Source organism: Nocardia vermiculata NBRC 100427, assembly GCF_001613265.1.
In the GTDB taxonomy this organism is placed as follows: Bacteria; Actinomycetota; Actinomycetes; order Mycobacteriales; family Mycobacteriaceae; genus Nocardia; species Nocardia vermiculata.
The window spans coordinates 115,343-162,032 of the sequence record NZ_BDCA01000018.1 but is presented as its reverse complement, the minus strand read 5'-3'; the positions used below and the strand labels follow the sequence as shown (position 1 = coordinate 162,032).

Sequence of the window (46,690 nt, the reverse complement as noted above, 5' to 3'; positions counted from 1 at the left end):
ACCCGGCACGGGCGACGGCCACCCTGATCTCCACAACGAGTGCTAGGCCAGATCGACGCAGCGACGGATGAACCACCGGCCAGCGCTGGTGTGGACCTCGTCCCCGAAGCGGCGGGTGAACGTAGGTTCCGCCCGATTCACAACTGGTAGTCGGCTTCAATCACCAGCTGGCCAACCGGAAAATGCTCGTCAGACCCGTTCCCATGTTCATAGTGCCCCGCCGAGGGCACGTATTGGACCAGTGAAGCGGTTGCGGTTCGGTGGCAATTCTGTGTGTACCGGTGCGAGTTCCAACTCGCGTACGAGCCCGATGTACGGGCACTGGATTTCCCAAAGCACCGGAAAGGCCGCCGAGCCACACCGCACCCAAGCGACGCTGTTTTTTCTTCTCGATCAGGTGAAGCGGGCTCGGTCTTCGACCGGGGGCATTCATTGTTGTTCGTTGCCATCGGTCAGTCATCGGTCCGAGAGAGCCGGAGGACTGCATCGTCCAGATCGTCGATTGTGTGGACTCCAGGGGGCAGTTGAGTGTTGTTCCAGCCGGGACCGGCTGCGTAAACCTGCTCGACCAAGTCGGCGAGGTCCAACGCGGCGGAGTCGGCTGTCGATGTCGAGTGGGACCAGATGACCGCCGCGTTGGCCGCGGTGCGCCGCAGTGCGTCTCGCATTGCGCTGATGGGTACGTCCGGTCCGATCATGTGGACTGCGGTGCCTTGCTCGCTCAGTGCCGCGCGCAGCGCCTCGAGCGGTAGCGAATGGGACTCGCCTGGGCAACAGGCGAGCAGCGTGCCTATCCGAGAGCCGGTGTGTTGTTCGCCGACTCGGGCCAGGCTGCTCGACACCGCCCATGACAGTGCGTGTTCGATGTCGATGCAGCCTCCGTCGACATGCTGGCGACTCATCACGTAGTGGAAAGCTGAGCGACACAGCTGGTTCCAGGTGACAGCGACACCGTGGCGCTGCAGACTGCTGGAAATGAGCGCGACGAGGCTCGCCGTGTCGAGGTGTTCAGCGGCATCCACGACCGCGCGCAGGGTATCGGCATCGGGCACGCCGGGGCCGGACCGATCACTCGACCATGCCGACCGCACCGATTTCGCGGCGCTCGCTGGGCTGGCGCCCTGCCGGATCAGCGCAACCATGCTTTCCAGGATCGTGATGTCGGACTCGGTGTAGAGCCGGTGGGCTCCGGGGCGATCAGCGCGTGGGCCGATGCCATAGCGTTGAGTCCAGCTGCGCAACGTCGCGGTCGGCACGCCGAGGCGTCCGGCGACCGCACCGACGGTGTATCCCGGTGCCCGATCGTCGTGGGGTGCGCTGGTCATTTCAATACTCTCATTATTGCTTATATCTGCATCGGCTGTGCATCGCAACAACCCTATCGCTACCCCCGCCGATGGTGCGGTGCCCGTCACACGCTGACCATCACCTCAACGTCGTACGCATTGATAGCGCATCGGTTACTGTGCTCGCGACAGTGAACGACTACGGGAAGGTTGGTGCTTATGACCGTGTCGATGGCGTTGTTCACGCGGGATTTGCGCGTCCATGACAACCCCGCATTAGCGGCGGCCGCACGCACCGACGAGATACTTCCGGTGTTCGTTGTGGACGCGAGTATCTGTTCGAGCAGTTACTCCAGTCCGAACAAGGCCGTCTTCCTCGCTGAAGCCTTGGCGGATCTGGATGAAACCTTACGTTCGCTGGGTGGCCGCCTGCTACTGCGCAGCGGTGACCCGGCCGCCGAAGTATGTCGGCTGGTACAGCAGTTCTCGGTCGACGAGGTTCATATCGCCGAGGATGTCAGCAGCTACAGCCGACGACGGGAGAATCGACTGCGCGAACGGTTGACGCCACTCGGCTGCCGCTTGCTGGTCCACGAGAGCAGCGTCACCGTCTGTGCCCCTGGAAGCCTGACACCTGCGGGTAAGGACCATTTCGCTGTCTTCACTCCGTATCATCGCCGCTGGTCACAGCATCGGCTGCGCAAGCCCCTAGCAGTGCCGAAACACATCCGGCTGCCCCACCGCGCGGACAGTGACCCGCTCCCCGCGCCATCGGACCTCACTGCAGGCAAAGGATCGCCGCATCTGCCGACCGGCGGCGAGTCCGAAGGCCGCGCAGTGGCGCGCACCTGGTTCGCAGAGGGTATCCACGCGTACGCCGACACCCACGACGACCTGGCCGCCGACGCGACCTCACACCTGTCGCCCTACCTGCACTTCGGTTGCGTCTCTGCAGTCGAGCTGCTTCATCACACCGATCAGTCGACGCGCGGTGGGGCCGCGTTCGCCCGGCAGCTGGCGTGGCGTGATTTCCATCATCAGGTGCTGGCAGCACGGCCGGCCAGCGCCCATCGCGACTACCGAACCCACCACGACCACTGGTCCGACGACCACCGGCTGCTGGCAGCGTGGCGCGCCGGGCGCACCGGCTATCCGATTGTGGACGCCGGGATGCGCCAGTTGGCCGCGCAGGGATGGATGCACAACAGGGCACGGCTGATTACCGCCGGTTTCCTCACCAAGACCCTCTACATGGACTGGCGCGCCGGCGCACAGCACTTTCTGGAGTGGCTGGTCGACGGTGATATCGCCAACAACCAATTGAACTGGCAGTGGGTAGCCGGCACCGGAACCGACACTCGACCCAACCGAGTACTCAATCCGCACCGGCAAGCCGAACGCTACGACCCGGACGGTGATTACGTGCGCCGATGGGTACCCGAGCTGGCGCACGTGCAGGGGCGGGCGGTCCATCGACCCTGGACGCTGTCGGCGGTCGCCGCGGCCGGGTATCCGGAGCCGATCGTGGATCACGACCAGGCCGCACGAGCGTTCCGGCGGATCAGGCAGCCCGAACAGACCGACTGACCATGAAGCTCCCGAAATGCATCGATTATGCATCGGATAGCGCGTAACGTAGCGCGCGTAGTCCTTCGTAGCGACCGGTGCCGCGGAGTTGAGACCTACCTCGGCTCATTGTTCGGGATACCCGCGCATATCGGTCCGATGTGAATGAGGAGAAGTCATGTCACACTCTTTGGTCCACCGTGTCTGCTCAGCCCTGACCGTCGGCGCGGGCGTCACCGCTGCGTGGATCGTTGCCGGTCCCGATGCCGCGGCCGCACCAGTAGCCGCATGCCCAGCCCCTGGAGCCACCACAGTCAGCGCCGGCGACGCCACATCTCAGTGTTCCGCGTCCAGTGTGGGCGGTAGCGCCGCCGCGGCCTACGGCATGGATGGCACAGCTTCGGCCGACGCCGGCGCCACCAGCCTTGCCTTGGCCCTCGCCCGGAACGGAGGCACGGCAACCGCGCAATCGAGCTTCTTGTCCGGGCCCGCGGCGATCGCCCTCGGACCGGGTGCCACAGTGAACGCGACCGGAGTGCGACCCGGTCTGGCCATCGGTATCGCGGGGCCCGGAGCAACAGTGACAGTGTCCGGTGTAGACGGCCCCACATGCACAGGAGGCGTGGGCTTCGCAGGTGACTTCCAAACATTGCAGGGCTGCCTGTCGACGCGATGATCAGGCACACCGACGTCCCACGCCCCGGCTTACCCGCGCCGGGCGATGGGACGTCACGGGCTAAGGCATGTCCGTTAAATCTCGGCCCAGGCCAGGACCGCCGCGAGGACCACAGCCGAGTGGTAGACGATCGCATCGATGACGCGGCGGTGATCGGACCACGGCGTCCCCGCTTACCGGCGCTGCTGGGCAACGACGGAGCGATGTGTTCCCACTGGGCATAGGTCAGGGGATGAAGGCGGCCGCTCACGGCAAGGGCTCCCAAAGGCTCGAACAGGTATGGAGAGGATCGGACGCCATGGGGCAGGCAGTCCCGTTTCATTGGACTCCCCGTCCCACAGTGTTTCGTACCGGCTTGGGATGTGACGGCGGTGAGCGCATTCGGTGAGGCACGGTCACCGATCAGTAGCTGTAGGGTCCGAAGCGTCCCCAGGCCACGAACACCGCGGCGGCTAACAATACGAGGTTGACTACGATCGCCGAGTGGTCCTTGCGGCGGGCATGGACGACGATGGCCAGGACCATGATCACAGCCAGGCCGACCGCAGCGATCGGGGTTAGAATCGGTGCGATCCCCGTCCACGGCGGCAGGATCAGACCGACCGCGCCGAGCAGTTCGGCCACACCGATCAGGAGCAGTGTCCCGGTGGGGACGTCGTCGACCCACGGCAGCTTCTCAGCGAGTTCGTCCTTGGTCCGGACGATTTTCACCACACCGGCCATTGCGAACATGGCGGCCAGGACTGCGGCCACGATCCACAAGGCAACGTTCACAGGGCAGCTCCTTCATCCAGTCCGGGACGCGATGAGCCCCGGGTCGCGGCAGGTCAGGGGGTGAAGATCTTCTCGGCCTGGTCGCGCTGGATATGCAGGTCCCAGTACAGCGGGGAGATCTGATCCGCGGAGGCGCTGGGCACCCCCTCGGGGGCGCGGTCGCCGATCCAGGCCCCGATGGCTACATGCGCGGCCTGAATGCCTTCGGGTTCGAGTTCCTTGTGCAGGTTCAGCGTCCATGAGCGCAGCGCCGCACCGGCGGTGTTGATGTCCCCGAGCATCGGAGTGGGATCCACCGACCCGGCCCCGGTGGTGAACAGCAGGGTGCCCGCACCGGCCTGCCGCATCGCGGGTAGCACCACGTCGGTGGCGGCGATCGCGCCGTAGACCAGGTACCGCATCTGCAAGTCCACGTCCTCAGCGGTGACCCGAGTGGGGGTGAGATACTTCGGTTCGGGTCCGCCGGGCGAATACTCGAGCACGTCGATCCCGCCGAAGTGCTCCGCCGCGGCCTCGAGGGCTCCGGTCAGCAAATCGGTGTCCAGGACATCGGCCGCAAAACCCTTGGCGGTGATGCCTTCGGCGGCCAAGGTCGCGGCGTGGGTGTCGAGGTTGTCCTGGCTGCGCGAGAGCAGGGCGACGTCGAAGCCGTGGGAGCCGAAGGTGCGGGCGATGGCCAGGCCCATGCCGGGCCCGGCGCCGACGACAGCGATAGTAGGCATGAAGAGAACTCCTTCAAAGGTGGCCTCTTCCCTGGGGCGGGACGAGAAGCCTATTGATTACCAATAGTTCCTTGGTAACTTTGGATAACCACACTGGTCAAGAAGGCACTTTCGGTTGCCGTGGTTCTCCGGAGGTAACCATGCAGGCAGGCGACGACGTCGATCCGATCTGCGGGCAGGGTGGAGCTCGGGCCCGGGAGGTCTTGGACCTCGTCTCGGATAAGTGGTCGCTCTACGTCGTGGCCGCTCTGGGGCAAGGCCCGCTGCGGTTCAGTCAGGCCCGGCGGGTCGTGGTGGGGATCAGTCAGCGCATGCTCACTGTGACTTTGCGTCGTCTGGTGCGTGACGGCTTGGTCTCGCGCACGGTGGTTCCCACGGTGCCACCGCAGGTCACCTACGCGCTCACCGAGACCGGGCACAGTCTGCGACTGGCCGTCCAACCCCTGATCGAGTGGGCTTTCACCACCGTCGAGGACATCGACGCTGCCCGCGCAACATACGACGCCCAGGCCGACGAGCAGACCTGACCACAAATCTGTGGGTCGTCAGGAACCAGTTGTCCGAAACTAACGGACACGGCCTAGCGGTGGCGGGTGCGCAGTTGATAGCGGCGTTCAGCGTAGGCCATGTCGTCGCGCCAGAGTCGATTCGCCGCGCGGACGATCAGGGGACGCAACACCGGCAAGGCTCGTTGCGTGTGACGGAAACCGGCACGCTCCGATCGGGCGATCACTGCTTCGACGACAGCGGTTCGGGCTCGGCCGTCGGGTCCCGTCCCGATCGGGGTGGCGTGCGTCTCCACTACACTGCCGGCACCTTCACCTGCGGTGATTCGCATAACGACTGTTCGGGGGTCCGGGCACCAGAATTTCGCTTCGACTGGCACACCGAGGCTTCGGGTCACGCGGAAGGTGACCGCGAGTTCGAAATGATCGTTGTCGTCGGCGATTGCGTGCCGCGGTGGGGTTCGGGTGACTTCGAGTTGGGCGAAGGAGTACGGGTGAAACCATGCTCCGTGCCACGGGTCGAGACGGTTGGCAACGATGTCGCGGGGCTCGCAGATGCCGGTCAACCGGGTGACCGCGTGCACGGTGGTGTCGGTGGGGCGGATACCGATGATCGGTGCGTCGGTCGGCACTTCGCCGCCGATCGCGTCCAGACGCACCCACACCAGGACACCGTCGTCGTGGCAGGGAAACGGGCACCAGCGCGGACTCCCCTCGGCGCTTATCCGCAGGCCGTGCCATCGACAAACCAATTCCCTGTCCTCGACACGCGCGATCTCCAACGGGGCACCCAGGTGTGGACATGCTCCAGGGCCGACGCACAGGTCTCCGGCGCCATCGCGCCACGCGACGATTTCCACGCCGTGGACGGTCGTGCCCAAGGGGCGGTCGCTGCGCACGGCGCGGCTGGCGGCGAACGCATACCAGTTTCCGCTCGGCAGTTTCTGGGACCGGTCGAGCGCCGCATCGATCAACTCGGGGTCGGCGCCGGAGTAGGTAGGGCGTTGTCGTGACCACTTTTCCGGCGCGAAGCGCCGCAGCGGGGATCGGTTCACGATGAGCTCCTCTCACGATCCGCTAGGCCGCGCAGCACAGCTGATCGTCCACGGTTGGGCACTGTGTGCAATCGATGCCCGGCACCTCGCCATTGCTGGGCCAGCGCGCCGGCTGCGATCCAGCCTGTCGTGGCTGCGCGCTCCATCAGGGCCACCGGCAAATCGACCCTGATTCCGTCACCGGCGAGCATCAGCCGCGGGTGCGGTGTGCGGACTTCGGGTCGGCGAGCGAAATCGCCCGGCGCGAAGCGCGGGCAGTCCTGACGCCACAACATGCGTTCATCGATGATGTGAGCGCTCGCGGATTCGGGGTAGATCTCGTGCAGTCGGGCAATCAGTTTGCTGCGCAGCGCGTCGCGTTCATGGTTGTCGGGTATCGCGTCGGCTGCCGCATAAGCGTGCAGTTCGACCACGCTGCCACCGTGCCGGGTCGCCCACTCGATTGCGGTGTGCTCGTAGCGGTCGAGAATGCTGATGTTGTCGAGCGGGTCCAGATTTCCGGTCGCGAGAAAGCCGGGGCGGTCGGCGCGCAGCGGTTGGTCGAACCACAGTCGGTGGATGGCGAAGGCGGGCGCAGATCCCAATTCCGATACTCGCGATTGCCATTCGGGCGTGCCCACGTCCGGCGACGCGGCGATGATCTGCCGCAGACCGGCCACATCGACAGCCAAGACGACGGCGTCCGCGCCCCTGATCGTGCCCGAATCGAGATGTAGTCGGAAACCCGCGCCGTCGGGCTCGACTGCGCTGACACCGGTACCTGTGCGCAGGACCGCTCGGCCCGGCCGGGCGGGCGTACCCGGGCGGGTCAGATACTCGGCCAGCGGATTCCACAGGGCGATGTCGAAGTTGTCGCGAGCTACATCGAAGAGCAGTCCTTCGCTGGAGCCGAGAAAATAGATGTGGAACATCGCCGCCAATTCGGCGGCCGACATCTGTTCGGGCGCAACGAAGAAGCTTCGAGAGAACACATCGAAGGCCAAATGTCGCGCGGCGGCAGGGAAATTGATTCGGCGCAAGAAAGTTGCGGCGTCGAGATGATCGAGCTGCCGATAGGTGCCGGGAACCGAGACCGCCGCCAATGGTGCTGCGGCCGTGGCGTTCATTCGGACCAGATCACGCAATCGGAAGGTAGGACTGCGTAGGGCGAACCCGAGCGCGTTCCACGGCGGTGTTCGGGGAAGGTGGCGGAACCCGTCGCGGTGACCGTCGGCGTCGATCAGCGGATAGTCGTCGATTCGCTGCAAGCGTGTCAGTCCCGGATCAGCGCGTGACAACAGTTTCCGCAGGTTGTAGTACTGCGGAAAAAACGCGTGAAACCCGCGGTTCATACCCACCCGCGTGCCGTCGGACAGGATTTCGTCCCAGCCGCCGACCCGGCCACCGAGATAGTGTTCGCGTTCGATGATCTCGACCTGAAAGCCGCGTTCGACCAGTCCGGTAGCCGCTGCCAGGCCGGCGATTCCGGCCCCGACGACCACGGCATACGGTCGTTGTCCGGCGACCCCGACATCGGTTCTTCCCGGCGCCGCCGGAATCACTGTTCGTCGCCGATCGCGTCCGAGTGCGTCGCCGTAGTCCAATAGGGTCATGGCTGCACCCGTGCCCGTCGCTGCCGTGCCCGTTCCCATCCCAGAAGCACGGCCGTGACCAAGGCGAATCCGAACAGGAAGTCCTCGACGGGAATGTCCCAGGGAAATCTCCAGCCGAGAATGTGGTCGGGGTTGTAGCGGACGATCGGCGCCTCGGATCGAGTCAGCATTCCGTCGACCGGAATCTGAAATCCGAGCACGATGACCATCGACACCCAGTAGGTCCGGCGTCGCAGCAGCCCGGTGTGCAACACCGCGCACTCCGCGACGCACACCGCTGCCACGGCCGCCACAGCGGGCACGATGTAGGCGAAGCCACCGACACCCATCACCGTCGCCCCGAGACGGTTGGCTGGCGGCGCGGTTCGTGCTCGAGCAGGCGCTCCACGGCGACGAAGGTCAGCAATCCGCAGATCGGGATCACGAGAAAGAACAACACTTCTTCCACCGGAATCGCGCCCGGCAAAGTCCACCCGATCACATACCGGCTGTCGAAGCTCCACACCCCACCTGCGATCGATAGCAGATCCCAGGCGATGAACACCATCGCCACGGGTACTACCGCCGCGACCAGTAGGCGCGGGCGCCGATAGACACCGGCGCCGACGAACTCCAGTGGAGCGGTCACCGCCGAGCAGGCGAGCAGAACGAACAGATAATGCCACTGTGTCATGCCAACTCCTACCGTGGTGTGCGGACAACGGTGGTGTGAGCGCTTTCGTCCCGGCGCGGCCAGCGGCGACGAGCCCACCGAGCGTGTCCCAGTCCGACGGCGCCGACGTATGTTCTGCGAAATCTGCCGACCCGTGCGCGCCGTCCGAACACCTCGAACCCGTTGTCTTCGATGCGATCCAGAATCTCTGCGTACAGGGTGAGAGCAGTCTTCACGCAGGGGCGCGAGCGCGGCGCCAACAGCGCGATACCGTCACGAGCGTAGTCGTACACCTTCCTCGTGATCGCGTGTTGAGCAGCGAGTGCTTCCCGCACCCGTGGATCGACGCGTTGTTCGCGTCGGCACCACAGCAGCAGATCGCGGTCCACACCGGATGCGGCCAGTTCGTCCGCCGGCAGATAGATCCGACCACGCCCGAGGTCCTCGTCGACGTCACGCAGAAAGTTGGTCAGCTGGAACGCCTTGCCGAGACTCGCCGCGTAGGGCGCAGCGGTTTCCGAAGACGCGATGGTGCCGAGCACCGGGAGCAGTTGGAGCCCGATCACTTCGGCCGAACCGTAGACGTACCGGTCGAGCGCGTGCCGGTTCTCATAATCGGTGACGGTCAGGTCCATCCGCATCGACGTCAAGAACGCCTCGAACAACTCGCCGGAAATCCCGTAGCGGTCGGCGGTGTGCAATACGGCGGCCAGCACGGGGTCGCCGGCACAGTCGCCGGCCCGGAATTGGCGTGCCAGCACGGCCAGGCGAGCCTCGCGATCCGCGCTGGTCACGACAGGATCAAGGTCATCGAGGATGTCGTCGACACGGCGCGCGAACCCGTACAGGGCGTGCACAGCGGGACGCTGATCGGAAGCCAGTAACCGGGTAGCCAGGAAAAAGGTCTTGCCGAAACGCGCATTGAGGTCACGGCAACGCCGATAGGAGTCGCGTAGTTGCGGTTCGGTGAGGTCGGCGAGTTCGGTGCGATTCATTTCGGCTCCGGTCCGGACATGGTTCGAAGCCGTTGATCCGGCTCGGTGTTGCGGCCCGCTCGGACGGTTCCGGTTATCCGGTCGGCCGCGAGGCGTCCCGATATCAGCACCGGCGGGATCCCGACTCCGGGCACTGTGGAACCACCGGCGAGGACGACGTTGTCGATCCCGCGAATCATGTTGGCCGGTCGAAAGGGCCCTGTCTGGGTAAAACTGTGTGCCAGTGCGAATGGCGTGCCGGCGAGCATGTCTCGAGCAGCCCAATCGACCGGCGTGACGACCCGGAGTATCTCCACATCCGACCACGACTGCCCGAGACGACGCTGTGCTGTCTCGACCATTCGCTCGGCGTAGCGAGCGCCGAAATCAGTCCAATCTGTGTGCCCTCGTTCCAGATTCGGCACGGGCGCCAAGAGGTAGAGCAGGTCGCGACCGGTCGGCGCGAGGCTCGGGTCCGCAGCCGTAGGACGAGTCAGCAACAGTGATGGATCCGACATGAGCTCACCTGTCGATGTGATGTCCCGGAACACGCTGTGCCACGCGTCACCGAACAACAGCGTGTGGTGCCCGGCCCGCGGTCCCATCGAACGACACCCGAGGTGTACCACCAACGCCGACGGCGCAGCTCGCACTCTTGCCGGCCGCCGTGAACGATGGCCGAGCAGCTCGTGGGAACGGTGTCGCTCTGCTGTCAAAACAACTGCGTCACAGTCGATGCGATCGTCGCTATCAGTGTGTAATGCCGTGACGCGGCCGTCCGAACGATCGGCGCGGATCACCGTCGTGTCGTATCGAATCCGCACTCCTGCCGCCGTCGCGGCATCAGCCAAAGCACGAGGCACCGAGTACATCCCGCCCTTCGGGAAATACACCCCCGCGATCGTGTCCATATAGGCGATGACCGCATACGCCGCGAGAGCTCGAGATGGCGGGACACCGGCATACAAAGCCTGAAAGGTGAACACACGCCGCAGATCGGGGTCGCGAACGAATTCGGACACCTTACGATCCCAGCGGCGAAATCCTCCCAATCCGATGAGGCGGAACAACTCCGGAGTGAGCATCGACAGTGGCGAGTCGAAGTTGGCACCGATGAAGCGGTCGAACTCGGCACGGTACAAGCGAGTCAACCACGCCCGTAAGCGGCGGTAGCCGGCAACATCGTCGGGGCCGCCGAATTCACCGAGCGACTGGATCATTCGCTGCTCGTCGCTGTGCACGGCGAGGGTACGGCCATCGGCGTAGATCGCACGGTATGCCGGTGTGACCGCACTCAGTTCCAGCCGGTCGGTGCTGCGTTCACCGACGGCGGCGAACACATCGTCGAGAATCTCCGGCATGGTCAAGACGGTGGGCCCGGTGTCTATCCGGTAGCCACCGATATCCAGCCTCCCCATTCTCCCGCCCGGCCCCTGCTCACGTTCGACGACGGTGACCCGGCGGCCACGCCCGGCCAGATGGATGGCTGCCGACAATCCCGCGAGTCCGGCGCCGACGACCACGACGTGGTCGGTCGATCCTGATACTGTGCGCATCGATTCTCTCCCTCGTCATGCCTGTCGCCCGCTACACAGCAGTGCCATTCGATGCAGCGCCGCGGACCGAGTGGGATCGAGCGGCATACCGTCCAGGACCTGGACTGCTGCCTCGATCCTGTCGTTGATCATCAACTCGATGTGCTCTCGGGCGCCCGATTCGGCTATCAGCAACCGGCATCGCGCGATGGCCGCGGTGTCGATCGTCGGACGGTCCAGCAGTGCCAGCAGTTCGCGCTGCGCCGCCGGTGCGGCCCGCTCCAGTGCGACCACCACGACTGTGGTGGCTTTGCGCTGCCCCAGATCGCTGTCCTCGGGTTTACCTGTCGTCGCGGGCGAGCCGAAAACCCCGAGCAAATCATCATGCAGCTGGAACGCCTCACCGATGCGACTTCCGTAGTCGCCCAATGCCCGCAACATCGAATCCGAACAACCCGCCAGCGCTGCGCCGAGTTCCAGCGGACGCCGCACCGTGTAGTTCCCAGACTTGGCACGCGCGATCGCAAGCACCGACTCCTGCGTCGGTGCAGTACGGGCATCGTTGGTCAAATCGGCCAGTTGGCCGACGGCCAGCTCTATGCGCATCGCGTCGTAACGATCCCACGTCCGGGCGAGCGCATCGGCGTGCAGTCCGCTGCGCCGCATCAGCTGCTCGGCCCATACCAGACACATGTCGCTGAGCAGGGTGGCCGCCGACACTCCGAATTGGGACGCCGCTCCGGGCAGCTGACGCTCGCGATATCGGCGGGCCAGCCGGAAATGCGCGGTGGGAGACCCGCGGCGAAGCGCCCCGTCGTCCATCACATCGTCTTGTAACAACGCGAATGCATGCAGCAATTCGAGCGAGGCCGCCGCGCGCAAAGCCGCCGGGTCCGGAGACTCGCCACACAGCCACCCCAGGTACATGAACGTCGACCGCAAACACTTCCCACCCAGCACGTACTGCGCCAACACATCGTCGGCTCCAACCTCTCGCAATGACTCGACGCGATGGTGTTCCAGGAAGATTTCGAGTTCGCGAAGCACCTGGGCGCGGGTGGCACGGCGCCAGCGATCGAATTCTGCAGCATCCGCACTTGTCTTCGGCAATGGATCGACTACCGAGGAGACAGACCCGACAACTGCGGCAACATTCGAAACCGAGCTCATACCTGTTCGCCCTGCCTTCCCGTCGCGAACGATTCGTCATTCCGTACACGGGAACCTTGCTGCGTCATTTCCGCGAGCACCGCGGTCATGGTGTCGATGGGGCTGTATCCCGCCATCTCCTCCCCCAGCCTTTGGGCAGCGGCTCGAAACGCGACATCACCGAATATTCGGTCGACCGCAGCCGATAACGCGGACGGCCGGGGGCTGATGCCACCAAGATCGATACCCGCTCCCGTATACGCCACACGAGCAGCGACCTCTGGTTTGTCGGCGGTACTGCCGGCCACGATGACCGGAACGCCGTGTTCGAGCGCCTGTTGCACACCGCCGTAACCTCCGTTGGTGATCATCAGGTCCGTATGCGGGAGAAGTAGTTCGTAAGGGACGAAATCGCACACGCGAATATGCTCGGGTAGCCGCCTCGGGGACACTTCCGTTCCACCAGTGCTCACCACGACAACCACATCGCTACGGCCGGACAGCGCCGAAACAGCGGGACGAAGTAGTTCGTCCGGGTTCCCGTTGTCCCAGGTTCCTTGGGTGACGTGCACGATTCGACGGCCACTGCGTCTAGCGGACTCCAGCCAGTGTGGCACTTCGGAGGTGGCGGGCGGCGAGGCAGTGACCGGCCCGGCGAAAAGAACCGACGCCGCAAGGTCGCGACGGGGATACTCGAATCCCGGAACACTGAACTGCACCATCCGATCAGCGAGCAATGGCCAATCGAGGAGAAACACCGGCGCAGGACCGACGCCGAGATCGCCCAAAATGCCATTCAATTGTGTCTGAGCCGAACGAAATAGCACCTGCTGCACAAAGCGGTTCATCCTGGTGTAGTCGCGCCCGGGGCGGGGCTGCCAGCCCATACCGAACGGCGGGCAGTCAGCGCTGGACACCGTGAGCGGTCCCACCCCGCAGACCACTACGGGAAGCCTGGGTCGCGCCGATACCAACAGCGGAATCGCGCCGGTGAACATCGAGTCCACCAGTACGGCATCGTAACTGTGCCGAGCCAGTTCGCCGGACAAGGCCGCGTAGTGAGCTGCCAGAGGCGCGAGTAGAAGCGTCCGCAGCTCCGTTCGCCCGGTCCGCCAGCGCCGAACCAGCCCATGTCCGGTACCTATGGCGGCGGGCAGCAGGCGCGCGTCGTTCGGCAGTTCCGAAAGATCCACTCCATGCTCGGCTGCCACGGCGGTGAATGCAGCTCCGGTGAGCAAGCGAACTCGGTGCCCGCGCCGGCTCAGCTGACGCGCGAGAGTGAGCATGGGCAGCACATGCCCCGGTATCGGACTCGCCGCAAGCAGATAATGCCCCATCCAGTACTTCCTCGCTGTTTCGAACCTGGCCGCATCCCTACCTCGACGCGTTCTCCAGCACACACTCCATGCTACCGACAAACGATGCAATATCGATGCAAATCTACCTTAGTCGGAACCCGACGGTGTGCGTGACTCGGCGGTAAGCGCGGTGACGCGCCATCATTCGGCCGAACTCGTGCCGCGGGCCGCCGCACCTGGTGCCGCCGGACCGGACGCGACGCCCACGTGTTCCGCAGTCCCGACGATGTTGCGCACCATCCCGCCGAAGACGATGTCGTGAAATGGCGTGATGGCCTTCCAGTACAGGTGCCCCGCCAGTCCGTGCGGCTGAAAGACGGCGCGCTGGTGGTAGCGAGCTCCACCACCGGGCACGGGCTCGACACCCAGTTCCAACCACGCCGGCCCAGGCAGCCGCATCTCCGCTCGCAACCGCAGCAACACAGGACGATCGATGAACTCGACACGCCACCAGTCCAAGGCTTCTCCGGTATGCAAGCGGTGCGGATTCTTGCGGCCACGACGCAGACCGACGCCGCCGCTGACCCGGTCGATCCAACCGCGCAACGACCATGCCAGCGGGAACGAATACCAGCCGTTCTCGCCACCGATAGATTCGATCACCGCCCAGACAGTGCTGGGATCGGCACGCGTGCGTCGTTCACGAATGTCCTCGTAGAGCGATCCACCGGACCACTCGGGGTCGGTAGGTAGTGGATCCGAGGGGGCATCCGCGGTACTCGCATCCGACCAGCGCGTCGGGACCTGCGCCTTCCGGATTCGCGCCAGCGCGAGTTCGACAGCGTCTTCGTACCGGGTCAGCCCATCCGGTGGGTCACTGATGGAGGCGGCGATATCGTGATCGTGGCAGACCACCTCGTGGATGAGCGATTCGATCAGCGGTACCGCCAGCGCACGTGGGACCGGGGTGACCACGTTCACCCACTGCGCCGACAACCACGGCGTGAGTACCGGAACCGGCATCATGATCCGCCGCGGCAGCCCCGCCACCGCCGCGTACTTGCGCATCATCGTCAAATACGTCAGGACATCGGGACCACCGATATCGAACGCGCGGTTCACCTCGGCCGGCAGCTCCGCGCACCGGACCAGATAGTAGAGGACATCGCGAACCGCGATCGGCTGAATCCGGTTGTGCACCCACCGCGGTGTGACCATCGCAGGCAGGCGTTCGGACAGATAGCGCAGCATTTCGAAACTCGCAGACCCGGAGCCGATGATCACCGCAGCACGCAGTTCCGCCGTGGGAACTCCGCTTTCCCGAAAAATCGCACCTACCTCCGCCCGCGACGCAAGGTGACGTGACAACGGGGTGTGTTCCGGAACGAGACCACCCAAATACACGATGCGCTCCACCGCAGCGTCCCTCGCCGCTGCTGCGACCGTGCGCGCCGCGCGCTGATCGATATCCACGAAGTCATGTCGGGACAGCGAATGCACCAGGTAGTAGACAACCTGTCGACCACTCACCGCGCTGCGCACATCCTCGGCGGCGGTGACATCCCCACGCACCACGTCGACCCGGTCACGCCACCCGACCTCGTCGAGCTTCGTCGGTGTTCGAGCTACCACCGTGACCTGATGGCCCGCATCCAGCAGTTCCGGCACCAATCGCCCACCGATATAACCGGTGGCCCCGAAAACCACGCAACGCATAGTGCAGTCACCGTCCTCCCTGTCCCGCAGTACAGATTCGAAACCGCCGTGGATAGCTGCCGCATCTTGCGGCCCGGATACCCGTCCGGCCTGGTTCGATACCTGCAGCATTCACCATCGAACACCACGATGCATCGTTTTCGCCTCGATTGGCGTATCGTGGGAGTGTCCTCAGGGCACCACCTCAGACGACGACCTCGGAGGCGAAGCCGGATGCGAGCAGACTTCACGAGAACCACGGCCCCGAACCGATTCCGACGACCCCTCCGCGTAGCCGCCGCAATGCTTCTGACGGCCGGGGCGCTGATGTTCACCTCGACGGCAACATTCTCCGCCCCGCCCCCGACGGCTTGGCAGCCACTGGCGCCCGTCGAACACCTCGACATCGAGCGGTACCTCGGGACATGGAGCCAAATCGCGGCCGTCCCGCAACCGTTCAATCTGCAATGTGCACGCGACACCCGAGCGAACTACCAATTGATCGACGCGAGCAATATCCGAGTTGAAAACAGCTGCACCACCTGGTCTGGTTCCGAGAACCGAATTATCGGCAACGCACGCGTCACAGACCCGACCACCCAGGCTCAGTTACATGTCAGCTTCCCTCAGGTTCCGTCCCAGGGCTCTCCCGATGGCCCCACCAACTACATCGTCACCTACATAGCCGACGACTACTCCTGGGCATTGGTCGGTGACCCGCTCCGCCTTTCCGGGTTCGTCCTGTCCCGGTCGCCGGCCGTCAGTCCCGCGCAGTGGCACGAGATTCAGGCTGTTGTAGCGGCCCACGGCTACAACACCTGCACCCTGTTGACCTCGCCGACTCCCGGCGGAGCGGTCGACATTCGCCCGCTCTGCGTCATGTGACCGACTCTTCGACAGCGCGCCAGGTACAGCGCGGCAATCAACGATCGGCATGACAGTCGGACTAACGATGCAATAGTGATGCAACATGCGTCGTCTCGTTCTACATTGGGAGTATGGGAATCGAGTTCTCCAGCGTTGTTGCCCACGAGCTCGACGACGTTTTCACGTGGCACACTCGCCCCGGCGCCCTCACTCGCCTGTCTCCGCCGTGGCAGCCCGTGAGGCCTATCGCCGAGGCCGCATCACTGCGAGACGGATGTGCACAGCTGGCGCTCCCCGGCGGATTGCGATGGGTAGCACAGCACGAAGCACGGGAATACGATCCGCCGCACCGGTTTCTGGATACGCTCATGACAGACTCACTTCGGACGCTGCCCGTCCGGCTGGCGGTCGGACCCTGGCACCATTGTCATGAATTTGCCGCCGAGCCGGGCGGAGGCACCCGAGTGACCGACCGAGTCGACAGCCGAATTCCGGAGTCGCTGCTACTTCCCATCTTCACCTACCGGCACCGCCAACTGGCCGACGACCTGGCCGCACACGCCCGCGCCTCGAACCAAGGCGCCCGGGCGCAAGCTATCGCAATCAGCGGATCCTCCGGCCTGGTCGGATCTGCCTTGTCAGCGTTCTTGACCACCGGCGGCCACCGCGTCATCAAACTGGTGCGCCGCGCCCCCCATGGCCCGAACGAGCGACGGTGGGATCCGCACGCACCCGCCGCAGACTTGTTGGCCGGCGTTGACGCCGTCGTTCACCTGGCCGGCGCGTCGATTCAAGGCCGATTCACTCTCGCGCACCGGCGCGTGATCCGCGACAGCCGGATCGAACCAACCCGACGACTCGCCGAGTTGGCGGCTCGTACCCGTGGCGGGCCACGCACATTCATTTCCGCCTCGGCGATCGGCTACTACGGTCCTGACCGCAACGACACCCTGCTGACCGAAGGCGCCGAGCGCGGCAGCGGATTCTTGGCCGACGTTGTCGCAGACTGGGAAGCCGCAACCGATCCCGCGCGCGAGGCGGGCATGCGGGTAATCCGAGTTCGCACCGGCATCGTGCAGTCGCCTCGTGGCGGAATTCTGCGAATCCTGTACCCGCTCTTCGCAGCCGGGCTCGGCGGACGACTGGGCGATGGGCAGCAATGGATGTCCTGGATCGGAATCGACGATCTCGTCGATATCTACCATCGCGCCCTGACCGACGCCCGGCTATACGGACCGATCAACGCGGTGAGCCCACACCCGGTCCGCAACAACGAATATTCGACGATTCTGGCCGGAGTTCTGCATCGACCCTCCGCCATCCCGGTACCCAACATTGCGCCACGCATTGCGCTGGGCAGGGAAGGCGCCGATGAACTCGCCGCGGCCAGCCAACGTGTCGCTCCTACCACCCTGCTCCGGCTCGAGCATCGATTTCGGCACCCCGACCTCGAAATGACGCTCCGACACAATCTGGGACGTGCCACCGGACGATGATCTTTCCTAGCTTCGACAAGACGCCCACCCCGTTGGAAGAATTATGGCCGATTCTACAGCTGGTAATCGGCTTCAATAACCAAGTGCCCAACAGGAAACCGCAGTTCAGAACCATTTCCATGTTCACAGTGCCCCGCCGAGGGCACAGACCTGTGACGAGTACTGCGCGAGTCGGTGCACGCTTCCGGTGCATCGATCTCCGCAGTGCTGGCTGCGGGAGTTTCGGCGGCCGGCCGGTACGCCGGATACAGCGGAGTCTGAGCAGCCGGTGACACCCGCCGCCGCACACGGACGCCGATCTCGATCGAACCGCCGCGCTGGGACACGTCAGGATCTGTGAGACCCCGGCCGTGTGTGATGGCCAGCGCGGTCGAGGGATTCCGGCAGGTGCGGCGCATCCGCACCTGCCGCCTCGTCCTCCTCGATACCGTGGCGCGGCCAGGGAAGGCACGGGCACGGACTCGGCCGGCGGATTCGTCCTGCCAGGCGTAGATCCACTCACCGGGTGGCGGCACATCAAGTTCGTCAACGTCCCGGCCAAGTCGTACCGCCTCAAAGTGCGCCCCTACGCCCACGTCGCATGCGCACGTGACCACACCCGTGGCGGTTTCGAGCTTCGCAACGTTCAACAGCCACGCCGCCCCGACACAGGGATGCCCGGCAAATGGCATCCGCACCGATGGCGTCCAGGTGTCGATCGAGCGGCGCACCGCATCGTCGGCGAACACAGTCTCGCTCAACCCGAGCCATCACGCGACGGCGAGCCGTTCGGCGTCGAACACAACATCTCTGCCCTTCACGACACCGAGTGCGTTCCCGAAATCGCCTGCTGGTCCGCCGAACACATCGACCAGGTCATAAACGATCACGAGCACAGTCAACCGCATCGGTGAACGGCAGATCCACCTGTCCGTCTCGAACCTCCACCTACGTCGCGACCCGGCGGAACAACATACGCCGCAGCACACCGGATTGTGAGATGCCCACATCGACGCTCAGTTCGGCGAACGGCCCGGACTGTCGCGCGGCCCACGCTCCCGTCCGCAACAGAATCCCAAACGAAATGTCCAAATTTCGGGCCTGCGCAGGAGTCCTGATACATGCCAGATCCAGTCAACACAGCGAATCGGTTCACCGATCGTGTCACACCGATCACACCGTTGACCAGGGAAACGGGAATGTACGAAAAACCTTCTCGCACAAGGTGCTTGACCTAGCGAACGCATGGAGCGTCAATGACCGACCGTATTGCACGATCCGATACCTGCCCTACCAGAACGGAAATGGAAGAAATGATGGAAGCGATAGGACCCGACACCGCGCGCGCCCCATGGGAGACGCTACCGCTGTTGTTATCGATACCGCGGACCGCTGTCCTGCTCGGCATCAGTCGATCAGCGGCCTATCGGCTTGCCGAATCCCATGAGCTACCGGTGAAACGGATGGGCGGTCGCGTCTACGTCGTGACCGCGCGGCTGCGGACACTGCTCGACGATGAATCGTCCGAGCGGGCCGCCGCATGAACAAGGGCCACGTCCGCAAACGCGGCAAGACCTGGTACTACCAGTTCCGGTTGCCGGAGAAGAAGCCCAACGGCAAACCCGACTACGAGACAAAAGGCGGGTTCACCACCGAGAAACAAGCCTGGGCCGCTTGCCGCGACGCCATGAAGGCGGTCGAGCAGAACAAGCGCGTCAAGCGCTCGAAAGTAACCGTCCGCGCCTACCTTGTCGACCAATGGCTCCCCGCGATCAAGATGACCGTCGACGCCACCACCTACGACAACTGGGAAGAACTGATCACCGCCTACGTCGTACCCAGACTCGGCGATAATGATCTGCAGAAACTGACCGCTCCGATGCTGGTGTCGTTCTACGCCGACCTGATGACCAACGGACGCATCAAGCCCGACAACAACATTCGCATGTACGAGTACTGGTCCAAGACAACCCGAAACGGCCAGCGACCGACACCACGCGAGATCACAACCACCTGCGGTGTGACCATCCACGCCGCCCGCGCCGCCGTCCGACGCTACAAATCCGGCCGGGTCCCAACACCGAAACCACCTGGGCTGCAACCCAAAACAGTCCGCAACATCCACATTGCCCTCCATCGCGCACTCGTCGACGCTGTCAACGTCTGGAAATACCGCGTGGACAACCCCACCGATGACGCGAAACCACCCCGCGTGGCCCAGACGCGACGACCGGTATGGACACCAGAACAGGCCGCCCGGTTCATGGACAGCATCCGCTTCGACCGGTTCTACGCGCTGTTCCGCCTCGAACTCACCACCGGCCTGCGTCGCGCGGAAGTATGCGGCATCCGCTGGTCGTCGCTCGATCTCGACGCCGGAGCACTGTCGGTACATCAGGGACGCGTCGTCGTCGCCGGGCACGCACAAGACGCTCAGGTCAAAACCGAGGACTCCGCTCGCTGGATCGCCCTCGACCCCGAAACGATCCGAGCGTTACGGGCCTGGAAAGCGATCCAGGACGCCGAACACGCACTCTACGGAGACGATTACGGCGACACCGCCTTCGTCTTCACCTACGAAGATGGCCGCCCCGCCCACCCCGACTCGGTCCGGGAACGATTCAAGCGCCTGGCCGCCCGCGCCGGACTACCCGAGATCCGCTTCTACGATCTGCGCCACACCTACATCACCGGAGCCCTGATGGCCGGAATCAACCCCAAAGTCGTCAGCCAGCGCGTAGGCCACACCGACGTGGCATTCACCATGAAGACTTACCAACACGTCCTGCCCGGCATGGACGAAGACGCCGCCGCCACAGCGGCCGCGCACCTACTGGGTGGGACGCCACGGACACCACAGCACAGCTGAAACTTAGTTTGGCTAATGATGCCAAACGTGATGCCAAACCCAACGAAAAACGGCCCCGGAACCATGGTTCCGGGGCCGTTTCCCCTAGTAGCGGGGACAGGATTTGAACCTGCGACCTCTGGGTTATGAGCCCAGCGAGCTACCGAGCTGCTCCACCCCGCGTCGGCAGTACCGACCTTACGCATCGGTCGCGGAAAAGCCAAAACGCAGCTCTTGCCGCCGGGAGGCGCGTCCTATCGCCCCATCACGCGGACCCGGCCGCGGGCGTTCCGGGCACGCGACGTTCGCCGTTGTTGCGGTCCTGCCAGAGGCGGTAGACGTCGACGGCGTCGGTGCGGGGTTCGTGGCGCATCGGCAGTCGGCGCTCGTCCCACGGCTTGGCGAACTCGCTGTAGAAGTTCTCCAGTTCGAAGTACTTCCGGTCGTCCACGTAGTGCGGGGAGTAGGCCTCCCGGGTGGTCAGGAAGACCACCTCGGCAGGTGAGCAGTAGTACAGGGCACCCAGGCACATCGGGCACGGCAACGCCAGGATGTAGATGGTGGCGCCGGTGAGGTGCTCGGTGCCGAGCCGGGTGCATGCCGCACGGATGGCGAGAATCTCGGCGTGCGCGGTGGGATCGTTGGTCTGCGCCACCAGATTCGGGCTCTCGGCGAGAATTTCGCCGTCCTCGACGATGACGGTCGCGAAGGGACGGCCGCCCTCGTCGACGTTGCGGCGCGCGAGGTCGATGGTGTGTTGTGCGAAATCCATTGCGCTCCTCGGGATCAGAACGGGACGGTAGGCAGGTACTTGCCGTCGAGGGTGATCACGGCGCGTTCACCGCCGTCGGGATCGGCGACCTTACGCACGTCGAGCTTGAAGTTGATCGCGCTGATGATGCCGTCACCGAACTGCTCGTGAATCAGCGCCTTCAAGGTGGTCCCGTACACCTGCAGCATTTCGTAGAACCGGTAGATGGTCGGATCGGTCGGCACGCCGCCGGGAATGGATCCGCGGGTGGGGATGGTCTGCAGCAGGGCGGCGGCATCGTCGCCGAGGCCGAGCAGATCGGCAACGGCGTGCGCGGACTTCTCCGGCAGCGGATGCTGGCCCAGGATCGCCGCGGTGACGAAAGCTGTGGAGTAGCCTGCAGTTTCGGCGATCTGCTCCCAGGTCAGATCCTTGGCGATCTTGGCCTCGACGGCGGTGACGGTCAGAGCCTGGCGGGCGGCCGGATCGAATTGTGCATGCACCATGGGTGACTCCTCGACTATTCGGATGAGGTGTGGGTCCGCACCCGTCGGTTCGGCAGGCGACGGCCGAGACTCGGCCGACCTCATCGACGGGCAACTGATTCCAGGGTGCACGACCAGTATCTATAGCGTCCAATACTTGAATTGGATCAGGGTTATAGTCCTACTCAATAGTCATGCGCGACGGACTGCAGGACCTCGGCGAACGCCCGCGCCGCCGCCGAGTGGTAGGCACTGTGCCGGCGCAGCAATTCCACGGCCCGCATGGGCAGCGGCGGATCCAACGGCACCGGCCGCACAGCGGGATGGGCACGTGTGATCGCATCCGGCAACACCGTCGCCAGGGTGCCGCGGCCGACGAATTCCAACAGCGCACTGATGGAGTTGGCCTCGATCGCGATTTCCGGGCGCACGCCGGCGTCGTCGAAGTAGCGATCGATGTGCACGCGGGTCGCGAAGTCCGCACTGAGCAGCCCCAGCGGGTGCCCGGTGAGATTGCGCACCGGCAGGGAACCCGTTGCCTCGGCCAGCGCATGACCGGAACCTACGACGAGGGTGAGTTGCTCGGTGAACAGGGCCGTGTGCTCGATACCCGCGGCATGCGGCCCGGCGAATGCGATACCGAGATCGAGCCGGTCGGCGGCCAGGTCCGACTCGATCCGATCCTGGGTGGTCTCCCGGAGTGTGAGGGCGATGCCGGGATGTTCGGACCGGAATCGGTGCACCAGCGGACCGATCAGATAGGCGGTGAAGGTGGGGGTCGTCGCGACCCGCAGATGTCCGCGACTCAGATCCTGCACGTCGTGGACTGCACGCTCGGCGGCATCGAGATCGCGCAGTGCCAGCCGGGCATGCTGCGCGTAGGCGTGCCCGGCATCGGTCAGTCGGACGGTACGGCCGGACCGATCCAGCAGCACCACCCCGAGTACCCGCTCGAGCTGTTTGATCTGCTGAGACAGGGTCGGCTGCGAGATGTGCAGCGATTCGGCCGCACGAGTGAAGTTGCCGTGGTCGGCAACCGCGAGCAGGTATTTGATGTGCCGCAACTCCATGACACAACTATAGGCAACACCAATGACCGCAATGACAGTTGCATCTTGGACGCTATCGAACCTGTTCGGCATCGTGGATATCACCACAGCACGAGGAGGCCGTTACCGATGTCGAACACCCCGCGCCGACGCTCCATGGTCGCCGCCACAGCGCTGGCCGTCCTGGCGCTGGGCGTCGTTGCCTGCCAAACAGATCGCCCCGACGACCGTCGACCGGCGACCGGCACCACCGCTCCGGCCCGCACCGACAACCTCGGTGCGGCGCCCGCACCCACGACCGCGGCGCCCGATCCCACGCTCGACGCCGCTCTGGTCGCGGCCGCGGCCGACAACGACGAACAGCGGGTACGGGAGCTGATCACCCGCGGCGCGAATATCGAGGCACGCGGCGAACAGGACCGCACCCCGCTGGTCGCCGCCACCAAAGCCCGCGCCACCGCCGCCGCGCGCGCCCTGATCGAGGCCGGCGCCGACGTGAACGCCAAGGACGCGCTACAGGATTCGGCTTACCTGTACGCGGGTGCCGAGGGTATCGACGACATTCTCGAGCTGACACTGACGCACGGCGCCGACATCCACAGCGTCAACCGCTACGGCGGGACGGCCCTCATCCCGGCCAGCGAACACGGGCACATCACCACGGTGCGCCGCCTGATCGAGGCCGGCGTCGACGTCGATCACATCAATACGCCCCGCTGGACCGCCCTACACGAAGCCATCGTCTACGGCGACGGGTCACAGCGGTATCAGCAGGTCGTCACCACACTGCTCGATGCCGGCGCGGATCCCGCGATCCGCGACGGCTCCGGGCGCACCGCGCTCGACAATGCCGAACGGCTCGGACAGACCGCTGTCGCCGCCATCCTGCGAGATCGAGCACAGCGATGAGCAGCAACACGTCTCCACCCCGGGCGGTCGTGCTCGTTACGGCAGGTTCAGCGGCGGGGACGCAGGAAATGTGACCGGAAGTTCGGCCAGGGTCCGATGCAGGGCGCCGGGCCGCCAGACCAGGGCGTCGGGCGCGACCGCGAGTTGTAGTTCGGGCAGGGCGTCGAGCAGTTGGTCGACCGCGCTCTGCGCGGTCATATAGGCGAGGGATTTCGCCGGACAGGCGTGCGGGCCCACCCCCCAGGCGAGATGGGCGCGGCTGCCGGCCTGATATCCGCCACCGATCTCGGGATCGTTGTTGCAGGCGACCAGGCTGATCACCACCGGCTGGTGCGCGGGCAGCCAGGTGTCGTCGATGAGGACGGGATGGCGGGGATAGGTGACGCTGGCATTGGGGAGCGGTGGGTCGGTGAACAGGACCTCGTCCAGGGCGTCTCTGGTGGAGTGCACGCCGCCGAGCACGCTGTCACCGAATTTCTCCTCGGTCAGGATCAGCCGCAGCGCATTGATGATCAGGCCTTGCAGCGGGCCCATGCCTACCCCGTAGAGGGCGAGGGCCTGGTGCAGCATCTCGTAGTCGTCGAACCGTGCCGGATCGTGCAGTAGCCGGGTGGTGACGTCGTCACCGGGTTCGGTGTGCTTGAGCCGGACCAATTCGAGCAACGCCTCGTCGAACATGCGGTTCGCCTCTTGGGCATCCACTCCGTCGAAGATGGCCGCGGTGGCAGCGGCCGCCTTCTGGCTGATCTGTGGTGGGCAACCCAGCAATGCGTTGACGACCTCGAAGGCCAGAGGTGCGGCGTAGTCGGCGACCAGATCGGCGGTGCCCGTGCCACAGAACGTATTGATCAGCTGCACCGCGGAGCGCTCCACGATGCCGTTGAGCGCATGCAGGTTCACACCGTCCAACGCCGACACGGTCGCGACGCGGTAACGCTCGTGTTCGGCTCCCGCCGACCGAGGCGGGGCGGGACGCCACTGCAACACCGGCAGCACCGGACTGTCCGCGGGGACGCCCTGCTGCCAGGTACGTGGATCGGCGGGGAAGTGCTCCGGATCGTTGAGAATTCGTAATGCGGTGCGGTAGCCCACGACCAGTGTCGCGGGTACTCCGGGCGCCAACTCGACCGGAACCAAAGATCCGTAGCGACTGCGCATTTCCCGGTAGGCGCGGTCGGGATCGGCGGCAAACTCGTCGGAGTACAAGCTGACGCGCTGGTCGGCGACGGATATGGGCGACGGGGCCCGCAGGGCGGGATCCGAGGGTGTGGACAAGGAATAACTCCCGGAGTAGTCGGCAACCTCGCAGAGCAGACGACCTTCGAGCCCGAAACCCGTCGGCCGATGGTAGCCCGAGCATAGCCGTGTGTTTTCACGATCTCGCACAGCACTCCCCCGGGCGGGAAGCAGTGCCATACAGTCGAAATGACCGGTATGCACGATGGTGCCGGTGAAGTGCAGAGGTTGGAGGGCTCATGGGCAAGTTGGACGGCAAGGTCGCATTCATCACCGGAGCGGGGCGCGGGCAGGGCCGCAGCCACGCACTACGTTTCGCGCGCGAGGGCGCCGATATCATCGCGGTGGACACCACGAGATCGGTGGACAGCGTCCCGTATCCACTGTCGAGCGCCGACGATCTGGCCGAGACGGTACGAGCCGTCGAGGACACCGGCCGGCGAATCATCGCCCGTAACGCCGACGTTCGCGATTACGCAGCACTGGAGGCAGCGGTCGGCGAGGGCGTGAACGCTTTGGGCAGGCTCGACATCGTCGTCGCGAACGCCGGTATTTCCAGCCCCGCCCCCACGCTCGAGATGAGCGAGGACACCTGGCAGGACATGATCGACATCAACCTGACCGGTACTTGGAAATCATTGAAGGCATCGGTGCCGCACATCGTCTCCGGCGAGCGCGGCGGCGCGGTGGTCATCACGAGTTCGCTGGCATCCACGGTCGTGAACGAGAACATGGCCCATTATTCCGCATCCAAGGCCGGGCTGGTCATGCTGATGAAGGTGATGGCGAAAGAGCTCGCACCGCAGAACATCCGAGTGAACTCGGTGCATCCGACGACGGTGGCGACGGAGATGGTGCTCAACGAGGCCACCTATCGCCTGTTCCGGCCCGATCTCGAACACCCGGAGCGCACCGATTTCGAAGAGGCCGCCCGCACCCTGAACCAGCTGCCTGTCGCGGCCCTCGAGCCCGAGGACATCACCGAGACCGTGCTGCACCTGGTCTCGGATGCGGGGCGGTTCATCACCGGGACAACGCAGTTCGTCGATGCCGGTGGTGGGCTCTGAGCGCGAGCGCATCGAAAGAAGAAGTGGCCCCGGAACTTTTGTTCCGGGGCCACTGGTAGTAGCGGGGACAGGATTTGAACCTGCGACCTCTGGGTTATGAGCCCAGCGAGCTACCGAGCTGCTCCACCCCGCGTCGGTAGAGTTAACCTTACGCACCGGGGGCCGAAAAGCCAAAACGCGCCCCCTATCAGCACAAATGGCAGTCCACCGCGGAGCTGAACCGTGCATCGTGAACCACCCGACCGCGGACCCGCACGGAGCACGACCGCCCGATGATCCAGGCTCATGATCGCGTCCGAAGCGGGACCTCCAGGCCGTCACGGCTGCGCACGTTCGCGAAGAACGTGTTCACCGGCGTCGATGTAGGCCGCGAACAGGTCGGTGACATCGCGCAGGCGTTGCGACGCCTGCGCGTTGTCGGTGAGTTCTTCGGCGGCGCGCAAGGTTCGGATGAAGGTCCGGGTCCGCTCGTGGCTGGCAGCCAGGAGTTGTTCGAACCCACCCGCGGCTTCCACCAGCAGCCGGCGACTGCCGGGCTGGGGAATGGTGTGGGCCAGCCCCCAGGAGACCAACTCGCGGATCGCCGTGCTTACCGCGCCGGAGCTGAGCGACAGGCCGGAACGGAGTTCCTCCGAACTGGACGGGGCGCCTCGCAAGAGCAGGTATCCGTACACACGCCCGGTCGCACGTGGGAGATTCCAGGTGGCCAGCGTGTCGCCCATGGCGTTCACGAACTCCTGGCGACTCGGACTCAGCACGGCTCGCTCCGCGGGGAAGAGGATGTTCCATGACCCCACCGATCGAGAATGCGCAACAACACTCGGGACGTGGCCTCCGGCGCATCCCAGGTGAGTAGGTGGCCGGCGTCCGGAACAACGTGCTCGGCAACGCCTTCCGCCTGCGCCCACCGTGGCATCGCGGTGGCGATGTTTCCGGTTCCGTCCTGCGCCCCGCGCATCAAGGCCAGTGGTACCGGGGAACGGTAGCCCGGTTCCGGGGCGACGAACGACACCGTAGCTCGCCACACATCCAGGAACACTCGCTTGGGCATCCGCGCGAAGAGCGCTTCCGCACGCGTTATCGCATCCGGGGACAGCGCCGAGGCCCGAGCCATCCAGCCCGGAAGCATGCCCGCCGGAACCACAGCCATCGCGGGTGCCGCCGAACGAAGCGCGAAACGCTCGAACCGGGACAGCGGACCGGTGTTCCACGTCGAGCCCATCACGATCAGTCCGCGCACGCGCTCGACGTGGGCGCGAGCGAATGCCTGCGCAAGGTTGCCGCCGAGCGAATGCCCCATCAGCACCGCCTCGTCGACCCCGCACTCGTCCAACAGGGCGGCGAGATCGCCGAGTGCGTCCGATGCCGTGAAGTGCACGCCCGCGGCAAGCGTCGACTCTCCGTGACCGCGCATATCCCACGTGATCACGCGGTACCCGTGATCGATCAGCGCACCGATCTGTGCATCGAACATGGTGTGGTCGACGCCCGCACCGTGCGTGAGCACCACGACGGAACCCGCGGCAGCGGTGTCCGCGAACGCGATCTCAGCGCCCGGGCGGACCAGCCGATGGTCTAATTTCACCATTCTCTGAATATAGGAGAGATCCCACGCGCCCGCCAGCCGGAGCCCGGCCCCTGTTTGCCGGTGGAGCGAAAGTGTCTCGACGCAGTACTAGTCGACGACAGAAGCGTGAGCAGCAATGACTCGCCAGCCGTGCGAGTCGCTGCGCACCCAGGTGCGGGTATAGCGCATCCTGGCCGCGAACGGCGACCCGTGAACGCTTCCTTCGACGAGGCCGAGGAACCACGTGACCCCGATTGCTCCTTCCACCAGGACAGTCAGCTCTTCTTCCTCGAGCTTGTTCATGATCTGAGCTCCGGTGCGGTGCACCTCGAGATCATCGGCCTTGGTGGCCGTGTCGGCGCCGAAAGTGAAGATCAACCGATCATCGAGCAACTCGTCCAACGCCTGGACGTCCCCAGCCAGCTGGGCGGCCTGAAGTCGCCGTTCAGCCTCTCGCAAGTCCTTCTCCATCGCACCGACTCTGCCAGCTCGACGCCGGCCGAGCCTCCCGTTCCGCTGACAGCAGACGGGGGTTCACCGATTGCGGACCAGGCCCCGCAGGTCTTCACCCCACCGAGCCCACCCTGCAACACCTCCCAACCCCTTGCGTTAGTCCGACTAACGATCTATATTCGTTTACGTGACTAACGTTAGTCACGTAAACGAATATTGGAGATACTGATGCCCGGCTGCACGTACCTCCTCCCCCTCCTCGCCGTCACCGCCTCCACCGTGGCGCTGACCGCGTGCGGTGGAGCAGAGCCGTCAGTGCAGTACAGCTCACCCGAAGGAGCCTCGCCCGTGTCGACCGAAACCAGCACCACGCCAACTCTCGACCCCCGAATCGTCGGCCAGGCGGAGAACGCGCACCGCGCGGTGCTCAATCGCGAATTGTCCGGTACCGGAGTCGATTACCCACAGTGGGTGACATTGGTACTCACCTGCGCCACCGACGCCCCGATCCAGCGCCGTCAGCTCGTCGAACGGGCGGCCGACAGCTTGAAAAACCAGGGAGCCGCCGACAAGGCGGTGCGCGGCTTGATCGAGTCCGCACTGATCGCACCGGACCACGACAAGCCGGAGTCCGTCGTCCCGACCGAGGCCGGCCGCGCACTGGCCGGACACGTCCGCGCAGCCACGAACGCAGTGATCACCCGCGCTTACGCTTCGGTCTCCAGGCAGGACTTGACCACTGCCGCAACGGTACTCACCACGGTCACCGCGCAGCTGAACCAGGAGCTCGCTGGATCTTGAACCGACCCCACCGCGAAGACAGGCGCAGCCGGAGGTGGTGCAACTCGCCAGAGACAACCAGCAGGACCGGGCTTTCGACCGTTCACGTTTCAGCTGTACCCGGACCAGCCGACGACCACTCCGACAAGCGCACCGAGGCCGGCGCCGGGTGCTCTGACCGATAGTTCCGGGCAGCAGCCTTACGGTATCGAGTACGGTTTGCTCGTGGATACGAGTGTCTATGTGATTGCCGATGTGGCATCCAGTCCGGAGAACGCCGAAAAGCTGGGTGACGTGATGCAGAAGTTCGCACTGGTGTGCCGCACCGAACCCGGTTGTCTCACCTACGACGTCTTTCGTTCCGTCGAGCAGCCGGAGCGGTTCGTCAGCATCGAAACCTACGCCGACGCAGCAGCTTTCACGGCGCACCGGCAGTCGGAACACTTTCGTGAGATCGGCGCGGCCGAACTGCTACCTCTCGTCGCGTCCCGCACGGTGCGGACCTTCACCGGGTCGGAGTCCGTCGCGCCGATATAGCGATTCGGCGGCACACCGGGTGTCGATGCATGCCGATATCTACGAGGACGACCTGCGACATCCCCGGTTCTACTGCGAGGTCGGCGTAGGCGCCCGCTCCGGCAGGTGAACCAATATCAAGCCGACCGCTGCGATCAGGAAATTCTGCAAGGCCGCCGAGGAGGCATTCACCTCCTCGTTCGCCCACATCCGGAACCACTCTCCCCCGATGGTCAGGAAACCGCCGACGAACAGCACGATTACCATCACCCAACCCAGGCTCGACAACCGCGCCGCAACACCCGGACGGTCTCGCGTCCGGCGCGGCCGGCCGCTCAACTCCCTGACCCAGGCAGCAGCACCCACCAACAGCACGATCGCGATCGCGAACTCCCAGAACACAATCAACACGTAGGCGACCAGCGCGACATTCCCACTGGCGACGGCCCGCCAATCGATCCCCGGATTGTGCAGCGTCGCCCGCATCGACAACACCTCCGACACCCCACGCCGGTTGGTATCGGTGTCGGTGCAATTGGTGATCGCGACCAGCAGATAGTAGAGGCCGGTGATCGCGGTCAGCACCGCCACCGCCATCCGGCGACTACCCACCTCCTCGAGCAGACGTTTACTGCCGTTTCGCATGCTGCACACCCATCCGCCTCGACATCGTAGGTCAACCCGATTGTGTCAGAACGCTTTTCACCGTCGGTATTCCCAACCGTGGGGCTTGAACGGGGTGTGTCCAGTGGGGCCACACGACTGTGCTGTCAACGACTCCGCACCTCCGGATGTATGGCCCATCTGGCGAAACTCAGTCGCGGCTCGACCGTTTCGACGTCGGCGACCATCATCACCGCATGGAGAGTGAGAACGTCGACATGCTCGGTCGACGGCAAGAGCAGCGCATCCGCGTTCCACTCGCGAACCTGGTCGGCCAGCGGAATGCGACTGGTCTCCGCCGACCACTGCAACCGGTAGCCGAGTCGCCGCGCCAACCGCCGTAGCTCAGCGGGGACCCGATCTGGCTCATCGCTGCCGAGTACAACCGTGCCTTGATCCTGTTGCATTCCGGTGCTTACTCCGGCGGATCGCGGACGATCGAACGCGCGTATGCCGCAAGCGAGGACATTCCTACCTCCCCTGACCTCTTGGCTGTGCGTGGCGCGCTCCATCTGCGCGGAGCGATTCTGGCCGCCCGCGCTGCCGATGGCGATGCTGCCGAGGCCCATCTCGGCGAAGCACGAGGAATCGCTTCCGCCATCGGCCCTACTCGGTTCCGCCACTACGGCACCGGCTTCCGGCCTTCCAACGTCGACATCCACTCGGTCGCGGTGCCGGTCGAACTCTCCGACGGCACCACCGCCATATCGCGAGCCGCGAAGATCCACCTGCCGGTCTCTGTGGCACCCTCCCGTGCCGGACACCACTTCATCGACCTCTCCCGTGCGTGGCTGTTACACGGCGACAGACAACGCGCCTTGCTCACCCTGCAACAGGCCCGTGTGGTCGCACCGGAACTCACCCGGGGCCACCCACAGGTCCACGAAACCGTCCGAGTATTGGCCCACGCCCGCCGCGGCACCGACGATCTTGCCCGCTTCGCCACTTGGGCGGGCGTCAGAATCTGACATATGAAGCTCGCAGTCGCTCAACTGCGGGAGTGCTCCGCCGCTGACCGGCAAAGGCTCTCCGCCACGACGGGAGGACTCCGCGACATCTTGGTTGATTCGATCCGAGCCACCGCCGACCAACTCGATCTACTACCCCATCGCGCACCGTCGAGCACCGTCGCGGTGGTCCGGCAGCTCGGCAGCACGATCGATACCCTGCTACACGGTGACTCGACCATCGTCGTCGGCGGCCCGGACGGCTCCTACACAGTTTCCACAGACAACCGGTTGGACGGGCTCGACCTGGATGAAACCCGCAGGTACCGAAAGCGTTTGAGCGAAGGTAGCGGCTACGACGAGACCCATCGACACGTCTTGCGATCACTCCAGCACGAACAGCTCCGGTATCGAAACCGCCCGAACGGCTACTGGACCGCTGAGGCGGACCCGATCGCCGCCGAATACGCCATCACGTCGATCCCCTCGGCAGCAGACGTTCCATGGATGGCGCTCGCCACCGATGGAGCGGCCGAACGCATTCCCGCCGTCGGCGCTTCCTGGGATCAGGTCGCAGCCTGCGACAGCGACATGCTGAACCGCCTCCTCGAGCGCTGTCATCATTGGGAAGCAGACACCGACCCGAGCGGCCGCATCGCACCTCGCGCGAAACGCCACGATGACAAGTCTTTGGTTGTGGCGATCCTTTAGAGAGGCGGGCGCGCTTCCCTTCGCTCTCGAGGCTTACATCGGCATGATTGCCGGCATGACCGAACAAATCGCCGTCAGCCCGCCTGGCGAACTGGTCGATTTCGTGAATGCCGAGGTGAAGACGCAGCACCACATCGATCGTGCCGCTGTGTTCGCCGCTGCCCTCGAGCAATTCCGCGACCGTGTCATCGAGGATTCGATCGTTGCCGGGTACGGCGCAGTCCCCGACAGTGAAGACGAGGACCTGGACGAATTCTTGTCCCTCGCGCGCGTATCCACTTGGGGTGAAAGCAAGGACAACCGGACGTGATCGCATCTGCCACCCGCCAGCCGGCCCGAGCAGGATCAGGAGTGGCCGAACCGCCGTACACCGGAGAGGAAAGCGTCCCATTCGTCACCGGTGAAGACGAACGCCCGCCCATTCGGGGCTTTGGAGTCTCGCACCCCGACCTGCCCACCGTCCAGGTGCGCGACCTCCACGCAGTCGTTGCCGCCACCACTGTGACTGGACTTGAACCATGCGGCATCGAATAGATCCACGATCACTACCTGCACTCCCTTGCTACACGCCGTAGCGCTTTGTTTGCTGCCTGCCGGTGACAGCGCTGCCGTTCGCAAGCGCTCGAAGGTGTCGCGGTCCCGCTTGACGATCGCGTTCTCAGCGGCCACACTTTATTGTATGACATCTGTAAGACATCGCGAGCGCGGAAAGGGCGCCGCTCCCGCCAAAGGGGCGACGAAGCGCTCTCGACCAACGGCTGAGCAGGGAACACCCCATCTCGGCCGCAGCCGGCTGGCTCAGGTTCGGTTGCGCGATGACGAGATGCGAGCCCTCGAACAGGTCATGCAGACTCTGGGCCTGGCCTCGACATCCGATGCCCTACGCGAAGGGCTGAAGCTCTTGACGAGGGAGGCAGCGGAGGTGAGCGCGGCCGAAGAGATCCGAGAGTTCTATGGTGACCAGCCCACACCGCTACCAGAGGGAGTCACAGAACCGAGCGATTCCGAGCTTGCAGCTGCGGACGATATGCAGTGGTGAGCGCCGGCACGCCACTGAGAGGCGAGGTATGGGCCTGCGCTTTCCCGCAACCCGTCGGACCACACCCCGCAATCGTACTCACCGTGAACCGAATCGCGGAACCGCTGGCCGCAGTCACGGTCGCGGTAATCACCGGCACATCGGGACCGCCGACCACTCATATTCCGATCGGGCGTGACTCGGGGCTGACGAAATACGACGAGTCATATGTGAACTGCGCGGATCTTCACACTCTGGCCAAGCCGCGATTACGACGGAAGCTAGGACTGCTGGCACCGAGCGAGTTGCGCCGTGTGGAGGACTCGGTGCGCCTGATCCTCGGACTACAACCGTGATTTGCGCTTATCGGATAACCGGATCGTCGCCCGGCAACGGGACCAACCGGTGAGACCCAATTCGGCCGAGGCTACCGGCTTACGTTGACGGGTGGGTCAGCTCAGGCCTCCGGTATGTCCACACCGAACGCCTCGAGGGTGACGTCGGCGGGTTCGGGACCGCCGCGTTGTCCGGTGTCGAGGGCGTCGATGGCGGTCAGCTCGTCATCGGTGAGCGTGAAGTCGAAGACCTGGAAGTTCTCGGCGATGCGTTCCGGTCGGGTGGATTTCGGGATCACCGAACGGCCTTGCTGGAGGCCCCAGCGCAACAGCACTTGCGCCGGGGTTTTCCCGTGGGAATCGGCGATCGCGGTGACGGTGGGATCTTCGAGGGTGCTGGTGTGGCCGCTGTCGCGGTAGAAGGTGATGCCGCCGATCGGCGACCAGGCCTGAGTGAGGATGCCGTGTTCGGCGTCGGCGGCGAGGACGTCGGGCTGGCGGAAGTACGGGTGTACTTCGATCTGGTTCACCGCGGGGACGACCGAGGTCTGCTTCAGCAGGTTGTCGAGGTGGTCGCGCATGAAATTGCTGACCCCGACGGCGCGGACTCGCCCGTCGGCCAGTAGCTGTTCCAAGGCGCGGTAGGCATCGACCGTGAGGTCGAACCGAGAGGGCAGGGCCTGATGCAGGATGAGGAGATCGATGCGGTCGACCCCCAGTTTGCCGGCGCTCTTGTCGAACGCGTGCAATGTCGCGTCGTAGCCGTAATCGCTGATCCAGATCTTCGTCTCGATGAAGATCTCCGAACGCGAGATGCCCGAGCTGCGGATCGCCTCACCTACCTCCCGTTCGTTCCCGTAGGCAGCGGCGGTATCGACATGCCGGTAGCCGGTATCCAGCGCGGCGGCGACGGCAGCGGCCGTCTCGTCGGGTGGGGTCTGGTAGACCCCGAGCCCGATCGCGGGCATCTCGACACCGTTGTTCAGGGTCAGGAGCGGTGTTGTGACCATGTCCTGGTGCTACCCGCCGAGCGCGTACCTAGTCGTCGATCGCGGGAAGGCGGCTGGAGGACAACGGGCGCGGGTGCATTCGGACAAAGAAATGACCCCCGGAACCCATGGTTCCGGGGGTCATTCCCTTTAGTAGCGGGGACAGGATTTGAACCTGCGACCTCTGGGTTATGAGCCCAGCGAGCTACCGAGCTGCTCCACCCCGCGTCGGTGAACACAACATTACACACGAGTTCGCGGAGGTAGCAAATCGTGTGGTCAGAGGGTGATTTCGCCGGTAGCTGCGAGCAACCTTCGAACCAGAGCATGGGCCACGAGGCTGCATCACCCCGCCCGCTTCCCGCCCGACCATCGACGACCACCAATAAAACCAACCGTTATGTTTCCCCCCGGAAGGACTGCACCCACCCGTGGCAACGCGCCTTCACCGCGACCGCCCCGACGCCGCGAACTTCCAACCCTTTTCGGGGGATTCACGCGGAGGTTCGAACCGCCGACCACCCCTGGTTTCAGGTCGGAAACGCGCGCGTTTCCAAAGTTGAGCGCCATAAAACGTGACCTGGCGCACATTTCCCCGGTGATTCACCACACATCACGGCCGAATAACATATATGTAGTTCAATCGCTTATTGCATAGCCAACCTGCATCAACGCTCTATTACCTGTTATTCGCTTCATGCAATTAACGCTGTTATCAAGACGTGATCTACCGAGATCTCTTCGTTATGGTCGACTCCGGCCCTGATCGAACGTGACGGGCCCCGACCCGAACCGCTGCACACCGGCAACCCTGCCCCGCGGTACGGGGATCCCCGACCTCCTGGGGGCAGGGACGCGGCGGAACTATCGCCGACGCCGGCGGGCGCAGGGAGGGACACCATCATGAACCAGAACCGGAAGATCAGCAGTCGCGCCCTCGGCCTCGTGGCCGCCGCCGGCGCCCTTGTTGCCGTCCCGTTCGCAGCGTCGACCACCGCTTCGGCTGCGCCCGCCCACGACTGGGACGGTGTCGCACAGTGCGAGAGCGGCGGCAACTGGGGTATCAACACCGGTAACGGCTACTACGGCGGTCTGCAGTTCACGCAGTCCACCTGGAACGCCAACGGCGGCTCCGGCTCGCCGGCCAATGCCAGCAAGGAAGAGCAGATCCGCGTCGCGGAGAACGTGCTCGACACCCAGGGCCCCGGTGCCTGGCCGGTGTGCGGCCAGTACCTGCGCTACGCGCCGGCCGAGGAGCCCGCTCCGGCTCCCGCGCCGCAGCCCGCCCCCGAGGCCGAGGCCCCCATCCAGCTGCCCGCCGATCTGCCCGTGCAGCTGCCCGCCGAAAGCCAGGACCTGATCAACCAGGCCACCGAGGCCGGTAAGCAGGCTGCCGCGCAGTACGGCGTGAGCGACCAGTTCCAGCAGCTGCTGGAACAGACCAGCGGTCTGGTCGACACGCTGGGGCGCTGACCCCGGCCGCGGTGATCCCGCGGATGTGACTCGAACGAATTCGGCGCTGCCATCATCGGATGGCAGCGCCGAATTGCGTCTGTGCGACCGGTACCGGTGCTCAGAGCGCGTTGCAGCCACCCCAGCCCGGATCGGCCGCCGCTCCCGAACTGCCGTTGTAGATCAGACACATCGGAATGATCAGCAGCATCAGGATCGAGTTGACGATGTTGTCCACAGGCTTCTCCCAGATAGGCCCACATGCGGGCGATGTATGTTCACAGGCCGTGTCGGCCGTGGTGACGACCGCGTTAGCACCTCGTGGTGCCGTCACTTTCCGGGGCGCCGAGGTTCGGGGCAAGCCATGACGAACAACGACGGCGCCCCGGACAAACCGGGGCGCCGTCGCCTCAGCACGGGCGGGACGAACTATCCGCCTGCCTTGTTGTAGCCGTCGATAGCCGTTTGCAGACTCTCGAGTGCCTTACCCAACTGCCCGAGATCGCCGGACTTCTGCGCGTCCTCGACCGACTTCAGGGCGTCGTTGAGCTGCTGCACCGCGGCATCCCTGCCCGCCGAACCGGTGGCCGGGGGTATCGCCGGCGGCGGCGTATTCGGCGTGGACGGTTCCGGTGCGGTGCTGCCCTGCCCCTCGGACGGTGTGGTGGCCGCCTGACCGGGTTGTGCGGCAGTCGCTTCACCGAGGCCCGCCTGCACCTCGTTGAGTGCGTCACCCAGCGTGGATTGGTAGCCGACCTTGTCGTTGTAGGAGGCCAGCACCTTCACCAATTGCGGGAACGACGCGCTGTTGGGTCCGGCGTTGCGTTCCAGATACCAAGGCTCGACATACAGGATTCCGCCCTCGCCGATCGGCAGTGTCAGCAGATTCCCGTATTTGATCTTGTTGGTATTACCACCGGTCAACAGTGTTCGATCGTTGGACACTCGGGCGTCGGTGGTCATCGACGTCTGGACCTGTTGCGGGCCGGGTGTCTGCGAATCGGTGGGGAGTTTTCGCACCGTGAACTTGCCGTAGTTCTCCGGGTCGGACGCGACCTGGATGTAGGCGGCGAGGAACTGCCGCTTGAAGCCGACCATCGCACTGGTCAGATTGAACTGCGGTTTTCCGGTCTTCTCGTCGCCCAGCAACAGATAGTAGGGCGGCTGATGCGCACTGGTCGGAGTGTCCGAGGTCGGATCGTTGGGTACCGACCAGAACGCGTTGTTGGTGAAGAACTCACGCGGATCGTCGACGTGGTAGCGCGCCAGCATCTCGCGCTGCACCTTGAACAGATCCTCCGGATACCGGAAGTGCGCACGCAACTCCGGCGTGATTGCACTCTCGGGTTCCACCGTCCCCGGGAACACCCCACGCCAGGCGTTGAGCACCGGATCGCTGGGATCCACGTCGTACAGCTTGACGGTGCCGTCGTAGGCGTCGACGGTCGCCTTCACCGAGTTGCGGATGTAGCTGACTTCCTTGCGCGGCACCTGACGTCCGGTGCTCTGGTCGACACTGTCCTCGACCACGCCCTCCAGCGAGGTGCGTTGGGCGTAGGGGAAGTTGTCCAGCGTGGTGTAGCCGTCGACCATCCACAGGATCCTGCCGTCCACCACCGCCGGGTAGACATCGCCGTCGGTGGTCAACCACGGCGCCACCTCCCGCACCCGGTCCCGCGGGTCGCGGTTGAACAGGAGCTTGGAGTCCGAGCCGATGGCGCCGGAGAACAGGATGTTGCGTTCGGCGTACTTGGCCGCGAAGGCGAGCCGGTTGAACCAGTTGCCGATCGGCACACCACCCGCACCCGTGTAGGTGTATTGCGCGGTGCCGGTGTCGTACTCACGCGGTGCCTCGCCGTTGCCGCCCACGATCGCGTAGTCGGCATCCGAATCGGAGATCATCTCGCCGTAATAGATCCGCGGCTGATCGACCGGGATCGCCTGCCGGTCCTTGGGCGTGAACAGGTCGCTCACGGTGGACTTGTCGTCGACATTGAATACCGGGTAGCCGTAACCACCACCGGAACTGTTCGATCCCCCGGCCGCGGCCTGCTGGGTCTCCTTCGGCGGAGCCACGTTCACGCGGTTGGCCGGCGACGCGACGAAGCCGTTGCCGTGGGTGTAGACGGTGTGCTGGTTGATCCAGTCGGTCTGGTTACCGGACAGGTTGCCGGGCACCAGTTCCCGGGCCGCGACGATGTAGTCCTGCTTCTCACCGTTGATGGTGTAGCGGTCGATGTCCAGCGGATCGGGGAAGCCGTAGAAGTTCTGCAGCTGCTGGCGCTGGATGAAGGTCTGGGTCAGTAGGTTCGGATCCAGCAGCCGGATGTTGGCGATGGTCTGCTGATCGGCGGTCGACGAACTCGGGTCCTTGGTCTGGGTCCCCTTGTAATCGACATAGGAGACCTTGTCGTCGGTGAGACCGTAGGCCTGTCTGGTGGCGTCGATATTTCGCTCGATATACGCCGATTCCTTGCTCGCCGCGTTCGGGCGGACCTCGAACTGCTCCACGACCAGCGGCCACACCGCGCCGACCAGGATGGACGACAGCAGCATCAGCGCGGCGGCCATGGCCGGGACCCGCAGATCACGCAGCACCACTCCGGCGAAGAACGCGATCGCGCAGATGATGGCGATCGACATCAGGATGAGCTTGGCCGGCAGTACGGCGTTGATGTCGGTGTAGGAGCCGCCGTCGAAGGTCGGCTCCTTGCGGGTGCTCGACAGCAGTGAATAGCGGTCGAACCAGTAGGCGACGGCCTTGAGCAGGACGAAGGTTCCGGCGATCACGGCGAGCTGGATGCGGGCCGGGCGGGTGAGGTTGCCCTCGCGCCCGGCCAGCCGCAGTCCGCCGAAGATGTAGTGCGTGACGAGGTTCGCGAAGAACGCGATCACGACCGCGACGAACAGCCAGTTCAGGATCAGCTTGTAGAACGGCAGATCGAAGGCGTAGAAGCCGACGTCGAGATGGAACTGCGGGTCCTGGATTCCGAACGCGCCGCCGTGCAGGAACAGCTGCACCGTGGCCCAGCTCGACTGCGCCACCAGACCCGACAGCAGACCCACCAGTACCGGGATCCCGATGCCGAACAGCTTCAGCCGGCCCATCACGGTGCTGCGGTACCTGGCGATGGGATCGCTGGGCCCGGAGACCGGAACGAAGACCGGCCGGGTGCGATAGGCGGCCAGCATCGCAGCCCAGACCACCATGCCGACCACGATCCCGACCACCAGGAACAACAGGATGCGGGTGACGAGCACGGTGGTGAACACCCGCCGGAAGCCGACCTCGCCGAACCACAACCAGCTCGTATAGGCGTCGGTCAACCGCGGACCGACCAGCAGTAATGCCGCTATGACGAGCGCGGTGACCAGCAATATCCGGCTGCGTCGAGACAGCGAAGGTAAGCCTGTCGGGGGGCGCATGCCCACGATGCCACTCTCCCAGGTCCGGCGGTGTACCGAAGCGAATGTCGGCCGGCACACCGCAGTCCGATGATGCGTCCGGTCCTTGCGGACCGTCTCTCGCGCCCCACTCTACGTAAAACGGGTCAGGATGGATCGCGATGGTTCCGGTATGCCCCGTCGCGATATCTCGGCTGCCCCGCAGGGGCGGTGCCACCGGACGTACAGTGTCGGCCGTGACCCTGGACAATCCCTCCTCCACCCTGTTCCGCTGCATTCGGGATGTGGCCGAGTACGCCGACACCGAAGGCTGGGATCAGCCGCCGCAATTGTTCGCGCTGGTGCCCACCGCCGACCTGGTCGCGGCCGAGCCGAGCCTCGAGGAGCAGCTGACCGACGGGGCAGCACTGACTCCCATTGCCCAGGAGCCGCTTCCGGACGATCTGCGCAGCGATTCGATGGCGCTCGACGAATTCCTGGCCACCACCAGCTGGCCGGCCGCGGTGCAGGGAGTGGTGCTGGTGCAGCAGATCGTGGTGCTGCCTCCGGCTGCCGAGCAAACCCTCGACGACGCCATCGCGCCGCTGCTGGCCGACCGTGATGCGGCCGACCGCGCGGGACGGGACGCCGCGCAGTCACATCCCGAGCGCCGCGACGCCCGCCTGTACGCCGGGGCGCTGCGCGACGGGGTCACGTTGTGCCTGCTGCAGTTGCGGCCCGACGAGGACGACCCCTTCCCGGAGATGGATCTGCGCACCGCGCCCAACCTGGCCCCGAATCTGGTCGAGGCGCTGCGGCACACGCTCGAGAACGAACCCGATTAACCGCAGCCGGGTGCCGGACGACCGGCATTCACATCGTCCAGGGCGGCCACCGCACCCGCCAGGTTCTCGACCTTGACCAGTTTCAGACCTTCCGGGGTGCGCTGGCGGGCCTCGTTGCAGTTGCCGGCCGGGACCAGGAAGGTCTCGGCACCGGCATCGCGGGCGGCGATCATCTTGTATTGGATGCCACCGATCGGGCCGACCTTGCCCGCCGGATCGATGGTTCCGGTGCCGGCGACGAAGCGGCCGCCGTTCAGTTCACCGGGGCTGAGCTTGTCCACCAGCGCCAGACTGAACATCAGGCCTGCCGAGGGCCCGCCGATATCGGCGAGGTTGAAATCCACCTCCATCGGCCCGACCGCAACCGCCTGCGGAGTGATGCCCAGATATGCCTTGGTCGAATCGTCCGGTCGCGCACCGAGCTTCACCTGCACCGTCTGCTCCCCGCCGTCGCGGCGGATCACCATCGGGATGGTCGTTCCGGGCGCCGCGCCCTGCACCGCGTCGATGACGTCCTGGGAGGTGCCGACGGGTTTGTTGTTGACGCTGACCAGTTGGTCACCCTCGTGCAGCACGGCTTTGGCGGGCGCGTCGTCGGCGACCACCCGCACCTTCACCGCGGTGGGCCGGTCCAGGAAATTCAGTGCGGCCAGTTCCGCGTTGTCCTCGGACTGCTGGAAATCGGCCTGATTGGACTGATCGACCGTGTCGCGCGACACACCGGGCGGGTAGATTTCCGCACGCGGCACCAGACCGTAACGGCCGTCGACCCACAAGCCGAACGCCTCGAAAATATTCAGCCCGTCGCGAACGGACACCGTCGTCATGTTCAGATGCCCGGAGGTCGGATCCACCTCCGCATTGTGGATCGCGACGACCTGCTTACCGTCGACCTCACCGAGGGTATTGAAGGTGGGACCAGGGCCGAGAGCGACGAACGGCACCGTGACCGCACTACCCACCACACCGAGGACGAGCACAGGCACCAGAGCCGCTATCAAGGTGATGATCCGACGATTCACCCGGCCCACAGTAGCGGCTCGCCGATCACCATCCGCGTAGCCTTGGGGGCATGAGCGACGTGCCCTTCGGATTCTCGAACCGCGACGACGATCCCGACCGCGACAAGCGAGACGATCAGTCCGGCTCGGGAGCGAGCAACCCCTTCGGCTTCGGCACGGGGTCCGCGGGCGCGGCCGGATTCGATCCCGCGCAGCTCGGGCAGATGCTGACCTCGCTGGGCCAGATGTTCTCCACTATGGGACAGCCCGGCAGCGAGTCGAGCCCGGTGAACTACGACGTCGCCAAGCGGCTGGCCCGCCAGCAGCTCGGCTCGTCGGTCGCCCCGGTCACCGAGGGCTCCCAGCGCGCGATCAGCGACGCCGCGCACCTGGCCGAGTTGTGGCTGGATGCCGCGACCACGCTGCCCGCGGGGGCGACCCGAACGGTGGCCTGGACCCCGAACGACTGGATCGAGGAGACGCTGCCCACGTGGAAGCGACTCTGCGATCCGGTGGCCGAGCAGGTATCGGGCATGTGGAGTTCGTCCCTCCCGGAGGAGGCCCAGCAGTTCGCCGGGCCGATGCTGGGCATGCTGGGTCAGATGGGCGGGCTGGCCTTCGGCTCGCAGCTGGGCCAGGCACTCGGTCAGCTCGCGCAGGAGGTACTGACCTCCACCGATATCGGGCTGCCACTGGGACCCACCGGAACCTCGGCGCTGATGCCGAGCGCCGTCACCGAATTCAGTAAGGGCCTGGAACGGCCGGAAAGCGAGATCCTGGTCTACCTCGCCGCCCGTGAGGCAGCCCATCAGCGGCTGTTCGCACACGTGCCATGGCTGCGGCACCAGGTGCTGGGTGCGGTGGAGGATTACGCGCGCGGTATCCGGATGGACTTCTCCTCCATCGAGGAGGCCGCGCAGAACATCGACCCGATGTCGCTGACCGATCCGTCCAAACTCGAGGAACTGCTCTCGCAGGGCACCTTCGAACCACAGACCACCCCGGAACAGAAGGCGGCGCTGGAGCGGCTGGAGACGCTGCTCGCGCTGATCGAAGGCTGGGTTCAGATCGTGGTAGCCGAGGCCGTCGGGGATCGGCTACCCGGCGCCGGCGCGCTGGCGGAGACGCTGCGTCGCCGGCGCGCCACCGGCGGTCCGGCCGAGCAGACCTTCGCCACACTCGTCGGCCTGGAGCTGCGTCCACGCAAGCTGCGTGAGGCGGCGACGCTGTGGCAGCGGCTCACCACCGATGCCGGGATGTCGGCACGCGATGCGGTGTGGGCGCACCCGGATCTGCTGCCCAGCTCCGAGGATCTCGACAATCCCAGCGGGTTCATCGACGGTGTGATCGGCGGCGGCGCGAACGTTTTCGACGATCCGCTGGCGCAGCTGGCCGAGACCGAGGCGCGCGAGCGCCGCGAAGGCGGTGCGGCGCAGCAGGAACGGCCGAGCGACGAGGCCGCCCGGCGCGAGGACTCGCAGGGCTCCGCACCGGATTCGGAGAAGCCGGATTCCGGGGAGACCGACTCCGGTGACGAGCAGGGCGGGAAGTAGTCCCCGCCCGCACCCGTCAGCCCAGTCGCGCCTCGGCGCTCACACAGCCGAACAGCTTGCGCCCCTTCGACAGGGCGTCCACGGCGACCGTCACCATGCGCCGGCGTGAGCTGATCCGGCCGACCCTGCCGCCGAACCGGATCGGGGTCGGCATGCCGGGAGTGACGGGCAGGTAGTGCAGCTTGGGCGTGTACTGGACCTGCAGTTTGGTCAGGGCGGTCGGATCACCGAGCCAACGGCCCAGATACTCCGAGAGCAGGCCCAGCGTGAGCATGCCGGGCACCGTGCTCGCCGCACCGGCATCTCGGCGCGCCTGGTCGGCGGCAACGGTCACCGTATCGCCGGGCAGGACGGTACCGACCGACAGTGAGCCCACATCGACCAGTGGACGCGGCTCGCGGGCGCGTACCCGCTGGCGCGGGAGGCGCAGCCGGCGGCGCAGCGGGAGCGGTTCGAGATCGTCGGCCCGGCACTCTGTTTCGTGGTATCCGGAATCCGGTGGGGTGTGCACGAGCAGCGTCGAGGAACCGGTGCTGACAATCCGGTCCTGGTGGTCGTGCAGCACGGTGGTCACCGAGATCACGGCGTAGTCGCGGTAGTGCCGGAAGGATTCGAAGCCGATCTCGCAGCCGATCCGGTCACCGGCCAGCAGCGGCCGCACGATGTCGAGGGTGCGGTCGGCATGCACCACACAACCGCTGTGAAATCCGGGGATCAATGCGTTCAGGGTGCGTGCCTCGGCGCGCATCCACACCGTGGTGGCAAAGCTCGACGGCGCGACCAGGGCGCCGAATCCTCGTGCCGCCGCGGCGTGTTCGTCGTCGTGGATGGCGTCCGCGGCGCCCACCGTCGCCGCGTACGCGCGAATCGTGTCCGCCGCGATCGGACGATCGCTGCGCGAACGAAACCGATGTTCACCGTGCAGGGGTGCCACCGGCGGCACGTCGACGGTTGCACTGACCATGGAAACTCCTTCTCACCAACCGAACCGCCCCGATTGTCGGTCGCCGCCGTCCGGGCGTTAGCAGTTGTCGCACAGGTCTGGAGAATTCACCGCGCGGCACCGGTCGGCATTGTGGACACCGACCGGCGCCGCCGGGCGCGCGGGACCGTGCTGTGGATATGCCCGAATCTGTGGACAACCAGCCGTTTTCCGGCTCGGCGCAGGCGCGACCGGACAATACTGAGCCCATGACACTGTCACACGCACGTGGGCCGATGTTGCATCCGCGGGTGGCCGTGCTGCGCCGCCCTTCGGGCGCGGTGCAGCTGGGGTGGGACCCCGAGCGGGCGGTACTGCTGAGACCGTCGGCCGTGCCCGTGGATACGGTGCTGGCCTTCCTCCGGTTGCTCGACGGTTTACGCAGCCGCCCCGAGATCCTGTGGGAGGCTGCCCAGCTCGGAATCGAGGGGGCCGCGGCATCGGACCTGTTGCACGATATCGACGCGGCGGGCGCGCTGGTGTGGCCGCAGGCGCACCGCACCAGGGTGCGCGATGTCCATGTGCACGGGCGAGGGCCGCTGGCCGATGCGGTGGATGCGGGCATCCGGCGCCTGGGAATCACACCGACGCGCTCGCGTGAGTACCGCAGCGGTGGCACGAATTCCCTGTCGCGGACGGATCTGGTGATCTTGACCGATGCACTGGTTCCGGTTCCCGAACTGGTCAGCATGCTGCTGGTGCGGCGCGTTCCACACCTGCAGGTACGAATCCGCGACGGATACGGTGTGATCGGACCGCTGGTGCTGCCCGGCGGCACGAGCTGTCTGCGCTGCGCCGATCTGACCCGGGCCGAACTCGATGCCGACTGGCCCCACCTGGCAGCACAGTTGCTCGGTCGCAGCGGGTACGCCTCCCCCGCCACCGTCGCCGCCACCGCGGCGCTGACGCTGCGGGAGGTCGAATCGATCATCGAGGGGGCGACCGACAATCCGCCGCAGACCTTGGATGCCACGCTGGAACTGAACCCCGACACCCGCCGGATCGGACGGCGTCGGTGGGAGCCGCACGAAGCCTGCGGATGCCGGTTGATCGCCGATCCGGTGCTCGGCCCTCGGCAGGTGGAAAACACGGGGACACCGAGCCCGGACGGGACGGACACCGCACATTCACCGGGAAACGACCGGTGATCAGCATCAGAGCATCAGTGTGATTCAACACACGCCCGGTCAGGAGGGGAAAGTTCAGCCAATTCACATGGCACACCGCCCACCGAGTCAGCCATGATGGGGATGTGTCTGAGATTGTGCGCCGTAGCTCATCCCGAAACGCCAAGCTGGCGAAGATCCCCTTGGGTATCGCGGGACGAGCGGCTGTGGGCTTCGGCCGCAAAATCACCGGTGGTGATCGGGGCGAAATCAATGCCGAACTGAATCAGAAGGCCGCCGAGCAGATCTTCTCCGTCCTGGGCGAACTCAAGGGCGGCGCGATGAAGTTCGGGCAGGCGCTGTCGGTGATGGAGGCCGCGGTCCCCGAGGAGTTCGGTGAGCACTATCGCGAGGCGCTCACCAAATTGCAGGCCGCAGCACCGCCCCTACCTGCCGCCGCGGTACACCGGGTACTCGACCAGCAACTGGGCACCGCATGGCGCAAACGCTTCCGCTCCTTCGACGACACTCCCACCGCGTCGGCGAGCATCGGTCAGGTCCACAAGGCCGAATGGTCCGACGGGCGCACGGTCGCGGTGAAGGTGCAGTATCCGGGCGCCGACGAGGCCCTGCGCGCCGATCTGAAAACGCTGAACCGGATGGCCGGCATGATCGGCTCGGTGATTCCGGGTGCCGACGTCAAACCCATCCTGGCCGAGATCACCGAACGCACCGAGGAAGAGCTCGACTACCGCACCGAGGCCGCCAACCAGCGTCGGTTCGCCAAGGCCTTCGACGGCCACCCCCGTTTCCTGGTTCCGAAGGTGGTGGCCGGCGCGCCGAAGGTGATCGTCACCGAATGGCTCGACGGCACCGCGGTCTCCGGGATCATCCAGCGCGGCGAACAGGACCCCGAGGGCACTGTCGAGCTGCGTAACCGAGTGGCCACGCTGATGGGGGAATTCCATTTCTCCTCCCCCGCGCTGGCACGCATGCTGCACGCCGACCCGCACCCCGGCAATTTCATGATGCTCGACGACGGACGTTTGGCAGTACTGGATTTCGGCGCCTGCGCGCCGTTGCCGAACGGCTTCCCGCCGATCCTGGGCCAGATGGTCGCACTGGCGGTCGAGGATCGGTTCGACGAGCTGACCGAGCTGATGTACAGCAACGGCTGGGTTATTCCGGGCCGCACCGTCACCCACGCCGAAATCGCCGACTATCTGCGGCCCTTCACCGACCCGATCCGCGAGGACTCGTTCCATTTCACCCGCAGGTGGATGCAGCGGGTCGCGGGCAAGGCCACCGATGTGAGCCGGCCCGAGATCAAAACCGGTATGTCGCTGCAACTTCCGGCCGAGCACATCATGATCTTCCGGGTACTGATGGGTTCGATCGGCATCTGCGCGCAGCTGGACGCCGAGGTGCCGTTCATGAAGCTGATGCACGACTGGGTACCCGGCTACGCCGAATACCGCACTGCCGGCTGAGGATCCACACTCACCGGAACCACCACGACGAATGGGACGAGCCCCGCACCGGTCATCGGTTGCGGGGCTCGTCGGTGTTCGGAGGAATGGTCGAGGCGGATACGCGCTCGGCCGGAACCAGCGCCTGTCACGCCAGTGCGACCTTACGCGGGCGGCCACGCGGCCGCTTGCGGGCGATCACGGCGCCCTGGTCGAATATCTCGCCACCCCAGACTCCCCAGGGCTCACCGCGATCCAAGGCGGCCGCGAGGCAGCCCTGACGGATCGGGCAGGAGGCGCACAGTGTCTTGGCTTCCTCCAGCTGGGTGGGGCTTTCGGCGAACCACAGGTCCGGATCCCCTGCCCGGCAGGGCAGCGGCAGGGCAACACCGCGGGTGCGGGTCGGCCTCGCGGCCTGGGTCGATCGGCATGTCACGCGAGTAGCGGTCGCGGCGGACACGTCTTCTCCTTCAGCTCGTGCGGCGGTCGTTTCGTTGTCTTCGCGAAACCGGTGCCAGGCGGCTGGAGGCCGAAACAAGAATGGCCACGGTTTCGCTTCGGCGATCCGTGGCCAGGAGGCTGGGTAGTGGGTGCTACCTGAGCCGACTTCGGTGTCGGCTACTGATCACGGTCGCTGGGTGTGCATAACGGAGGCGGGCTGCGGGCAGATGTGCCGTCTTACGATCGGCATCTGCTGCGAAGGCATCGAATGCGCCGGTGGAAATACCGACGGGTTCCTGATGCCAGCCCCG

The 46,690-nt window shown here is 65.2% G+C and carries 49 protein-coding genes and 3 tRNA genes; 21 read left to right on the top strand and 31 right to left on the bottom strand.

Translation table 11 applies throughout. From position 1 onward, the window contains the following. Window positions 1-452: 452 nt before the first annotated feature. Window positions 453-1,325: a MerR family transcriptional regulator gene (locus NV2_RS19580; protein ID WP_067876265.1), complete on the bottom strand. Its 873-nt coding sequence runs from the start codon at window positions 1,323-1,325 to the stop codon at window positions 453-455. A 180-nt stretch (window positions 1,326-1,505) separates the two neighbouring features. Between NV2_RS19580 and NV2_RS19575 the strand changes: the two genes are divergently transcribed. Together NV2_RS19575 and NV2_RS30940 are read left to right on the top strand one after the other, a co-directional pair. Then, on the top strand, window positions 1,506-2,873 hold the full coding sequence (locus tag NV2_RS19575) for a cryptochrome/photolyase family protein (protein ID WP_067876261.1): 1,368 nt from the start codon (window positions 1,506-1,508) through the stop codon (window positions 2,871-2,873). Between the two features lie 157 nt (window positions 2,874-3,030). After that, complete coding sequence (locus NV2_RS30940; RefSeq protein ID WP_084475083.1) at window positions 3,031-3,528, top strand: DUF6764 family protein; 498 nt, start codon at window positions 3,031-3,033, stop codon at window positions 3,526-3,528. Between the two features lie 402 nt (window positions 3,529-3,930). Here the strand turns inward: NV2_RS30940 and NV2_RS19570 are convergent, their stop codons facing one another. Then, a complete protein-coding gene (locus NV2_RS19570) occupies window positions 3,931-4,302 on the bottom strand; it encodes a DoxX family protein (protein ID WP_067876257.1) in 372 nt (123 codons plus the stop codon). A gap of 53 nt (window positions 4,303-4,355) precedes the next feature. Further along, window positions 4,356-5,024, bottom strand: a complete 669-nt coding sequence (locus tag NV2_RS19565) for an SDR family NAD(P)-dependent oxidoreductase (RefSeq protein WP_067876254.1) — start codon at window positions 5,022-5,024, stop codon at window positions 4,356-4,358. Window positions 5,025-5,164: 140 nt separating this feature from the next. On the opposite strand from NV2_RS19565, the gene NV2_RS19560 reads away from it, so the two are divergent. Beyond that, window positions 5,165-5,551, top strand: coding sequence for a winged helix-turn-helix transcriptional regulator (locus NV2_RS19560; protein ID WP_067876252.1), 387 nt, complete (start codon window positions 5,165-5,167; stop codon window positions 5,549-5,551). A 53-nt stretch (window positions 5,552-5,604) separates the two neighbouring features. Here NV2_RS19560 and NV2_RS19555 read toward each other — a convergent pair whose 3' ends face one another. The 9 genes from NV2_RS19555 to NV2_RS19515 form a co-directional block, all read right to left on the bottom strand. Continuing rightward, complete coding sequence (locus NV2_RS19555) at window positions 5,605-6,585, bottom strand: DUF5914 domain-containing protein (RefSeq protein ID WP_067876249.1); 981 nt, start codon at window positions 6,583-6,585, stop codon at window positions 5,605-5,607. Continuing rightward, on the bottom strand, window positions 6,582-8,177 hold the full coding sequence (locus tag NV2_RS19550; RefSeq protein WP_067876334.1) for an FAD-dependent oxidoreductase: 1,596 nt from the start codon (window positions 8,175-8,177) through the stop codon (window positions 6,582-6,584). Before NV2_RS19550 ends, NV2_RS19555 begins: the two co-directional genes overlap by 4 nt. Next, a complete protein-coding gene (locus NV2_RS19545) occupies window positions 8,174-8,506 on the bottom strand; it encodes a lycopene cyclase domain-containing protein (protein WP_067876246.1) in 333 nt (110 codons plus the stop codon). The genes NV2_RS19550 and NV2_RS19545 overlap by 4 nt, the downstream gene beginning before the upstream one ends. Further along, window positions 8,506-8,850, bottom strand: a complete 345-nt coding sequence (locus tag NV2_RS19540; protein ID WP_067876243.1) for a lycopene cyclase domain-containing protein — start codon at window positions 8,848-8,850, stop codon at window positions 8,506-8,508. The genes NV2_RS19545 and NV2_RS19540 overlap by 1 nt, the downstream gene beginning before the upstream one ends. Before the next feature lie 8 nt (window positions 8,851-8,858). Then, window positions 8,859-9,824 (bottom strand): phytoene/squalene synthase family protein, encoded by a 966-nt coding sequence (locus tag NV2_RS19535; protein WP_067876240.1) that lies wholly within the window; start codon window positions 9,822-9,824, stop codon window positions 8,859-8,861. Beyond that, a complete protein-coding gene (gene crtI, locus NV2_RS19530; RefSeq protein ID WP_067876238.1) occupies window positions 9,821-11,359 on the bottom strand; it encodes a phytoene desaturase family protein in 1,539 nt (512 codons plus the stop codon). Before crtI ends, NV2_RS19535 begins: the two co-directional genes overlap by 4 nt. Window positions 11,360-11,374: 15 nt before the next feature. Then, window positions 11,375-12,508: a polyprenyl synthetase family protein gene (locus tag NV2_RS19525; RefSeq protein WP_067876235.1), complete on the bottom strand. Its 1,134-nt coding sequence runs from the start codon at window positions 12,506-12,508 to the stop codon at window positions 11,375-11,377. Then, window positions 12,505-13,698 carry a glycosyltransferase gene (locus tag NV2_RS19520; protein WP_218019005.1) on the bottom strand — a complete coding sequence of 398 codons (1,194 nt, stop codon included), beginning with the start codon at window positions 13,696-13,698 and terminating at the stop codon, window positions 12,505-12,507. Before NV2_RS19520 ends, NV2_RS19525 begins: the two co-directional genes overlap by 4 nt. Before the next feature lie 288 nt (window positions 13,699-13,986). Continuing rightward, window positions 13,987-15,501, bottom strand: coding sequence for an SDR family oxidoreductase (locus NV2_RS19515; protein WP_067876331.1), 1,515 nt, complete (start codon window positions 15,499-15,501; stop codon window positions 13,987-13,989). A 306-nt stretch (window positions 15,502-15,807) separates the two neighbouring features. Here NV2_RS19515 and NV2_RS19510 point away from each other — a divergent pair, with 306 nt between their 5' ends. Both NV2_RS19510 and NV2_RS19505 read left to right on the top strand, forming a co-directional pair. Continuing rightward, window positions 15,808-16,365: a lipocalin family protein gene (locus NV2_RS19510; protein WP_245662682.1), complete on the top strand. Its 558-nt coding sequence runs from the start codon at window positions 15,808-15,810 to the stop codon at window positions 16,363-16,365. A 113-nt stretch (window positions 16,366-16,478) separates the two neighbouring features. After that, window positions 16,479-17,843 (top strand): TIGR01777 family oxidoreductase, encoded by a 1,365-nt coding sequence (locus tag NV2_RS19505; protein WP_067876225.1) that lies wholly within the window; start codon window positions 16,479-16,481, stop codon window positions 17,841-17,843. A 53-nt stretch (window positions 17,844-17,896) separates the two neighbouring features. On the opposite strand, the gene NV2_RS30935 is transcribed toward NV2_RS19505, so the two are convergent. Next, window positions 17,897-18,571, bottom strand: a complete 675-nt coding sequence (locus tag NV2_RS30935; RefSeq protein ID WP_210749435.1) for a hypothetical protein — start codon at window positions 18,569-18,571, stop codon at window positions 17,897-17,899. Between the two features lie 507 nt (window positions 18,572-19,078). Here NV2_RS30935 and NV2_RS19500 point away from each other — a divergent pair. Beyond that, window positions 19,079-19,366: a helix-turn-helix domain-containing protein gene (locus tag NV2_RS19500; protein ID WP_245662678.1), complete on the top strand. Its 288-nt coding sequence runs from the start codon at window positions 19,079-19,081 to the stop codon at window positions 19,364-19,366. Beyond that, a complete protein-coding gene (locus tag NV2_RS19495; RefSeq protein WP_067876223.1) occupies window positions 19,363-20,691 on the top strand; it encodes a site-specific integrase in 1,329 nt (442 codons plus the stop codon). Before NV2_RS19500 ends, NV2_RS19495 begins: the two co-directional genes overlap by 4 nt. An 88-nt stretch (window positions 20,692-20,779) precedes the next feature. On the opposite strand, the gene NV2_RS19490 is transcribed toward NV2_RS19495, so the two are convergent. The 4 genes from NV2_RS19490 to cynR all read right to left on the bottom strand — a co-directional run bounded on the left by NV2_RS19490 (window position 20,780) and on the right by cynR (window position 22,976). Next, window positions 20,780-20,853, bottom strand: a tRNA-Met gene (locus NV2_RS19490). Window positions 20,854-20,935: 82 nt separating this feature from the next. Then, window positions 20,936-21,442, bottom strand: coding sequence for a nucleoside deaminase (locus NV2_RS19485; RefSeq protein ID WP_067876220.1), 507 nt, complete (start codon window positions 21,440-21,442; stop codon window positions 20,936-20,938). Window positions 21,443-21,456: 14 nt separating this feature from the next. Continuing rightward, window positions 21,457-21,927, bottom strand: coding sequence for a cyanase (gene cynS / locus NV2_RS19480; RefSeq protein ID WP_067876218.1), 471 nt, complete (start codon window positions 21,925-21,927; stop codon window positions 21,457-21,459). Between the two features lie 164 nt (window positions 21,928-22,091). Beyond that, window positions 22,092-22,976, bottom strand: a complete 885-nt coding sequence (gene cynR, locus NV2_RS19475) for a transcriptional regulator CynR (RefSeq protein ID WP_067876215.1) — start codon at window positions 22,974-22,976, stop codon at window positions 22,092-22,094. Between the two features lie 108 nt (window positions 22,977-23,084). Here cynR and NV2_RS19470 point away from each other — a divergent pair, with 108 nt between their 5' ends. Then, a complete protein-coding gene (locus tag NV2_RS19470) occupies window positions 23,085-23,864 on the top strand; it encodes an ankyrin repeat domain-containing protein (protein WP_245662677.1) in 780 nt (259 codons plus the stop codon). A 36-nt stretch (window positions 23,865-23,900) separates the two neighbouring features. On the opposite strand, the gene NV2_RS19465 is transcribed toward NV2_RS19470, so the two are convergent. Further along, on the bottom strand, window positions 23,901-25,139 hold the full coding sequence (locus tag NV2_RS19465) for a cytochrome P450 family protein (protein WP_067876323.1): 1,239 nt from the start codon (window positions 25,137-25,139) through the stop codon (window positions 23,901-23,903). Between the two features lie 200 nt (window positions 25,140-25,339). Here NV2_RS19465 and NV2_RS19460 point away from each other — a divergent pair, with 200 nt between their 5' ends. Beyond that, window positions 25,340-26,167: a mycofactocin-coupled SDR family oxidoreductase gene (locus NV2_RS19460; RefSeq protein ID WP_067876212.1), complete on the top strand. Its 828-nt coding sequence runs from the start codon at window positions 25,340-25,342 to the stop codon at window positions 26,165-26,167. Window positions 26,168-26,226: 59 nt separating this feature from the next. Here NV2_RS19460 and NV2_RS19455 read toward each other — a convergent pair. From NV2_RS19455 to NV2_RS19440, 4 genes are all read right to left on the bottom strand, one after another. Beyond that, window positions 26,227-26,300 (bottom strand) — tRNA-Met (locus tag NV2_RS19455). 184 nt (window positions 26,301-26,484) lie between these two features. Next, the gene (locus NV2_RS19450) at window positions 26,485-26,925 is read right to left on the bottom strand and encodes a GbsR/MarR family transcriptional regulator (RefSeq protein WP_245662676.1); all 441 of its coding nucleotides are present in this window, start codon (window positions 26,923-26,925) and stop codon (window positions 26,485-26,487) included. Further along, window positions 26,919-27,755: an alpha/beta fold hydrolase gene (locus NV2_RS19445; RefSeq protein WP_067876207.1), complete on the bottom strand. Its 837-nt coding sequence runs from the start codon at window positions 27,753-27,755 to the stop codon at window positions 26,919-26,921. Before NV2_RS19445 ends, NV2_RS19450 begins: the two co-directional genes overlap by 7 nt. Window positions 27,756-27,842: 87 nt before the next feature. Then, window positions 27,843-28,205, bottom strand: coding sequence for a nuclear transport factor 2 family protein (locus NV2_RS19440; RefSeq protein WP_067876204.1), 363 nt, complete (start codon window positions 28,203-28,205; stop codon window positions 27,843-27,845). A gap of 330 nt (window positions 28,206-28,535) precedes the next feature. Between NV2_RS19440 and NV2_RS19435 the strand changes: the two genes are divergently transcribed. Both NV2_RS19435 and NV2_RS19430 read left to right on the top strand, forming a co-directional pair. Next, window positions 28,536-28,988 carry a winged helix DNA-binding protein gene (locus NV2_RS19435; protein ID WP_157102975.1) on the top strand — a complete coding sequence of 151 codons (453 nt, stop codon included), beginning with the start codon at window positions 28,536-28,538 and terminating at the stop codon, window positions 28,986-28,988. Window positions 28,989-29,192: 204 nt separating this feature from the next. Further along, the gene (locus NV2_RS19430) at window positions 29,193-29,504 is read left to right on the top strand and encodes a putative quinol monooxygenase (RefSeq protein WP_067876199.1); all 312 of its coding nucleotides are present in this window, start codon (window positions 29,193-29,195) and stop codon (window positions 29,502-29,504) included. A gap of 69 nt (window positions 29,505-29,573) precedes the next feature. On the opposite strand, the gene NV2_RS19425 is transcribed toward NV2_RS19430, so the two are convergent. Together NV2_RS19425 and NV2_RS19420 are read right to left on the bottom strand one after the other, a co-directional pair. Then, window positions 29,574-30,128, bottom strand: coding sequence for a DUF2165 domain-containing protein (locus NV2_RS19425; protein ID WP_067876196.1), 555 nt, complete (start codon window positions 30,126-30,128; stop codon window positions 29,574-29,576). Window positions 30,129-30,253: 125 nt separating this feature from the next. After that, window positions 30,254-30,553, bottom strand: a complete 300-nt coding sequence (locus NV2_RS19420) for a hypothetical protein (RefSeq protein WP_067876194.1) — start codon at window positions 30,551-30,553, stop codon at window positions 30,254-30,256. A gap of 87 nt (window positions 30,554-30,640) precedes the next feature. Between NV2_RS19420 and NV2_RS19415 the strand changes: the two genes are divergently transcribed. Genes NV2_RS19415 through NV2_RS19405 form a run of 3 tightly spaced genes read left to right on the top strand, consistent with a single transcriptional unit; the run spans window position 30,641 to window position 32,114 of the window. After that, window positions 30,641-31,114 carry a hypothetical protein gene (locus NV2_RS19415; protein ID WP_067876192.1) on the top strand — a complete coding sequence of 158 codons (474 nt, stop codon included), beginning with the start codon at window positions 30,641-30,643 and terminating at the stop codon, window positions 31,112-31,114. A gap of 3 nt (window positions 31,115-31,117) precedes the next feature. Continuing rightward, complete coding sequence (locus NV2_RS19410; RefSeq protein ID WP_067876189.1) at window positions 31,118-31,804, top strand: hypothetical protein; 687 nt, start codon at window positions 31,118-31,120, stop codon at window positions 31,802-31,804. A 55-nt stretch (window positions 31,805-31,859) separates the two neighbouring features. Next, window positions 31,860-32,114, top strand: coding sequence for a hypothetical protein (locus tag NV2_RS19405; protein ID WP_157102974.1), 255 nt, complete (start codon window positions 31,860-31,862; stop codon window positions 32,112-32,114). Window positions 32,115-32,149: 35 nt separating this feature from the next. Here the strand turns inward: NV2_RS19405 and NV2_RS32850 are convergent, their stop codons facing one another. Next, window positions 32,150-32,473 (bottom strand): DUF397 domain-containing protein, encoded by a 324-nt coding sequence (locus tag NV2_RS32850; RefSeq protein WP_307613571.1) that lies wholly within the window; start codon window positions 32,471-32,473, stop codon window positions 32,150-32,152. A gap of 10 nt (window positions 32,474-32,483) precedes the next feature. On the opposite strand from NV2_RS32850, the gene NV2_RS31955 reads away from it, so the two are divergent. Together NV2_RS31955 and NV2_RS19390 are read left to right on the top strand one after the other, a co-directional pair. Continuing rightward, the gene (locus NV2_RS31955) at window positions 32,484-32,843 is read left to right on the top strand and encodes a hypothetical protein (RefSeq protein WP_210749434.1); all 360 of its coding nucleotides are present in this window, start codon (window positions 32,484-32,486) and stop codon (window positions 32,841-32,843) included. Next, window positions 32,837-33,178 carry a type II toxin-antitoxin system PemK/MazF family toxin gene (locus NV2_RS19390; protein ID WP_067876181.1) on the top strand — a complete coding sequence of 114 codons (342 nt, stop codon included), beginning with the start codon at window positions 32,837-32,839 and terminating at the stop codon, window positions 33,176-33,178. The genes NV2_RS31955 and NV2_RS19390 overlap by 7 nt, the downstream gene beginning before the upstream one ends. Before the next feature lie 101 nt (window positions 33,179-33,279). Here NV2_RS19390 and NV2_RS19385 read toward each other — a convergent pair whose 3' ends face one another. Continuing rightward, window positions 33,280-34,167, bottom strand: a complete 888-nt coding sequence (locus tag NV2_RS19385) for an aldo/keto reductase (RefSeq protein ID WP_067876178.1) — start codon at window positions 34,165-34,167, stop codon at window positions 33,280-33,282. 133 nt (window positions 34,168-34,300) lie between these two features. Next, window positions 34,301-34,374 (bottom strand) — tRNA-Met (locus NV2_RS19380). 675 nt (window positions 34,375-35,049) lie between these two features. On the opposite strand from NV2_RS19380, the gene NV2_RS19375 reads away from it, so the two are divergent. After that, window positions 35,050-35,619 carry a transglycosylase family protein gene (locus tag NV2_RS19375; RefSeq protein ID WP_067876175.1) on the top strand — a complete coding sequence of 190 codons (570 nt, stop codon included), beginning with the start codon at window positions 35,050-35,052 and terminating at the stop codon, window positions 35,617-35,619. A gap of 408 nt (window positions 35,620-36,027) precedes the next feature. Here NV2_RS19375 and NV2_RS19370 read toward each other — a convergent pair whose 3' ends face one another. After that, window positions 36,028-39,030 (bottom strand): UPF0182 family protein, encoded by a 3,003-nt coding sequence (locus tag NV2_RS19370; protein WP_084475105.1) that lies wholly within the window; start codon window positions 39,028-39,030, stop codon window positions 36,028-36,030. Window positions 39,031-39,230: 200 nt separating this feature from the next. On the opposite strand from NV2_RS19370, the gene NV2_RS19365 reads away from it, so the two are divergent. Then, entirely contained in the window at window positions 39,231-39,827 is a 597-nt protein-coding gene (locus NV2_RS19365; RefSeq protein WP_067876173.1) for a PPA1309 family protein, read from the top strand. Here NV2_RS19365 and NV2_RS19360 read toward each other — a convergent pair. Continuing rightward, window positions 39,824-40,849, bottom strand: a complete 1,026-nt coding sequence (locus tag NV2_RS19360) for a YlbL family protein (RefSeq protein WP_218019004.1) — start codon at window positions 40,847-40,849, stop codon at window positions 39,824-39,826. The genes NV2_RS19365 and NV2_RS19360 overlap by 4 nt on opposite strands. A 50-nt stretch (window positions 40,850-40,899) precedes the next feature. Here NV2_RS19360 and NV2_RS19355 point away from each other — a divergent pair, with 50 nt between their 5' ends. Beyond that, window positions 40,900-42,381, top strand: a complete 1,482-nt coding sequence (locus NV2_RS19355) for a zinc-dependent metalloprotease (RefSeq protein ID WP_067876167.1) — start codon at window positions 40,900-40,902, stop codon at window positions 42,379-42,381. A gap of 16 nt (window positions 42,382-42,397) precedes the next feature. Here the strand turns inward: NV2_RS19355 and NV2_RS19350 are convergent, their stop codons facing one another. Then, window positions 42,398-43,345 (bottom strand): FAS1-like dehydratase domain-containing protein, encoded by a 948-nt coding sequence (locus NV2_RS19350; RefSeq protein WP_067876164.1) that lies wholly within the window; start codon window positions 43,343-43,345, stop codon window positions 42,398-42,400. 227 nt (window positions 43,346-43,572) lie between these two features. Between NV2_RS19350 and NV2_RS19345 the strand changes: the two genes are divergently transcribed. Then, window positions 43,573-44,511 (top strand): hypothetical protein, encoded by a 939-nt coding sequence (locus tag NV2_RS19345; RefSeq protein ID WP_245662675.1) that lies wholly within the window; start codon window positions 43,573-43,575, stop codon window positions 44,509-44,511. Window positions 44,512-44,615: 104 nt separating this feature from the next. Next, window positions 44,616-45,959 (top strand): ABC1 kinase family protein, encoded by a 1,344-nt coding sequence (locus NV2_RS19340; RefSeq protein ID WP_067876161.1) that lies wholly within the window; start codon window positions 44,616-44,618, stop codon window positions 45,957-45,959. Window positions 45,960-46,086: 127 nt separating this feature from the next. Here the strand turns inward: NV2_RS19340 and NV2_RS19335 are convergent, their stop codons facing one another. Next, window positions 46,087-46,398, bottom strand: coding sequence for a WhiB family transcriptional regulator (locus NV2_RS19335; protein ID WP_084475075.1), 312 nt, complete (start codon window positions 46,396-46,398; stop codon window positions 46,087-46,089). Between the last annotated feature and the right edge of the window lie 292 nt (window positions 46,399-46,690).

Coding starts and splice junctions, on each gene's coding strand:
- NV2_RS19560 (WP_067876252.1), top strand. CDS start 5,165: ATGCAGGCAGGCGACGACGTCGATCCGATCTGCGGGCAGGGTGGAGCT.
- NV2_RS19485 (WP_067876220.1), bottom strand. CDS start 21,442: ATGGATTTCGCACAACACACCATCGACCTCGCGCGCCGCAACGTCGAC.
- NV2_RS19425 (WP_067876196.1), bottom strand. CDS start 30,128: ATGCGAAACGGCAGTAAACGTCTGCTCGAGGAGGTGGGTAGTCGCCGG.
- NV2_RS19535 (WP_067876240.1), bottom strand. CDS start 9,824: ATGAATCGCACCGAACTCGCCGACCTCACCGAACCGCAACTACGCGAC.
- NV2_RS19580 (WP_067876265.1), bottom strand. CDS start 1,325: ATGACCAGCGCACCCCACGACGATCGGGCACCGGGATACACCGTCGGT.
- NV2_RS19445 (WP_067876207.1), bottom strand. CDS start 27,755: ATGGTGAAATTAGACCATCGGCTGGTCCGCCCGGGCGCTGAGATCGCG.
- NV2_RS19470 (WP_245662677.1), top strand. CDS start 23,085: ATGTCGAACACCCCGCGCCGACGCTCCATGGTCGCCGCCACAGCGCTG.
- cynS (WP_067876218.1), bottom strand. CDS start 21,927: ATGGTGCATGCACAATTCGATCCGGCCGCCCGCCAGGCTCTGACCGTC.
- NV2_RS31955 (WP_210749434.1), top strand. CDS start 32,484: ATGACATCTGTAAGACATCGCGAGCGCGGAAAGGGCGCCGCTCCCGCC.
- NV2_RS30940 (WP_084475083.1), top strand. CDS start 3,031: ATGTCACACTCTTTGGTCCACCGTGTCTGCTCAGCCCTGACCGTCGGC.
- NV2_RS19540 (WP_067876243.1), bottom strand. CDS start 8,850: ATGACACAGTGGCATTATCTGTTCGTTCTGCTCGCCTGCTCGGCGGTG.
- NV2_RS19575 (WP_067876261.1), top strand. CDS start 1,506: ATGACCGTGTCGATGGCGTTGTTCACGCGGGATTTGCGCGTCCATGAC.
- crtI (WP_067876238.1), bottom strand. CDS start 11,359: ATGCGCACAGTATCAGGATCGACCGACCACGTCGTGGTCGTCGGCGCC.
- NV2_RS19405 (WP_157102974.1), top strand. CDS start 31,860: ATGACCGAACAAATCGCCGTCAGCCCGCCTGGCGAACTGGTCGATTTC.
- NV2_RS19355 (WP_067876167.1), top strand. CDS start 40,900: ATGAGCGACGTGCCCTTCGGATTCTCGAACCGCGACGACGATCCCGAC.
- NV2_RS19510 (WP_245662682.1), top strand. CDS start 15,808: ATGTTCACCTCGACGGCAACATTCTCCGCCCCGCCCCCGACGGCTTGG.
- NV2_RS19500 (WP_245662678.1), top strand. CDS start 19,079: ATGACCGACCGTATTGCACGATCCGATACCTGCCCTACCAGAACGGAA.
- NV2_RS19515 (WP_067876331.1), bottom strand. CDS start 15,501: ATGCGTTGCGTGGTTTTCGGGGCCACCGGTTATATCGGTGGGCGATTG.
- cynR (WP_067876215.1), bottom strand. CDS start 22,976: ATGGAGTTGCGGCACATCAAATACCTGCTCGCGGTTGCCGACCACGGC.
- NV2_RS19525 (WP_067876235.1), bottom strand. CDS start 12,508: ATGAGCTCGGTTTCGAATGTTGCCGCAGTTGTCGGGTCTGTCTCCTCG.
- NV2_RS19350 (WP_067876164.1), bottom strand. CDS start 43,345: ATGGTCAGTGCAACCGTCGACGTGCCGCCGGTGGCACCCCTGCACGGT.
- NV2_RS19410 (WP_067876189.1), top strand. CDS start 31,118: ATGAAGCTCGCAGTCGCTCAACTGCGGGAGTGCTCCGCCGCTGACCGG.
- NV2_RS19505 (WP_067876225.1), top strand. CDS start 16,479: ATGGGAATCGAGTTCTCCAGCGTTGTTGCCCACGAGCTCGACGACGTT.
- NV2_RS19550 (WP_067876334.1), bottom strand. CDS start 8,177: ATGACCCTATTGGACTACGGCGACGCACTCGGACGCGATCGGCGACGA.
- NV2_RS19545 (WP_067876246.1), bottom strand. CDS start 8,506: ATGGGTGTCGGTGGCTTCGCCTACATCGTGCCCGCTGTGGCGGCCGTG.
- NV2_RS19420 (WP_067876194.1), bottom strand. CDS start 30,553: ATGCAACAGGATCAAGGCACGGTTGTACTCGGCAGCGATGAGCCAGAT.
- NV2_RS19375 (WP_067876175.1), top strand. CDS start 35,050: ATGAACCAGAACCGGAAGATCAGCAGTCGCGCCCTCGGCCTCGTGGCC.
- NV2_RS19565 (WP_067876254.1), bottom strand. CDS start 5,024: ATGCCTACTATCGCTGTCGTCGGCGCCGGGCCCGGCATGGGCCTGGCC.
- NV2_RS19495 (WP_067876223.1), top strand. CDS start 19,363: ATGAACAAGGGCCACGTCCGCAAACGCGGCAAGACCTGGTACTACCAG.
- NV2_RS19345 (WP_245662675.1), top strand. CDS start 43,573: ATGACACTGTCACACGCACGTGGGCCGATGTTGCATCCGCGGGTGGCC.
- NV2_RS19440 (WP_067876204.1), bottom strand. CDS start 28,205: ATGGAGAAGGACTTGCGAGAGGCTGAACGGCGACTTCAGGCCGCCCAG.
- NV2_RS19385 (WP_067876178.1), bottom strand. CDS start 34,167: ATGGTCACAACACCGCTCCTGACCCTGAACAACGGTGTCGAGATGCCC.
- NV2_RS19460 (WP_067876212.1), top strand. CDS start 25,340: ATGGGCAAGTTGGACGGCAAGGTCGCATTCATCACCGGAGCGGGGCGC.